Source organism: Vreelandella janggokensis, from assembly GCF_031451615.1.
Taxonomy (GTDB): Bacteria; Pseudomonadota; Gammaproteobacteria; order Pseudomonadales; family Halomonadaceae; genus Vreelandella; species Vreelandella janggokensis.
Genome location: NZ_JARWAJ010000001.1, coordinates 346,029 through 403,699, shown reverse-complemented (window position 1 = coordinate 403,699; position 57,671 = coordinate 346,029). Strand labels below are relative to the sequence as shown.

Genomic DNA, 57,671 nt, shown 5'->3' with positions numbered 1-57,671 from the left:
CTCCCCTGCGTTGATCGTTTAACCCAGGGGAGGCTGCGTGACTGTACCGCCAATTAATCCTGTCAACGCCTCGATATGTAAAACGGTGACCTGGATCCGCCAAAGGAACCCATATGATTCGCAACGCATTAGTCATAGATGATGATGCCGATATACAGCTATTGAGCACCATGCTGCTTCAGAAACAAGGGTACAACGTCGCAACGGCGGGGGGCCTTGGCGAGTTGGCCCGTCAGCCATCTTTACTCAATACAGAATTGATCTTGCTGGATCTGGGACTTGGCGAATTTACCGGTCTGGACATTATCGATTATCTGCATGATTTACGTTTGAATGCCGCCATCATAGTGACCAGCGGTTGCTCGGAAGACGCGGCGGCACATACGATCGAGAGTGGCAATCAAAAAGGCCTGTGCATGCTGGGCTTCCTGCCTAAAACCCAACTGATGACCGGCCTGAAGCCATTTATTGATTCACTCAAGCAGTCGTCCAAACCGCCCGCCAAAGCAGAGCTGGAAAAGGCCCTTCGTGACCGTGAGCTCTTTCTCGCTTTTCAGCCCAAGCAGGATCTTCAAACGGGTAAGATAACGGGCGTTGAGGCATTGGTGCGCTGGCAGGACCCGCAACGCGGGGTTCTTTATCCGGACAGCTTTATTCCACTGGCCGAAAAACAAGATCTGATACTGCCCCTCACCTGGCATGTTATCGAACTTGCGCTGGCGCAACAGGCTCGCTGGCAATCCGAAGGGATCGACTTGAATGTTGCGATCAATGTCCCCGCTGCGTTTATCCAGGCAGAAGGGATGCTGGCGACGTTCGATCGCCTGACGCAACGGCATCGTATTTCCCTGGACAAGATTACCCTGGAGCTGACCGAGTCAGCCGGCATTGAATGCTTGGGTTACGCCCGGCACGTGCTTGAAACACTGAGGCGGAAGGGATGCCAGCTCGCCCTGGACGATTTTGGAACCGGTTACTCGTCCATGGTTCAGCTCTACCGCCTGCCGTTTACCGAGCTCAAGATTGACAAAAGCTTTGTGTCACGGATTGACCATGATGATGATGCCCGCGCAATTACTCTCTCCATTATCGACCTGGGTAAGCGGCTGGGGCTCAAGGTCGTGGCAGAAGGCATCGAAACGTCCTGCCAGCACACCCTTCTGGCGCAGTACGGCTGCACGCTAGGCCAGGGCTACTTCATTGCTCGTCCGCTAGCGCGCCATGCCCTCGACACCTGGTTAACGAGCGAGCCTCACTTGGCGCAGTAGACGAGACATGCGCCTTGCCCTAAAGCTGGCTACAGATCAGTCCCGCGTCCTGCAACGCCTTCTGGGTAGACACCTTGAGGCTCTTCAAGCGTCCCAGATACATGACCAATTCGTCGGGTGTTGCAACGTTCGCGCAACGCTCTATGTGACTAGCCTGCTCGGCAACCGCAACGCAACCTAATGAAAACGCAGCACCTTTCAGGGAATGGGCTTCTTGGGACAGATGCTCGCGCGCCTCTGATGCATTAAACGCTTCAAGCCGCACATAACGTTCATCAAAACGGGTTATAAAAGCGCTCAGCAATGCATCAAGAGATGCTGCGTCAAAGGTGTCTCTCAACTCATTGCAAAGATGCTCATCCAGCAATGGTGGCTCACCGTCATGCTTGTCTACTGGTGGTGCTGGTGAGGTTGGCAAGGCGCCTTGTTCAGTGACATGGCTTGCTGACAGCTGCTGAGTGACCAGGTGGCGGTGTATCCCCCGGTAAAGCTCGTCTCTGGTAAAGGGCTTATGGATCATTTCGTCCATGCCGCTTTGCAGGCAGCGTTCGCGATGCTCGGCCATTACATTGGCGGTCATTGCCAGAATGGGCATGCGCGGCAGTTGATGGTGCGCTTCAAAGGCGCGCCAACGCCGAGTGGTTTCCGGCCCATCTATCGTCGGCATTTGCATGTCCATCAAGACGAGGTCGATCTGCCCGTGATGCGCTTGAAGTTCGTCAAGTGCCTCCTGGCCATTTTCAGAAATGGTCACCTTCGCCCCCAGGTACTCCAGCATTCCTTGTGCAACGGTCTGATTCAATGGGTTATCCTCCACCACCAGAATATGGTGATAGGACGCCAGCACACGGCGTTGTTCGTCAGGGTCGTCGTCCATCATCGGCTCAGCGACATCCATGTTGACCGTGAACCAGAACCGGCTGCCTAATCCTGGCTGACTGCTGACGCCGATATCTCCTTGCATGGCCTCCACTAGCCGTTTGCAAATGGCAAGGCCAAGCCCGGCCCCCTCATGGCGACGCGCAATGGACGCATCGACTTGTGAAAAGGCCGTAAAGAGCTGGGCTTGATGCTCCTCAGAAATACCGCAGCCGGTATCAAGCACCTCAAATAGAATGCTATTGCCAGTTAGTGGTCTTACGTAAAACCGTATAGCCCCTTCTTCCGTAAACTTCAGTGCATTGTTGATCAGGTTCATTATGATCTGCCGCAGCCGTGCAACATCGCCGATAACATAGCGCGGCAATGCAGGGTCGACCCAGTAATAAAAGATGACGTTCGACCTTGACTGTTGCAGTGCATAGCTTTCACAAAGCTCCTCAATGCACTGGTGAAGGTTTAATGTCTGGTAATCAAGATCGAGACGCCCCGACTCGATCTTTGTGTAATCGAGTATATCGTTAATGACGGCGCGTAAACTTTCCGCGCTGCGCTTTAAGGCAGCCAGATAGGTGACAGCCTTCGACGTTTTTACTTCGTCTTTCAATAAATCCGCCATGCCCACTACCCCATTCAACGGGGTGCGAATTTCGTGGCTCATGACCGCCATAAACTCTGACTTCGCCAGACTTGCTTTTTCTGCTCGGCTGGCCGCCTCGTTCAATTCATTGCCTTTGGCCTCTAACGCTCGGGCCTTTTGAATACTGGAACGGCCTTCAAGAATCAGGGCGCGCACCAACATCCCGCCGGATAACATCAGCAAGATGATGAATAGCAGAACAACGCCGTATAGCTGAGTTAATACACGACGCTCATCGCTGCGTGTCTTGGACACGTGGGCGTTGGTCTCGACCAGGATACTGTTGGTAAGCTGCTGCAGGGCTGTCGCCTGTTGATGAAGAATCGAGCTCAACTGACTGCCGAGTGTGGATGGTGTTTCCCATAGAGGGGCAATCAGGGTTTCCATCCTTGCAATATTTGCCTGAGACGCTTGGACATCGTCTTGAATATCTCCCAGCGCTTCAACAGCGGCACCTATTTCTCCCTGCAAAAAAAGTGTTTGTCGGCTGTACAGTATTTCATAACGTACCAGCAGGTCATCAATGGCGGAGTCGCCCGCTTGCGTTTCATGCAATGACAGCCGAAATTCGCGCACTTCTCGATCAAACTGGTACGCCGCCCATAGCAGGTTTTCAAGCAGTCGGTTTTCCAGGGCATTTTGTCGACTGTAAATCACGCCCCCCACCGTGAGGGCCGAAAGAAAAAAAAGGATCGCTGAAAATGTCGCGACCCTGGTGCGGCGGGAGAAATAAAACTTCAATAAAGCCAGCATGTTGGCTGCTCAGTTATATCATTCAATCTCGATACGATTCACCTGCCACACCGAACGCACCAGGATTTCTTCGTTGAGGAGTTCAGGGTGAGTATCAAAAGGGTAAATGACAAATAACGGGCCATGATCGCGTATACGCAGTGTTTTACCATTGGCCTGCATGGCCAGGATCACGTCGTACGCTTCAAAGTCGCTGACCGGTATCGTCGCCGCGTAATCATTCAGTGCCGAGACACGCAAATGCTCTCCATTGGCACCAGCGGCATCGAGTACCGCCCGACCGAGAGGACCCGAAAAACGCACGACACCATCATACCACGGCGTGCGTGAAGCGGTTTCATGTTGAGCCAGCGCTTCCAGCATGGCTTTGTCAAAATGGGCTTCATTGCCGACATTGGTGTGTTCTACCTTGCCGCTCACTACCAGCAAGACACGCCCAACAGGTGCATCCAGTGCAAGGGTCTGGCCAGGCAGTATGACGGCCATTGCAGCAATGATAAAACCCAGATACCGGATCATGGGGAACCTCAGTGTGGTTATTCAAGACACATCAAGTATATAACGACCGTTTGATGACAAACTGTGAACCTTTGTGTCAACGCATCACTATCCACTAGACTTAAGATATGGCTTTTTTGCATCTTCGTGGATGACATTTATAAGTTTATAACTAAGGTCAATCATCATGCATATTGGCGTACTTGAAGACGACCTTGACCAGCAGGCCTTCATCGAACATTGCCTGATCGCCGCAGGTCATTGCGTAGCGCTTTTTGCTCGCGCCAGCGAGCTGACTCGCGCCATTCGTCAGCAAACGTTTGATTTGCTAATTATCGATTGGCGCCTCCCCGACAGCTGCGGCATGGACGTTGTTAGCCACTTGCGGCAGCACGAGAGCTGGCAGGCGCCCATCCTGTTTATCACCGCCAGTCAGGGGGAGGATGACGTCGTCCGTGCTCTGGAGCAGGGCGCGGACGATTTTCTTGCCAAGCCGCTTCGCCCTAAAGAGCTTATTGCCAGGGTCAGCGCGCTGGGTCGACGTGCAGGCTATACGCCCCCACGTCCGGCGGCTGCGTGCCCGGAGGCCTTCACTCTGCACACCGACGAGCATTACATCAGCGTGGCAGGCCAGCCCGTTAATTTGACCGAACGTGAGTATCGCTTGGCAGCCCTCTTTTTTGCCAAGATCGGTGAATTGATCACCCGCCCCCATTTGCTCGAGCTGGTCTGGGGCATCAAGGGAGACGTTTCAACGCGCACTGTCGATACGCACGTGAGCCGCCTGCGCCGAAAATTGGAACTGGATGGCCGCCATGGTCTGCGCCTGCGCAGCGTTTACCAATCCGGGTACCGAATGGAAACCTGCCAAACCGCCAAACATGAACAAATCGCGGAATAAGTTGACGCTTACATAAGCATCGGTTAAAACATAAAGGCTGCCTTGTACAAGGTAGCTTCCTTTTTAAATCACGAGACGTTCTCATGCGCTGGCAAATCCCCGCGACACGAATGAACAAGCTACATCGCATTATGAATAATGCGGTATCAGCTTGTTGCTGTCGCGCGCCAGGGATGTAGTGAGGAAAATGGCCGCGGCAAGTGTCGCGGCCATTTGTTTTATCGTTACCCTTGATATTTCCGGATCGCGATGTTGCCCGGCCTCCTAACCAAGGAGACCGACCCCATGGCAATAGCAACGATGACCCGTAAACTACTCAACGCCATCAAGCACTCGCGCACTCAGCGTCGTCTTTACGAAGATCTGCGTTTTCATGACCCGCACCTGCTAAAAGATATCGGCTTACGCTGGGAGCAGGGTCAACTGGTATCGATTCATGGGGTAGAAGAACCAAGTCAACGCCATCAGCGCCATGAGGCTGAAACCCGCGACGCTCACGAAACCTGTCCCTATTGTGGGAGCCAATTGACCTAGCGAACGCCCCGACCACAGGAAGTGGTCGGGGCGAGTTATTGATTGTGTAAAGCAATCAAAAAGAATGATGGAGGTATGGCCAAATCGCCTAGCGTCAATGCTGGCTCAAGCAACTTGGCGATACCCCCTCAGGACCTTGTGGCTTTTAAGGGAATTGCGTCCTTTACGGGAGTAGCTGCCTTTGCCTTTTTTCGGCGTTTGCTGCTGCATTTTAAACATCGGGGTTCGCAGCTGTGCCTGCAGTGCGTTATCGCGAATGGAATGTTTCTTCACCGTTATCTCCTGATCGAATGGATATACTTGGCACTGGCTAGCGCCGACAATTACGACACCTTGGCTCACCAAGCGTTCCTTTTACCGTGGTACAAAATCTGCGTCTATTGCATTGCAGCTTTTAGCGTACGCACTATCTTAAAGGCACACTCAGCAGCGTTATTGCTGACCATACCTTAGCTTGGGGATTCGGGTGACATTCTTTAAACATTTTGTTCGTTGGTTACGACGTCTGGGTGTCGTTGTTCTGGTCATACTCACTTTCTACTTCACCCTCATGGCGTACCACCAGCTAAAGCCGCTGCCACCCGGCATTTCCCACACCAGCCCAGTTTATCAAATCGATAATGTCGGGTTCTTCCGTGACTTGACGCACCACGCAAATGGCGAACGTCATGTAGATCAGGAAATTTTTGACCAAGTCGAGCGTATGATCGAACGCGCCGACGACTTTATCGTGATCGATAATTTCATGGTCAATGGCTTGGTCAATGATCCCTCCGAAGATTACCCGCCGCTGAGCGACAATCTGGTTGATCAATTGGTTCGCAAACGCGACACCAATCCCGACATGCCGATTGTGTTTATCAGCGATGCGATTAATTCGGGCTACGGCTCCTATCCCGCCGAATGGCTTGACCGCTTGCGCGACACCGACATCGACGTGGTGATCTCTAATCTGACGCCGCTGCGCGATTCGACTCCACTCTACTCGTCTTTCTGGCGCATGGGGCCGCAGTGGCTGGGCGATCTAGGTGGCGAATGGTGGGAAAACCCGTTTGTTGACGATGGCCCCAAGTTCAATCTGGGCGGCTACCTGGAATTGTTCAACATCAAGGCCAACCATCGCAAGGTGGTCATTACCGAGCGCACGGCGCTGATCGCCTCTGCCAATGCCCATGACGAATCCGGCTTTCACGAAAACGTAGCGTTCGAAATCGATGGGCCCATTATCGCTGACTTATTGCGCGCCGAGCAGGCAGTCATCGACCTCGGCGACAGCGGTATTCAACTCCCCAACTACGCGCCGCGGGAGATGCCCGCAACCGGTGAGTTAAACATTCAGTACACCACTGAAAGACAAACGCTTTACAACGTGCTCGACACCATAGAGCGTGCCGCGCAAGACGACGAGCTTTGGCTTGCCATGTATTACCTTGCCGACCGGGAAATCGTCAATGCACTGACCCAGGCCAGCCAGCGCGGGGCTCAGGTTTCACTGATTTTAGACCCCAATAAAAAAGCCTTTGGGCGTGACAAAAGCGGCCTGCCCAACCGCCCGGTAGTCGAAGAACTGATAGAAGATACCGATGGACACATCAATGTGCGCTGGTACGACGTTGAGATAGAACAGTTCCATCCCAAAATGATGATGCTGCGCCAGGCCAACCAAAGCACGATTATCAGCGGCTCGACCAACTTCACCAGCCGCAACATGGATAATTACAACCTGGAAGCCAGCCTGATGATATCAGGCCCTAACGATGCCGAGGTGATGCGGGAGGTGGACGATTATTTCCTGATGCTATGGCATAACGAAGGCGGCGATTACACAGTAGAAGTCGACGAATACCAGAATACCCTGTCCGAATGGCAAAGAGTGCTTTACGGCGTCCAGGCATATCTCAAACTCACGACTTATTGAGGCATATTGACCAAAAGCACCACAATAATGACACCCAGCAAGACACATAGCCACTGCCAGAAACGCACCGGGTCGCGCTCCAGGAGCGGCGGGCGCGATTGCTTCAGGATGCCTGGACTTGGCGAGCGCAGTTCGAAAATAAACTCCGAAAGCGCCGGGTAGCGGTGTTGAGGGTTAGGGTGCAGGGCTTTCTTGAGCACCTCATCCACCCAGGCGGGCAGCGCGCGGTTTTCGCTGACCGCTGACTGATAAGCGAGCTTGCGCTGGGCAGCCCGGGTGCGGGTTTTGGCCACCTCGGTGCCGTAGGGCAGCGTGCCGGTTAGCATTTGATAGGCAATCACTGCTAGTGAATAAAGGTCGGACTGCTCAGTGCCACCCTCGCCCAGAAAATATTCCGGCGCCGTGTATTGGGCGGTTCCGAGTATCGGGTCAACCTCGCCGGCGGAATCCGTTGCTTCTGCAATTCCCGCGATTCGTGTGGCGCCAAAATCAATCAGCCGGACCATACCGTGGCGGTCGATCATGATGTTGTCCGGACGCACGTCCTGATGGAGCATTTCCAGCCGGTGAAAGGCACGCAGCCCCTTGGCCACCTGCTCGATAATATCGCGCACGTCGGCCAGGTCCGGGTCGGGATGGTCGCGCATCCACTGGGTCAACGTCTGGCCTTCAATGTATTCCCAGACGGTATACAGGTAGCGCCTTGGGCCGCGCTGCACGGGCGCGGATAGCACATGGGGATTATGCAAGCGACGCGCGATCCACTCCTCCCGCACAAAGCGCTCGACGCTGGCGGGGTCCTCGGCAAGCTCGGTGGCCAGGGTCTTGACGACCACATGCTGGTCGGCCTGAGGGTCGTGCGCCAGGTAGACGTGACTGCGGGCGCTGGCATGCAGCGGGCGGATGATCTGCAGGCCATCCAGCTCGCTATTCGCACGCAGCTCGGAGGGTGACGGCAGGCGGCCCAAGGACTCGAAAAGCTCGTCGGCCTCGCGGTCGGGTAACGTCTCGATACGCACCAGCTGTGCGGTAAGGTTATCGTCGCTGCCGTTGGCCAGCGCGGCCTCCACCAGGGCTTTTGCGCCGGCCTCAAGGTCTGCCGCGTGGTCCTGGATCAGCGTGACCATCACCTGAGGGGACAGCCATTCGTAAACGCCGTCGCTGGCCAGTAAAAACACATCGCCCTCACTGAGCGAGACGGCACGGTAATCAAGCTCGAGATGCTGGCTTGCCCCCATCGCGCGGCTCAGGTGGCTGACCTCACGCGAGGCCCAGAAACGGTGATCTTCGGTCAAGGGCTCAAGCGTCTTGCCTGCTAACTGGTAAATGCGGCAGTCGCCGACGTGGAACAGGTGCGCCGTGGCCGACTTGATCACCATCGCGCTCAGCGTACACACGTACCCCCGATCCATATCGTAGCGATACTGGCTTTGCCGCGTTTGGGCATACAGCCACGCATTGGTGGCCTGAAGCACCCGCTGCGCCGAGCTTTTGACGCTCCACGGGGCGGGGGTCGCGTAGTAATCGGTCAGGAAGCCGCCCACCGCGGCTTCGGCGGCGTCGCGGCTCACGGCGCTGCTGCTGATGCCATCCGCCAGGGCAACGGCAATGCCTTTTTGTCGCCGCTGGGTGTCGTCGGGCAAACAGGCGCCGTAGAAATCCTGGTTGCTGGGCTTTTGGCCTTTATCGGACCACTGGCCGAGGGAAATGCTCAGCGTTGACATGCATAGCGCGCTTTATTCTCATGGGTTGCAGGGCTTGCTTCGACGCGTTTGACGACGCTACCCACGACAATCACACAGGGCGACGGCAGAGGCTCGGCGGCCAACCGCCCCGGCATATCGGCCAGGCTGCCGACCAGCGACCGCTGGTCAGGCTGACTGGCATTGGCAACCAGCATGATCGGCCAGTCGTCGGGCAGCCCCGCCTCGCGCAGGCCCGCGCAGATCGCGTCCACCTTGGAAAGCCCCATGTAAAACACCAGCGTTTCGTCGCGGCGCGCTAGCGCCGCCCAGTCCGGCGTGCCGTCCTCGCGGCACAGCTGCGCGGTGACAAAGCGCAGCTGCTGGGCATGGCCCCGGTCGGTTAACGGAATGCCCATACAGGCCGCCGCCGAAGATGCCGCGGTAATCCCTGGCACGATGGTGGCCGGCACCTGCGCGGTGGCTAAGGCATCAAGCTCTTCGCCCATGCGTCCGAAAACGGCCGGGTCGCCGCCTTTCAGGCGCACTACCGATTTGCCCTGGCGGGCCAGGCGCACCATGAGCGCACCGATCTCGGCCTGGGGAACACTATGATGGCCCTTGGCCTTGCCCACATAGTGGCGCTCGCCGCCGACGGGCAGCAGCGCCAGCACGTCATCGCCCACCAGGCGGTCGTAGACCACGGCATCCGCCTGCTGCAAAAGCCGCGCGGCCTTGAGGGTCAGCAACTCGGCGTCGCCGCTGCCGGCGCCCACCAGGTACACGTGCCCAGGCCGGCAGTCGTCGCTCAGCGGGAGGGACCGCGACGCATCACGGCCACTGCGGGGCAGCTCAAAGCGGCTCGCCAGGCGCGCCAAGGGGTTACACCATTTCAGAAGCTGGGATTTGCTCAGCGCGCGCATGGGGGCGTTCCTCTTCAAGTAATGATTTCAACTCAGGAATGCAGCTACCGCACTGGGTACCGCACGCCAATCGTGCGCCTAACGCCTCGACGCTGGTATCGCCGCGCCGGATGGCCTCGACAATCGACGTCTGGCCGACCTGATGGCAGCTGCATACCACCGGGCCACTATCCACCGCGCCGTCGTCGCAGCCCGCCAGTAAGCGCCGGCGGTGCGCATCACTCATCGCCTCTTCGTTGAAGCGTGCTTCCAGCCAGGCAAAGCCCGGCAGTTCACTGGGCGGCCCCACCATCAGCCACCAGCTGAGACGCCCGTTTTCGACGCCTGCAGCGCGCAGGCGACCGGTAGCGGCATCTTCACACCACAGCGCCGGCGACGCCGACAGCCACTCGCCCATCTGGTGGAACCAGTCACTGACGGCCCCACCATCGGCCAGCTGCCAGCGCTGGCAGCCGCGCATAGGGATTCGCGTCCAGTAATCGCTTGCACACCAGCTCGGCGCGTCAGGCAGCGACGCCAGGGCGTGATCAGCAACAAACAGCGTCGCCTGCCAGGCGGTCGGCAGGGCCGCCAGAGCCACGGCACCGTGCTTGGCTTCCGGCTGTCCGGACAGCGGGTCAGTAATGCCTTCGATCAAGGCGCTGCTGCGCGCACTATGGGTAAAGCAGTCGGTCCAATGAATCGGCACGAACACCTCGCCGCGCCGCTGGCTATGGGCCACCCTCACCCGAGCGCGATACTCACCGTTGGCCGCGGTCAACACGCCGAGCGACTGGTCGGTGACGCCCGCCTGGGCGGCATCGTCCGGATGCACCTCCATGAAAGGCTCGGCGCGGTGGTTCATCAGCCGCGGCGACCGCGCGGTCCGCGTCATGGTATGCCACTGGTCGCGAATCCGTCCGGTATTCAGACGCAGCGGATAGGCGGCACTCAGGGCTTTCTCCGGCCCACGCGGGGTAATCGGCAACAGCTTAGCCCGGCCGTCGGGCGTGGCGAACCGCCCCGCTTCGAACAAGCGCGCGGTACCCTGGGGGGCATCGCGATTCACCGGCCACTGGATCGGCGCGAGCGCATCATAGCCCTCGCGGCCAAGCCCGGCCAGCCCTGAAATATCGAAAAGGCGCTGCGTGGCGCCGGTATTGTCCACGCCGGAGAGCCGTGCGTGCTCGTCGAATATCTCGCTTGGGTGAGTGTAATCAAACGCCCCCCCGAAACCCAACTGCTTAGCCACATCGCAGATAATCTGCCAGTCGTGGCGCGCCTCGCCGGGGAGTGGCAGCATGCCCCGCTGGCGCGAGATGCGCCGCTCGGAATTGGTCACGGTGCCATCTTTCTCGGACCACCCGGACGCGGGCAGCACAATGTCGGCGTAGGGCAGCATATCGGTATCCGCCGCGCATTCCGAGACGATCACCAGCGGGCATTTTTCCAGTGCGGCCCGCACGCGGGCGGCATCGGGCAGGCTAATCGCCGGGTTGGTGGCCATCACCCACAACACCTTGATCTCGCCGCGTTCGATCGCATCAAAGAGATCGACCGCCTTGTGGCCGGGGCCTTCCGGCAGGATGGGCGCGAGGTTATCGGTTGCCCAGAAGCGGCTGACCAACTCGCGCGCGCCGGGGGTATCGTAATCCATGTGCGCGGCCAACTGGTTGGCCAGACCACCGACTTCACGCCCGCCCATGGCGTTGGGCTGACCGGTGATCGAGAACGGCCCAGCCCCGGGCAGGCCGATCTTCCCACCGGCCAAATGACAGTTAATGATGGCGTTGCACTTGTCCGTTCCGCTGGACGACTGGTTGACCCCCTGGGAATACAGCGTCACCACGTGGAGCTGGCTTGCAAACCAGTAATAGAAGGTTTCCAGGCGTTCGGCATCCACGTCGCAGGCCGTCGCCACCTCGGCGAGCGAACCCGCCGTTTGTTGCGCCGCGTCCAGCGCCGCGTCAAGGCCTTGGGTGTGGCGCTCGAGGTAGACATGGTCCAGCTTGCGCTTGGCCGCCATCCACGAAAGCAGCCCGTTGAACAAGACCGCATCACTACCGGGCTTGATGCCCAGATACAGATCGGCAATCTCGCAGCTGTCGTTCACCCGCGGGTCAATGACGACGACCCGCATCAACGGATTGCGCTCCTTGGCGACTTTAATCCTCTGATAGAGCACCGGGTGGTTCCAGGCCAGATTGGACCCCACCAGCACCACCAGCTCCGCCTCTTCCAGATCCTCGTAGTTGCAGGGCACAGCGTCGGCACCGAAGGCGCGCTTGTAGGCGGCCACCGCCGACGCCATGCACAGCCGCGAGTTGGTATCCAGGTGCGGCGTGCCCAGAAAGCCCTTGAACAACTTGTTGGCTACGTAATAGTCCTCGGTCAGCAGCTGCCCTGACAGATAGGCCGCTAAACACTGATTGCCGTGGGCGTGACGCAGCGTGTTCATGCGCTCGGCGGTGGCGCTCAAGGCGGTGTCCCAGGACACATCCTTGCCATCCACCCGCGGTCGTGTCAGGCGGCCCTGTTCGCCCAGCGTTTCGTGCAGCGCCGAGCCTTTTACGCATAGCCGGCCGAAGTTGGCGGGATGGTCGCGGTCGCCCTCCACGGCGCTGAGGGTGCCGTCTGCCACGGTCGCGGTAACGCCGCAGCCAACGCCGCAGTAGGGGCAGGTCGTTTTGGCTTGGTGCATGGTGACTCCTCGGCTGATTGCCAACGCCGCACATAAAAAAACGCCCAGGCTGCTGACCCTGTTGCGCAAAGCGCAAGGCGATCAGCAGGCTGGACGTCGTTGCCGCAGCGGGCACCGTTAAAGGTGCCAAACGTATTGTGTGAAGATATTTATTTGTCTAACAACGTTATTGGGCTTATTCGCTGCCACTGTTTTCTTGATGAACACACTGCAATGTGCGTTTGTTGCTTATGCCTGGATAATTGCAAAGGCTACGCCGTCACCGCGAACTTTCAGAAAAAAATTAAATAAAACAGTATTTTAAAAAATCGAAACAGCACCTTGCGATCACCACCCTACTGCACACGGCTTGGTAGTTTGGGTGCTGAGGGTGCAACCCCACACCCGATACGCACCAACAGCGTGCATCTCGCCTGGGAAGCGACTTACAGGCACTTTTTTCTACTTATTTTCAACGTGATGAAAATAAAGCAAAAAAACGTCATGCACTGGGTTTGGCCGTGGGTTTGCTTACTACTAACAAGACATTCGTTGGTAATCGTAAATCTGTCGGCAGCCAATGGCGGCTGCCCCGCATTACCAGACGCTGCCGGGCAATGGCGCCCCTGATCCCGTTTTTCCTGATGCTAGGTAAAACGCTGGGTCGGGGGCGTTTTTGTTTGGCGCTCAAGCAGCCGCAACGACACAGAGGAGTCACCTATGGAAACCGCTTCCCGGTGCTCACCTAATGATCATCTCGTCATTATCGGTAACGGCATGGCCAGCCACCGTCTGGTGGAAGCCTTGGTCAACCAGCCGCAACGCCCCAGGGCGATTACCGTGATCGGGGCAGAGCCGACGCCTGCCTACAACCGCATCCTGCTTTCACCGCTGCTGGCGGGCGACATGCAGCACGATGCACTCACCCTGCGCGATGCTGCCTGGTACGCCGACAACGACGTGACGCTTCACCTGGGCGAACAGGTAGAGACCATCGATCGTGGGAAACGCCTTCTGACCACCGACCGTGGACATGCTATTCACTACGACCGACTGGTGCTGGCCACCGGCTCGCGCCCGGCGCTGCCCAACGTGCCCGGCATCAAGCTTGGCGGTGTCCACGGCTTTCGCGACCTCGACGATGCCGCCGAGCTGGAGGCAATCGCCAAGCGCGGCGGCCATGCGCTGGTCATTGGCGGTGGCCTACTGGGCCTGGAAGCCGCTGAAGGGCTGCGCAAGCGCGGCAACGAGCTGAACGTCAGCGTGCTCCAGCGCAGCGACCGCTTGATGAATCGCCAGCTCGATGCCACCGCCGCCGATCTACTCAAAGACGCGCTGGCAAAGCGCGGGCTGAACATTCTCACCCAAGCACAGCTCGCAAGGCTCGAAGGCGACGCCAACGGCCAGGTATGCGCCGCGGTGCTCAAGGATGGGCGCCGCCTGCCCACCGATAGCGTCATCATCGCCGCGGGCATTACGCCCAACGCCGACATCGGGCGCAACGCCGGGCTCACCACCGAGCGGGCCGTGATGGTCGATGCGTACCTGACGACGTCAGACCCGACGATTTATGCCCTGGGCGAGTGCTGCCAGTTTGAGCAGCATACCTATGGACTGGTCGAGCCGATTTGGCATCAGGTCGAGGTATTGGCGGCGACCCTCAGCGGTGAACCCACCGACGGCTACCGCGAAGTGCCCACGGCCACCAAGCTCAAGGTAAGCGGCGTTGCGCTTTATGCGTTCGGCCCTACCGACCCTGGACCCGAGCACGACGAGCTGCGTTACCAGGACCCGCAAAGCGGCGACTACCGCCGCCTGCTGTTACGCGACGGGCGTCTCGAAGGCGCCGTGCTGTACGGCGATACCCGCCACGGCCCGTGGTATTTCGAGCAGGCCTTGGCCGGCACCGACCTGAGCGCCTCTCGCCAGGCGCTGCTATTCGGCGCCGCCGACGTAGAAGTGCTCAAAGATCAGCAGAACGACACACCCCATTTATCGACCTCAGAGGCGGCATAATGATGTCTTCCAAGAATCCCGAACAGCTCATTATTATTGGTAACGGCATGGTCGGCCACCACCTGGTCGAACAGCTGGTCGACAACGGTGCCCTCGAGCGCTATCAGGTCACCGTGTTCGGCGAAGAGCGCCACCGGGCCTACGACCGAGTGCATCTATCCGAATACTTCAGTGGCCGCGATGCCGATTCGCTGGCGCTTTGCGAGGCGGATTACTACGCCACCAGCGGCGTGGAGCTGCACACCAGTGAAGCCGTCATCGAGATCGACCGCGGCGCGCAGGAAGTGGTGACCGACCAGGGCCGCTACCGCTACGACAAGCTGGTGCTGGCCACCGGCTCCTACCCCTTTGTGCCGCCGATTCCCGGCAACGACCGTGACGGCTGCCTGGTGTATCGCACCCTGGATGATCTGGACGACATTCGCGCAGCGGCGGAAAACGCCACTAACGGCGTGGTGGTCGGCGGCGGTCTGCTGGGCCTGGAGGCCGCCAATGCGCTGCGCGGTTTGAACCTCGATACCGCCGTGGTGGAATTTGCCTCGCGGTTGATGCCCATGCAGGTGGATAACGAAGGCGGCGAGCTGCTGCGCGAAAAAATCGAGGCGTTGGGCGTGCAGGTGCTCACCGAGCGCGCCACCCAGCGCATCGAAGACGGCGACAACAGCCATCACCGCATGGTCTTCCAGGACGACAAGGTGCTGGAAACCGACCTGATCGTGTTTTCCGCCGGGATTCGCCCCCGCGACCAGTTGGCCCGGGACTGCGACCTGGACATCGGCGAGCGCGGCGGCGTGGTGGTCGACGATCAATGCCGCACCAGCGACCCTGCGATTCTTGCGATTGGCGAAGTGGCGTTGTGGAACCAGAGCATTTTCGGCCTGGTCGCCCCCGGCTATCAGATGGCCAAGGCGGCGCTCGCCACGCTGACCGACGGCAATACCCGCTTTGGCGGCGCGGACATGAGCACCAAGCTCAAACTGCTCGGCGTGGATGTGGGCTCGATTGGCGACGCCCACGGCAACCAGAATCCGGGGGCGCGGATGTTCCGCTACCTCGACCCGTTGACCCAGGTGTACCGCAAGATGGTGGTATCCAGCGACGGCAAGAAGCTGCTGGGCGCCATGCTGGTGGGCGATAACGCCGCCTACGATACCCTGCTGCAGTATTACGCCAACGGCATTGAGCTGCCCGACGAACCCGCCTCGCTGATTCTGCCGCAAAGCAGTGGCGCCGCGCCCACGCTCGGCCCTGGTGCACTGCCGGAAACCGCCACCATCTGCTCGTGCCACAACGTTACCAAGGGCGATATTTGCGCCACCATCGATGACGGCGCCGTCGACCTCGGCGGTGTCAAAGGCGTCACCAAAGCCAGCACCGGCTGCGGTGGCTGCACGGCGCTGCTCAAAAGCGTGGTGGATCATGAACTGGAAGCCCGGGGCGTGGAAGTCGATAAATCGATCTGCGAGCACTTTGCCTTCACCCGCCAGGAGCTTTACGACATCGTGCGTGTTGAGGGTATCAAGACCTTCAGCGAGCTGATTGGCAAGCACGGCAACGACGATACCCACCGGCTGGGCTGCGATATCTGCAAGCCCGCCGTGGCCTCGATTCTCGCCTCCTGCTTCAACGAGCCGATCACCGACGCCGCCCACGTGCCGCTCCAGGACACCAACGACACCTTCATGGCCAACATGCAGAAAAACGGCACCTATTCGGTGGTGCCGCGTGTCGCCGGTGGTGAAATAACCCCCGACAAGCTGATCGTGCTCGGCGAAGTCGCCAAGAAATACGGCCTCTATTCCAAAGTCACCGGCGGCCAGCGCATCGACCTTTTCGGCGCACGCCTGGAAGACCTGCCGGATATCTGGGGCGAGCTGATCGAAGCCGGCTTCGAGACCGGCCACGCCTACGGTAAGTCGCTGCGCACCGTGAAGTCCTGCGTGGGCAGCACCTGGTGTCGTTACGGCGTGCAGGACAGCGTAGGCATGGCGATCCAGTTGGAGAACCGCTACAAGGGGCTGCGCTCGCCGCACAAGATCAAGTTTGGTGTATCTGGCTGCACCCGCGAGTGTGCCGAGGCGCAAAGCAAGGATATCGGCATTATCGCCACGGAAAACGGCTGGAACCTTTATGTGTGCGGCAACGGCGGCATGCGCCCGCGCCACGCCGAACTGTTCGCCACCGACCTGGACGACGAGCAGCTGTACCGCACCATTGACCGCTTCCTGATGTTCTACGTGCGTACCGCCGATCGCCTCCAGCGTACCTCGGTATGGCGTGAAAACCTCGACGGCGGCCTCGACTACCTCAAGGAAGTCATCCTGGAAGACAGCCTGGGCATCAACGACGAGCTGGAGCATCAGATGCAGACCGTGGTGGATACCTACCAGTGCGAATGGGCGGATGCCATTAGCGAACCAGAGAAGCTCAAGCGCTTCAGAAGCTTCGTCAACGACGACCGCCCCGACCCGTCGATCATCATGACCAGTGAGCGCGGCCAGCTTCGTCCCGCTTGATCGACGCGTTGACTGACTCTGAATAAAAACGAGGTACCTCATGACCGCAACGGCAATGAAAAAAGCGATGGACACTGTGGATTCCGAAAACACTATGACGTGGCAAAAAGTCTGCACCCGAGCCGATCTGGTGGCGTTCTCCGGCGTGGCCGCCTGGCTTAAAACCCCAGACGGCGCCGCCCAGGTGGCGATCTTTTATCTTCCCGACCAGGGAAATGAGCTTTTCGCGCTGGATCATCACGATCCTTTTTCAAACGCCAACGTGATTGCCCGGGGGATTGTGGGCGACCTTAAGGGCGAGGCGGTGGTCGCCTCGCCCATCTATAAGCAGCACTTCCGCCTGGAAGATGGGCAGTGCCTGGAGGATGAGGACGTCAAACTGCGTACCTGGAAGGTCGAGTTCAAAGGTGAGGAAGTATGGATTGAGGGGTAGTGCCATCCCCCTCGTTAACGCGCGCTGCTGTTATACTGTCGCTTTTATCAAGCTCACAGGGCAGTGGCGTCATGAAAACCGAGTCTCGTACCTTAGCCTTTTCCGCCTTCATGGCATTGCTGATCGGCTGTGCAGGCATTGCCGCCACACTGGCCTCCAATTCCCAGGCGATTCTGCTGGATGGATTGTTCAACCTGATCTATTTCGGCGTGGCGCTGGTCACCATCAAGGTCAGCCGCCTTGCCACCCGCCCGGATAGCGAGTCGTACCCGTTCGGCTACAGCTACTTTGAGTCGCTGGTGAACCTGTGCAAGGGACTGCTGATTTTTGGCGTGTCGATATTCGCCCTGGTGGATGCCATTGCGGCGTTGCTGACGGGCGGGCGCGCTATTGCGGCAGGTATCGCCATCGCTTATGCCCTCTTTGCGACCGCCGCGTGCTCGCTGACAGCCTGGGTCATGCACCGCAGTCTGCGCTCGGTCAGCAGCCCGCTGGTGGAAGCCGACAAAGCGAACTGGGTCGTCAACAGCGTTATTTCAGCATCGGTCCTGGCTGCTTTTTGCCTGGTGCTGATCTTCGAAAAGCTCAATTGGCAAAGCGTACTCACTTATATCGACCCGCTGCTGGTCATTGCCGTAGTTGTCTTGTGCATGGGGGTACCGGTGCGCATGGCCTCCCAGGCATTGAAGGAACTGCTCAACAAGACGCCAGAAGAAGCCCTTGCAGAGCCAGTTCATCAGGCCGTCGGGCGTGCACTGGCGGATATCGAGACTCAAGAAGTGCGCGTGCGCATGGTACGCCCCGGTCGCCTGCTGTATGTCATTGTGCACGTGGTATTACCCACTACCCCTGACATTTCCATTGCGGCCCAGGACAAGCTGCGGGCGAAAGTCGATGAAGAAGTCAGGCGTTACTATTCCCCCGTGGTTTGCGACGTGGTGTTCACCGCCGACACACGCTGGGCGGCGCCCTCCTGTGGGCTGCTGGTTGAACCCCATCATTAAACAGGGCGGCCTAGCCGCCCTGATGTATGCTGATCGTCTTTCCTTTTTATGGTCAGGACTTTGTCTCTTTTACCGGCCATACATCGTCATCGACCAGCTCGGGGCGTTTGAGCACCGAGGGATGAAAGACCGGCTCTTTGATGCCCTCCCGGCGTTGGCGCTCGTAGTCTTTGAGCACCGACACGGCGATGGGCCCCATGATCAGGATGGCAAACAGGTTGGTGGTGGCCATCAGCCCCATCGCCAGGTCGGCGAAGTCCCATACCACGCTGAGCTCGGCCACTGAACCAATGAGCACCATGGCGATGATGACAACTTTAAAGACGGTGACCGCTTTTTGCGCATGACGGCGGAACAGGTACTCGATATTCACCGCAGAAAACGAGAAGTTGGCCAGAATCGAGGTGAAAGCGAAGAAGAAGATGGCCACGGCGATAAAGATTTCCCCGAAGCCACCCAGGTGATCGACCATGGCGTCCTGGGTAAGCTGAATACCTTCGATGCTATCCCCCGCTGATTCAGACAGTAGCCGTTCGTACACGCCGGAAAGCAGGATCACGACCGCCGTACAGCTGCAGATCACGATGGTATCGACAAACACCCCGAACGATTGAACCAGCCCCTGGGCGGCAGGGTGTTTGACCGTGGCCTGGGCAGCGGCGTTGGGCGTCGACCCCATACCGGCTTCGTTGGAAAACAGACCGCGCTTGATGCCGTTTTCCATCGCTGCCTTGATCGCATAGCCCGCGGCGCCACCCACGGCAGGACCAAACCCGAAGGCGCTCATCACAATCAGCGAGAGCATATCCGGCACAGCGGAGAGGTTGGCAAACAGAATCCACAGCGCGACCAGCAGATAGGCAATCGCCATGACGGGGACGATTTTCTCAGCGGTACGCGCTACGGACTTGAGCCCGCCATAAATCACCAGGCCCGCCAGGACCGCAATAACGACCCCGGTTAACCAATTGGGTACGCCAAAGGCGCCATTCATGCCCTGGGCTATGGTGTTGGACTGGGCAGCGTTGAATGCCAGGCCATAGGCAATAATCAAAAATACCGCAAAGAGCGACCCCAGCCAGCGCCATCCCAGGCAGCGTTCGATATAGTAGGCAGGCCCGCCGCGAAATACGCCATCTTCATTACGGTGTTTGTAAACCTGGGCCAGCGTGGATTCGATGAAAGCGGTTGCGAAGCCCACCAGCGCCGTCACCCACATCCAGAAAATCGCCCCCGGGCCGCCAATCCATAACGCCAGCGCCACACCGGCAAGGTTGCCGGTACCAATACGCGCCGCCATTGATGTAGCAAAGGCCTGAAAACCGCTCACCCCTTCGCCGGCGCCCCGGGCCGTTACCGTGACGCGGGCCATATGGCCGAACATACGAAACTGCATGCCACGGGTGATGATCGTGAACCACACACCGGCGCCCAACAGCAGGTACACCAGAATATAGCTCCAGATAAAGTCGCTGACCGGCATCATGACGGCATAAAGGCCATCACGCAGCGGGCCGAGTACCGATTCGAGAATTTCCATGGCCATGCTCTCCAGATTGCTGAATAACGGCGGGAAGTGCCTTGCCCCGCAAGCGAGCGGTAGTCTAAATTCGCGCTCTTATTCGAGTCTAGTCAGTTTTTATTCTTGTCGCATCGTGGTCATTCTGGAGACTTACAGGCCCACCACCCAATCTGACTTAAACAGCGGCGGGCTGAACTCATCAGGATAGCCGCCAGGATTGGCAATAATTCTTGTGCCCTCGCGGCACATATCGACTGGCTCATGGACATGGCCGTGTACCCATAAATGCATTTTGCCCATTAGCTGTGGAAGATGAGATGCAAATGCAGGCGAAAGCGTATCGCCTGTGTACTGGTCAGGGATGCATTCACGCATTGGGGCATGGTGGCTAACCACGACCTTGGGGCCGTCAAACTGATCGTCGAGTGACGCTGTCAGCCAGTTCAAGGCCTCTTGGTGCAGCGCTTTACTTGCCCCGGGGGTCATGATGGTACCGGGATGTGATTCGACAATACGAAAATCAGGCATATAGCGCTTCGCTTTTGTGACCGTGTCTTCTGGATTACGTGTCGGGTTGTCAGCGTAAAGGGCAAAGTCTGTCCATAGCGTTGTGCCGTAAAAACGCACCCCATTGAGGGTGACGGCACGATTGTCCAGAAGCTCAATATCGAGCCGTTCGGCTTCGAGCGCCAGCTCTTCACGCAATAATGGCAGGCAAGTCCCGTAAAACTCATGGTTGCCGGGTACATAGATAATCGGCGTGTCAGGAAAGCGCTGCCGGGCCCAGGCCAAGCCTTCACACTGGCGATGGATATCTCCGGCCAGCACGACGACATCGGCCTCAACATCAGGCAATTCTCGGTGACCGTCAAAAAACTCCAGATGAAGGTCCGATAAAATTCGCAACCGCATCCATTTTCTCCTTTCTTTAATCAAGGCAAAACCCAACACCGCCCGATCCCTAATGGCGGTGCCAATACGACCGTTTGAAAATACTTTGCTGCAGTGCAGCAAAGTCGCTATACTGACGTTGTAGTCCGAATAGGAGGGCCACACATGTCTATATCCAATGTATTCTCGACGCGGGATAGCGAAGTACTCAATTTCTGGACACAGCGCGCATATTGGCAACGCGCCGCCAGTGATGCCCTCGCGGATTATTGCGAGTCATTGACTTATTCCTTGCCCCGTTAGACCAAAAGAGAATAATCGAAGCCGAGCTTATGCTCGGCTTTTTCATCTTGTGAAAAGCTTTTCCATCCAATGACATAGCCTGTTTAAGCCAGAATTGTAAGAATATGCTTACACACGTAAGCCAAAAGACTACGTTTTAAGTACTAGATTGCGGGTAAAAAAGTCCTTAATATCGTTTTTCCGCTAACCATGTTGCGATACAGCAGGCGGCTATTTCTGTAACACCACGTTTCCACTCGCCACTCAGGAGTCAACGCCATGCCGTTATCACTCAACGGGGCCAACGTTGATGTTCTCGACGTATGGGCCTCGCGCGCCGAGAAACAGCGCGCTGCGGTAGATGCCATCGCGGCTTACCTAAGCTAGTGACGAACGCCTCTTGATGAGGCGTTTTTTATAAGTCCAATAGATCTGAGCTGTCGGTATCGGTCAACTGCGCCAGGAAAGCTTCCTGCAGGATATACATGCGTTTTACGTCGCGGTATTTGCCATTGATAAAAAACTCCTGCACCAGATGCCCTTCCTCCACAAAGCCGCTCTGCTGATACAGGTGGATCGCCTTAATGTTTTCCACTGCCACGATCAGAAATATCTTGTGTAAATTCAGGATGGTAAAGGAATAATGCAACGCTTGGTGAATCAAGGTCCGAGCAAAGCCTTGGCCCTGATAGTCCGGCGCAATAATGATCTGAAACTCCGCGCTACGGTGAATATAATTAATTTCAATTAACTCGACCAGGCCAATGGCGTTGCCCCTACTGTCCTCGGCAACGAAACGCCGCTCGGCATTGTCATGGATATGCTTGTTGTACAGTTCCTCCAGCTCATCAAAGGACTCATAAGGCTCTTCAAACCAGTACGACATGATGCTCTGGTTGTTATTGAGCTGGTGAACGAAACGCAGGTCGTTGCGCTCCAGGGCACGGAGCTTAAGGTCGGGTGCTGCCATTATTAACGCCTTATCCAAGTCTTTACGCTAGCGTAGCGCTTTTCGCGCTTGTACGGCATGCAGTATGCTCAAGAAAATGTTGTCGTCATTAATCCCGCCGCTCAGGAGATGCCCATGATTGATCTACGCAGTGACACGGTAACCCGCCCCTCCTCTGCCATGAAAGACGCCATGATGGCCGCCCCTGTGGGTGACGATGTGTGGGGCGATGACCCGACGGTCAACGCATTTCAAGCCAATCTGGCCGAGCAGGCAGGTAAAGAAGCCGCGTTGCTGTTTCCCAGTGGCACACAAAGCAACCTGGTGGCGCTCATGGCCCACTGCGAGCGCGGCGATGAGTACATCGTTGGGCAGTCGGCCCATACTTATCGCTACGAAGGCGGCGGTGCAGCGGTCTTGGGCAGCATTCAGCCACAGCCCATTGAGAACGCAGCCGATGGTTCGCTGCCGCTGCAGAAAATCAGCGCTGTCATCAAAGCCGACGATTTTCACTTTGCACGCACCAAGCTACTGGCGCTGGAAAACACCATTGGCGGCAAAGTGCTGCCTGCCGACTACGTATTGAAGGCCACCGAACTGGCACGCGAGCGCGGCCTGGCAACGCATCTGGACGGTGCACGACTATTCAATGCTGCTGTTGCCACCGAGACCTCGCTCAAGCAACTGTGCCTACCGTTTGACAGCGTGTCGCTATGCTTTTCAAAAGGCATGGGCACCCCTATTGGCTCGGCCCTGGTGGGTTCGCAAGCACTGATCGACCGCGCACGGCGCTGGCGTAAAGTGGTGGGTGGCGGCATGCGCCAGTCAGGCATTATCGCCGCTGCCTGTCAGTATGCGTTGGATCATCACATGGCGGACTTAGCCGACGATCACCGCCGTGCAGCGCGCCTGGCAGAAGGTTTGGCGAGGTTGCCGGGCGTCGAGATTACCTCCCAGGCAACTAACATGGTATTCGCGCACTTTCCCGACGAACACGTTCAGCCGCTCTCCGCCTGGCTCAAAGAGCACGGCATTTTGATTGAACTACTCTACGCCACGCGCCTCGTCGCACACCGCGATATCAGCGATGAAGATATCGACAAGGTTACCGCAGTGATGGAGGCCTATTTTAGTCGCCACGGATGACTAGCTGGCGTTAAGCGCAAGATGCACGGCAATCCCAGCCATCATCAAACCAATCAGGCCATCGATAGTGCGCCACGCAATGGGCTTTGAAAGCCAAGGCGACAGTGCGGCACCGCCCCAGGCCAGCAAGCTAAACCACAGTATGGAGGCGGTGGAGGCCCCCGCCACAAAAACCCCGGCGCTCTCCTGCTGAGCGCCAATGGCGGGTATCAGCAGCAACGTGTCCAGGTAGACCTGAGGATTGAGCACGGTCACGGCAAGGGTCGCGAAAATCACTTTGGTTAAACTGCGCGCCTTGCCCGCTTCCGCGTTAAGCCCCTGCCGCCCGCTAACGGCTCTAAACAACGCCTGCGCCGCCAGCCAGCTTAAAAACACCACACCCACCCAGCGCATGACCTCCATAGCGCTGGGCATCGTCAGCAGGAATGCGCTTACGCCAAACATGCCCGACGTGAGCAGAATAATATCCGCGCTTATGCAAAGTCCCGCCGACCACCAGTGGTACTCGCGGCGAATCGCCAGCCCCAGAATATAGGCGTTCTGCGCCCCAATCGCCATGATAATCCCGCCGCACACCACCAGTCCGGTGATATAACTTTCCCACATTGCCCTGCTCCCATTGCCGGAATTAGCGTCGTGTTGATAAATCCTGGCACTAAGGTAACGGGCAGCACTGATAACTAAAAATCATCCTGCTAATGGGGTATTAGTTTTTCTTATTTAATAACCATTTACCAATGCCGGGAAAACGCAATGCGGGTCAGTGCCCCGATGAAGCAGCGGGCTCAGGCTCAGCAGGCGCTGCCAGAGCCTCAACAAGGGCCTCGGCGAAGCGGAGGGCGGAGGGGTGAACGCCGGCTATCCAAAAAGTAGATGGCAAAACGACATAATCATCCCGCTGAACGCTGGGCAAATAGCGCCACATACCACTAGTATCGATACGGTTTTCTATACCTACTGGGAATGCACTCTCGAGAACAACCAGCCTTGCTTCTTCCACATTAAAAAGCTCCCTGATGCTTACCAGTGAATAGCCCCACTGATTGGTTTTTTCTGTCCATGAGTTACTTAAACCCAACTGTTTAAGTACGCCCTGAAACATACTGTTGTCACCATATACGCGGACATAATGTTCGTTGACTAGCTGAACGATGAGCAAAGGTGACTGAGGTGTTATCTCGTTTTTCAATGCATCGAGATGAGATCGGGTGTTCGATATCAGCTTTTCCGCTTCTTCCCTTTGATTGATGGCTTTGCCAATCTCAAGGGTGAATGCATCGAGACTTGCCCACAGGCTGTGGTGTCTATTGCTGACATAGGGATAGGATTGGATAATAGTAGTAGGTGCAATATCCTGTAACCTTTGGCCTAAGCGTGTCTGGCTAGGAGAAAGAAGTATTCGCTCTGGTGAAATATTACTGAGCAGTTCCATATTTGGAAAAGTCTGTATTCCAATATCGGTGATGTCGGTATCTTTATATTCAGCGCCAGTCCATGTGTGGAAAGCATCAATATTACCTAGTGATGCAGAGTCAGGTTCAAGTGAGAGAAGTGTTTCTGCAATGGTCCAATCAAAAACGGAAATGGAAGAGGGCGCTTTAGCTGCCATTGATGAGTTGGCTATTAATGAAAAACATGCCATAAAAGCAGTAAAGCGCCATTTTCTAGAAATGAAATTTAAAGATTTCACAGTAATGCCTTTCAGGAGGTAGCTTAGTTTATTTTGAATAAAATTTTCATTTTTTATATTAACTATGTGAATTTTTAGTTTTTAATGACGAAATATTATTCAGCCCTGGTGGCGCAGGGCTGAAAAAATGAATGTTAAAGTTTAATTTTTAGAAGTCATATTCCATCGTCATCATGAAATTGCGTGGAGCACCATAATAGTTATGCTTGGTTTCTCCTCGAACTGTGGAGTAATATTCTTTATCGGTTAGGTTGTTGCCATTAAAAGAGATGTCCAAATTTTTATTGACCCGATAGCCGACCATGGCTGAAACAGTGGTATAGCCGCCTTGCTCTATACGAGCATCACCGCTTTCAGCGTAAACACTGCTGACTGTATTTATGCCAGCACCAAGGCGCCACCCCTGGTTTGGATTCTCGCTAAAGCGATAACGTGACCATAGGTTGAAACTATGCTCGGGTGTGTCAGGCGAGAGTGTGAGTCCTTCTGAACCAGCGTCTCTTACGAACTCAGTCTGCGTATAAGCATAACCAGCGGTGAGATCCCACCGAGGCAGCAGTTGGCCGCTAACTTCTAATTCGAAGCCTTCACTCTTTGCTTCGCCGATAGGAATCGAGAAGCCAGGATTATTAGGATCGCTGTAAGCGCGATTGGTGTCTTCGATACGGAAAACAGCAGCATGCCAGTTCAAGTCACCCTCAGCGTGTGAGCCCTTAATACCGGCCTCGTATTGCTCACCCTCTCTTGGCTTGATGGGGTTGCCATCATTTCCTATAGCCGTTTGTGGCGCAAAAATACCAGTGTAGCTTGTGTATAAATTGAGCTCTTCGTTGAGGCGATAGATTAAACCGGTATAGGGGATAAATTCGGTACCATCATCACCGGACATTTCACCACCAAGAAAATTACTGGTTTCCCACCAATTGATACGGCCACCAAGCGCAAGTGTAAAATCATCTAACATATTGAATCGAAAATGACCGTAGGAAGCATATTGTTCGATATTAAGTTCAGTTCTACCTGGGGTGCCGTCAAAATCTGGTTCTGTGCGGTTATTGTTTGGGTCGAACAGATTCTGGGGAAGATATTGAGGAGCACCGTAGACCCATTCATTACTTAACTCGCTTTTTTGATAGCTGGCACCAAATACAGTTTCATGACTCGCTCCAGCCAATTGAAAAGGAGAGCTAACCTGTGTCTCTATATAATCATCCTGCTTCTCCAGATCCCATGCGATCTGACGAATACCAAAATCGCCTGTGTTTTGATCAGCGACTAGAACCCCTTCACTGCTTTTTCTCAGGCTTGCATCGCGATCCAGGCGATTAGCCTTAAAGGTTATTTCGCCACCGTTAGCTAGGCGATGCTCAAGTTCTACAAAATAGCGTTGCGCGTCTCCTGTTTGCTTATCCCAATCGGATCCGAGGTAGGTCGAGCGGTCTACATTCGGTAGGGTGCCATCACTGTATGCCGGTAACCCAGAATGAGGACGAAACTCTTCATCTTGTGTAGTAACGCCCATTGAGAGTGTCGTTTCGGGAGATAAATCGAACTCAAGCGTGCCGTAACCGATTTGATTCTCTGAGTAAACGTGATCAATAAAAGAGTCTCTATCATCGTAGAGACCAACGAAGCGGCCTCGCACTCGTCCTTCGCTGTCTAGCGCGCCGGTAACATCGACAACGCCGCGATAAGCATTATCCGTACCTGCGGAAAGGGAAATCGAGGTTTGGCTCTCAGCCAAAGCGCGTTTACGAACTAGGTTGATAGTGCCGCTAGGCTCGCCAGCTCCATGGAGAATGCCAGCAGGGCCGCGCAGCACTTCAATACGATCAAGCAAAGCCGTATCGAATACCCCAGCGCTTTCCCAGGCGCTGCCTGCATCCTGAACTGGACTGCCATCCATGAGAAAAGAATCGATATTATAGCCACGAGCCTTGATCACGTACTGATTGGGGCCATACTCATTTACAGTAATGCCTGTGACATTTCGCATTGCTTCAGATAGTGAGGTAGTGCCCTGGTCATCCAAGCGCTCTCGCGTCACAACGCTAACGGACTGAGGCGTTTCCTTCACCGACTGAGGACCTAAGCCGATAGTAGCGCTTTCACTTGTATAGGAATTGCTGTTTTCGGTCATGCCGAAAGGCAGTCGCTCTCCGGTCACTTCCATCGCGGACAGCGCCACCTCATCAGACCGTTCCTCCAACCGATAACTGCCGTCGCCCTGGCGCGTGGCCTTCAGGCTGGTGCCGTTTAGCAACTTTTCTAGCCCTTCATCGACGCGATACTGGCCTTGCAGGCCAGGGCTTTGGCGGCCTTCCCCTAGCTCACCGGCGCCGCTGATAAAAACGCCTGACTCGGCGGCAAAGCGGTTAACTGCCGTGCTGACCGGGCCCGCGGGAATATCGTACTGACGCGTTTGCTGCTGGCTGGTCTGCGCCATGGCAGGTAGCGGCGTGACTAGCAAACCGGCGGCGGCGATGTGGACTGCCAGCACGAGGGCGCGGCGGCGCCTTGGGTGCTGACGAGTGGCGGTTAGCGATGGATAGAATGCAGAGTGCTGTTGCGGCATATCGGTTCCCCTTGCAGATGGTTTTTGGCTGCTTATATAGGGGAATCGAGCCAGCGCGAAAAAGGGGAACCCGAAAAACCAATTTTTCTCTTTTTATTCTTGGCTGGGGCTTGCTTCGCCTGCCTCGATTTTGATCCACCAGGGCATTACCCGGCGCACCTTTACCGGCAACGTGGTCTCGACCATGTTCAGGGAGCGCTCCAAGTCATCGAGCGGGAAAGCGCCGAGAAGGGTGAGATCTGCCACCGCCGGGTCGACCTCAAGGTGGCCACGGTGATGGCGGCTAAGAGCCGCGGCGAAGTTTTTAAGCGACATGTTCTCAGCCAGCAGAATGCCGTTGGCCCAGGCTTCCCGACGGCCTTCGGCGGGGGCGAGTTCCCCAATGCGGTCAGCAGCGTAGCGGGCCTGCTGCCCGGCATTGACCACCTGCCGCTGGCTCGCATGCTGAGCATCGCCCAGGGTCTGGATCGCCACGGCGCCCTCAAACACTGCCAGCAGTTCGTCGGTTTGGTGTTGGCGCACGCTGAAGCGGGTGCCCAAGGGCGTTAGCCGGGCACTCCGGGTATCGACATAAAATGGTCGTTCGGGGTCTTTGCCGGTCGTAATCAGCACTTCGCCCGCCACTAGCTGCAGTCGGCGACGCTGGCGGTCGTAGTCCACGTCCAGCGCCGAGGCGCTACTTAGCCACACTTGAGTGCCGTCGTCCAGTTCGATGCGGGTGATATCGCCAGTAGCGGTGCGGTAGTCGGCGCCCCAGTAGGCCACCCACTGGGGCAAGGGCGTCCACTGCCAGGAAAGCCCGAGCAGCACGGCCGCAATCGCCAGGCTAGAGAGCCCACTCAGCAGGTGCCACCGCCCTCGCCGTCGATGCCGCGCCGAGCTGATGACCCGGTCGGCTGTGTCACGCTCCGCCTCATCCAGGTTGGCGGTAAAACGACGGCTGACGACTTCCACTTGCTCCCAGGCCCAGCGGTGGGTATCGCTGTCGTCTAACCACGCTTGCCAGCGTTCAAACTGATCTGAAGAGAGCTCCCCCGCGTGCCACTCGACAAACCATTCGGCGGCTTCGGCCAAAGCGCGGCGCTTGGCGGCGTCATCAGGGCGAGCAACAGAAACCATGTTAGAGGCTGGCCTCGAAACCGGTTTCGATCAGTGCGCATTGCAGCATGGCTTGAGCCATGTACTTCTTAACCATACGTTCGGAAACGCCCAGTTCTTCAGCAATCTGGCGATAGGGTTTGCCGTGCAGTTGGGAGGCAAGAAAGGCGCTGGCGACTTTCTCGGGTAGCCGCGCCAGCATGCGGTCTATTTCGCACAGTGTTTCGATGACAATTTGCTGGTGTTCGGCAGAGGGCAAATGCGCCTCGGCACTGGCCGCCAGAGATTGCTGCCAGGCACGCTCGATATCCTGGCGGCGCCAATGATCCACGCATAGCCCTTTAGCCATACGGCTGAGATAGGCTCTGGCACCGTCGAAACTATCCAGATGGCGGGGTGTTTTCAGTAACCGCACAAACGCATCCTGGGCCAGATCCGCCGCTGACTCACTGCACCCCAACCGCTGGCTGAGCAGCTGCTGCAGCCAGGGTTGATGGTGGTGATACAGCTGACCGAGGGAGTCTCGACAGCCGGTATGGTAAGCCGCAGGCTCGGCTGATCGGGGTGCCGCCGCCATATAAAAAGTGCCCCACTGCTTCGAAAATGATTCTTATTCTTTTTCAATTTAGAGGCAGTGTCAATGTCCACATTCACTTCAGAGCCTATGGCAGGTCAGCGAAGTGAAGATAAGCGCACTTAGCCCAGCATTGCACATTGTCGCGCGACACACTACAATAAATAAAAACTAGTTAGGTATAAGCCGGTACGATGGATGATTAAAAGCATCAAGCATAAGGGACTAAAACTGCTTTTTGAAAAAGGCAGCACCAAGGGCGTTCGTGCCGATCATGTCGACCGTCTCCGTGATCGTCTGACCGTACTGGACGCAGCCACGAGTCTAGACGATATAGCGGCTGGCAACTGGGGCCTTCACCCTCTAACTGGAAAACTGGACGGCCAGTATGCCATCAAGGTGTCGGGTAACTGGCGGCTGTTCTTCGAGTTCCGAGACGGTAATGTTTACCTGCTGGACTATGATGATTATCACTGATGGGAGAACAAACCATGGCGATGTATAACCCCTCACATCCGGGTCGCATTATCCGGCAACGTCTGATTGAGGATGAAGACGGCCACAAGATTGGCAGCGTGGCATCGGTCGCTGAACAACTCGGCTGCCACCGCAACACCCTGAACCGGGTAATTAATGGCAGCGCCTCCGTCACACCTGAAATGGCATTGGCTCTGGAAAAATTGCATGCCGGAAGCGCCGAGTTCTGGCTATCCATGCAGGCCAATTATGATCTCTTTCAGCTTCGCCATAATCGGGGCGCGGCTTAGCCGAGCGATACCGCGCACCCAGCTAGTACCAATCTTCAACCACCAGTTTCTTAATGCGTTTAAATTCCCCAGTATTGTGGGTTACTAATGTGCCTCGGTTGGCGAGCGCAGTACCGGCTATCAGCGTGTCGTAGGGGCCGATAGGAGTTCCCTGCTTTTCCAGGGTCGCGAGAATTTGCGCTGAGGCTTTGGATTCGGGTGTGGAAAACACAAGAATTTGTACAGTGTCGATCAGTTTGTCGAGCTGCATCGCTCTCTTTTTGGGAGCAGACGATTTTGCAATACCAAGCTCCAACTCGTACAACACAATCGCAGGTATGCCAATATCGCCAGGCTTTTTTGACAAGAGGGTATCGGCGACATTGCCCATGCCTTTGAAGAAGTAGATGAGCGTATTGGTGTCAAGCACATACATCAAAGTGGTTCCCGCTGATGATCGGTGCCGGTTCCTGCCCGCATCTCCTCCAGGGACGGAAACTCATCCCAAGCCCCCGCCAGTTCGACCACCGCCTGTGGCCATTCATTGGCAACCTCTTCTTTGATCAGATTAGTAATCCATTTGCTCTTGGAGATATTCATCGCCTTGGCCGCCGCCGCCATCTTCTTCTCGGTATTATCATCGATATAAATCGTCACCTGGCCCATGACACACCCTTTGTCAGCAAGTATATGTTGAAATATATGTCCCGGTAATAAAAGCGTCAAGGCTGGCGGTGCCAAGTGCTGGCATCTGGGGCCTTAATCTTCTAACTGGAAAACTGGATACTTCGCCATCACCAGGGCGCGGCTTAGCCGAGCGACTCACATCAATGACTACTCATTCACCCGGGCCACTGCATCGCGGCTGGCGGCTTCCCGCTGGTCACCGGTGAGTTCGACCAAATGCCCCTGGCGCATTTCCAGCAGGCGGTCGGCCTGGTCGAAGTAATGATCATCGTGGCTGATGACCACCAGCGTCTTGCCGAGTGCCCTTAGTTGGGGGAGTAGTTCACGGTAGAACACCCGCCGGAATTGCGGGTCCTGGTCGGCAGCCCACTCGTCGAGCAGCAAGAGGTCGCGCTGCTCGGCCACCGCCAGCAGCATCGCCAGGCGCTTCCGCTGCCCCTGGGAGAGGTTGGCGTTGGTGACTCGATCGCCGTCAAAATCGAGCTTGCTGTGCATGCCCAGCGCTGCCAACCACTCTTCCATCAGCGCCGGGTCGGGTGACTCGCCCGCCGGGCCGATCAAGCGGTCAAACAGGTGCAGATCGGTGTAGATAGCCGAGATGTGCTGACGATAGGTTGTCCAGTCTTCCTCTTGCAGAGGCCTGCCATCGACCCGGATGCAGCCGCTTTGGGGCTGGTATAGCCCAGTCAGAAGCCTTGCCAGGGTCGACTTGCCGCTGCCGTTACCGCCGATCAGAAATAGCACCTCGCCGCGTTTTAACGTCAGATCAATAGGGCCAATGGCAAAACCCGGCCGCGCCTCTTCCGCGGGGTATCGATAGGTGATTTGATCCAGCGCCAGCGTTTGCCACTCATGACGCTGGGTAGAATGTCCGAACGGTTCGTGGTGTTCGGCCAGATCGAGCGAGCTAATTTTTTCGAACGCTACCCGGGCGTTGATCAGCGGCGGAAAGGCGCCAATGGCCTGAATCAGCGGCGCGCGCAGAAATAGCAGCGTGAGCGAGAAGGTGGTCGCCACCTGCGCCGACGACCAGCCGAGGCCATTGGCCAGGAAGAACACCACGCCGATGGCGCCCAGCATCATGATGTTGAACCAGTTCACCGCGCTGAGATGGTAGGTATCGCCGCGAATGATATGGTGGCGATACGCTTCGGCGTTGGGGGTGTAAACGTCACGGTACAGCCACTCGGCGCGGTCGCGATTGAGCGCCAGTTCTTTGCGCCCTTCGATCACCGACTGGTAGTCCTCATAGAGGCGGTCTTCAGCATCGCGCAGCTTGGCCATGTGCCGATAGACCTTCGCTACCAGGCGCATGCCCACCAGAATCGTAAAGATCACCCAGAGCGCCGTCACGGCCAGCATGGCAGGGGCGAGCCAGGCCAGATAAAGGGTCACGCCCGCCGTCAGCACCCCACCCTGCACCAACTCCGGCAGGCGCACGAAGGCCACAGTGATATAGCGCACGTCACTGGATAAGCTGGCCAGCAACCGTGCACTGCCAATCTGTTCGATACGCTCGATATCGGTATCCAGAATGCGCTTGATCAGCTGCCCCCGCAGCCTATAGACGAAGTGGTGACCCAGGGTGGTCAAGGCTAATTGCGAGGCCAGGGTGATCGCCAGCAACAACGCCACCAGCGCCAGAAACTCAGGCAGGATTCGCCAGGGATCAGCGAAGGTGCCTAGCATCCGTTCATTGATATAGGCAATGACCCCGATGCCAAGGCCAGCGCTGACCAGGCTGAGCACCACCACCGCCACGAAGGGCCAGCGGTAATCACGCCAGACAATCCTCAACAACTCCATGAATAGGGCTCCTTGGCGATTCGGGGGTTAGCGCCGACGCTTGGTCGGCTTGTTTTCAGGTTTGAGTGGGCAGCCGCCACACAGGGGTTCGCCGGGCAACCTGTATTTGATGCAGCACAGGCGCCTCACCCTGGACGGCGTCTCAGCGCCCAGTTCAAGATAACGTACCGGCTGGTAGAGCGGATTGCGCCGCCCATCGGGAAGCGTCCTGGTGTCGAGATAATCCAGCAGCGGCTCACCCGCGCCAGTAAATTCCGGGTGCCGGGAGCAGGTCTTCCCCACAAACTCCACATAGTGGCCAAGGTTGCTCCAGAACACCTTTTCAGACAGCCCGGAGACCAAAGCCAGCGCTTCAATGAGCGATGCACAGTGGTCATCGAATAGGCGGCTGAATCGCGCCTGGGGCGCTTTGGACGCCAATGGCACGCCCCCGTGGGGCAGCCAGATACGCGCGGTCTGACCCTTATCGCCAAGCGCCAGCCGCAACGCATCCCCACCCACCGGTAAGTCGTAACCCAATAACAGATTGGCCACCAGCGTCGGGATCGAGACACTGCTGAAATGAAACTTCGACCAGATCGACGCAATGGCTTTGGGGTCAGCATCGTCACCGTGGCTGCGGCCATAGCGCGCCAGTTGCTCACTCAAGAAGCCTCGATCCAGCAACGCAGAGGCCGCCAGCGTCGGCTCATCAGGCGGACCAAACGCCGGGGCCTTCATGTTATCCAGCGGCGGCTGGCGGTAAAGCGCCAACAGCGCCTCCGCAGGATCTGCCGCTGCCAAAAGCTCACTCGGTTTGGTCGCCATGTTATTCATAGCCGCCGCAGCCCCCACATAAAGTAAGCCCCGCCAATCAAGGAGGCGACCAAGCCGGCCGGTATCTCATACGGGAAAATGATTTGGCGCCCCACCCAGTCCGCCAGCACCATCAATAGCATACCGATCAGCGCAGCCCCTAGCAGATGCTGCCCTGCCCGGGAGAAGCCGACCAGGCGCGCCATATGCGGCGCCAGCAGGCCAATAAACGAAAGCGGCCCTACCACCAGAGTGGCGCAGGCGGTGAGTAGCGCCACCAGTACCAGCAACGCCAAACGGGCGCGGTTGAGGTTGACCCCCAATGCCCGCGCGGTGGGTGCCCCCAAAGGCAGGATATCCAGCCAGCGGGTCAACGGCAGCGTCACCAGCGCCAGCGCGGCAGCGATTACGCCGACGATCACCGCATTGGTGATATCCACATAGTAGGTAGAGCCCGCCAGCCAGGCGATCACCTGCTGGCCACGTGGATCGCCACCCGCCAGCATCACGCTGCGCACCGCATCAAACAACGCACTGACCGCCACCCCGGTGAGCAGCAAACGCTCCGGGAGATAACCACTCTTGCGGTTAATGCCCACCAACACCAGCAGCGTCGCAAAAGCCCCCAGGGTACCCACGCCAATCAGCATCATATTGGTGGGCGCAGGCAGAAGGAAGATGCCCAGAATCAGCGCAATGGCACAGCCCCCGCTGATACCCAGCACTTCGGGGCTGGCCATAGGGTTGGCGGAAAGGCGCTGGAGAATCGTCCCGGCAGTCGCCAACATTAAGCCACTGGCGGCGGCCGCCATCACCCGGGGCACGCGCCACTGCATGACGTTCCAGTTATCAGGCGACAGCAAATACCAGCCATCAACTCCCTGTCCAACCAACAGACCAAGCAGCGTAGCCCCCAGAAGCGCGAGGATTAAAGCGGTGGCCAAGCGGGTAGGTGCGGGGTGGCGATGGGCGAAAACCCCCGCCCCTTTCGGCGGCTGGTCGCCCTGCAGCTTCAGGCGTGGAATCAGCCACATTAACAGCGGCGCCCCTAGGGCACCGGTAATTGCACCCGTCGGCACAAAGGCCGCCACCATCCCACCGAACTGCTGCAGCAGCAGATCCGTGGTAGCCAGCAGCACGGCCCCCAATAGCGTCGACCAGAGCAGCCGCGGTCCCAGGCGCCGCGCACCAGCCATGCGCACGATATTGGGCGCTGCCAAACCGATAAAACCGATGATGCCTACCACGCTGACAATGCTGCCGGTAATGAATACGGCCAACCCCATGCCCGCAAAGCGCAGATAGGCAAGCGATACCCCCAGGCTCTTGGCGCTGGCATCGTCAAGCTCCAGCACCGCCAGAGGGCGCAGCAGGAACCAGGCGGCGACACAGCTAATCGCCAGCCGCGGCCAGAGGGTGGCAACGCCGTCCCAGCCGTTTTGCGCCAGAGAACCCGCCCCCCAGATCAGCAGCCCCGAGAGCGCCTCGTGGTTGAACAGCAGTAGCGCCGTAGACAGCGCCCCCAAGTACAGATTGACCACCAAACCCGCCAGCACCACCACGATCGGCGCCAGCCCGCGCCGCCAGGAAAGGAGGAATACCAGTCCTACCGCCAACGCGCCGCCCAACAAGGCAACCCATTCGCGCCCGGCGACAAGCAGCCCCGGCGCCAGCAAGGTGGCGGCCATCAACGCCAAATTAGCGCCCGACGCCACCCCCAGCGTGGTGGGCGACGCCAAGGGGTTGCGCAGCACCTGCTGCATGAGCACGCCTGCCAGCCCCAAGCCGCCCCCGGCCAGCAGCGCGATCGAGAGGCGCGGCCACCAAGCATAGTGAAGCAGCAGCTCATCAACGTTCTCGAAGGAAGGCGCCACTAATGCCTGTAGCCCTATCGTAATTCCCCCTTGGCCCTGCAGGCCCAGCCAAAATAGCACCGCCATCGGCAGGCTAAGCAACAGGCAGGCTTTCGCGGGCGACATGCCTCCCACCCGATGGGCAACTTGCGAGGCGCCTAGCATAGTGGACACCCTCTTGTGAACACCGAACAGCTCGCCACGCGGGGCATAATAGGCAACAGCGTCATTGTCTAAGCCTTAATCGTTCAGGAGGTTAATGATTAAATTATTGACAACGATTCTAAATGATAATAATTAGCACTACAATTGACTCCTTATATAAAAAGTAGGCATCACAATGGCAACCAAACCGAGCTACCGGCTTTTTGATATCACCCTCGCCCGGCGCACCCAAGTCAGCGCCTCATTAGTCAGGTTTACTTTCACTGGCCCGGAAGTCAGCCAAATGGCGACCTACGCCCCGGATCAGCGCGTCAAGCTGTTCTTCCCCGAAGGCGGTGGCAGTCTCGACCCGCTGTTTGAGATCGCCAAGCTGGAAGAGCACGACTGGTACGGCGCCTACCGCGCACTGCCGGACGCCCAGCGGCCTTCTGCGCGTACCTACACCATCCGTGCGCTGCGCCCGGAGCAGGCCGAGGTGGACGTAGAATTTGTACTCCACGGCGACAATGGCCCCGCATCGCGCTGGGCGATGCACGCTCGTCCCGGTGACCGGCTCGCCATGACGGCACCCGACGCTAACGCGGAAGGCTCAAAGCTAGGCTTCGAGTGGAAGCCGCCCCAAAGCGTGCGCCGGATCCTGATCATCGCCGACGAAACCGCTCTCCCCGCCGCCGCCGGTATTCTGGAAACCCTCGATGACCTGCCGCTCAAACCCAGGGCCGAAGCGCTGTTTGAGGTGCCCCGCAGCGACGATGTCCAGCCTCTGCCCCAGGTCGCCAAGCTGAACTGGCTGGCCCGCGACGCTGAGCCCGCCTGCCAGCACGGTGAGCTGCTGATGAGAGCGCTGCGTGATATCGATTTGCATACGGAAATTCAAGCGCTAGGCGGCACGCCTGCTAACACCACTACCAGCGCCACGACCAACGACGACAGCGACGATGAGGAAGGCCCGCTCTGGGAATCCGCCACCCTGGAAGACAGCGCGCCCTTCTACGCCTGGATTGCTGCTGAAACCAAGGTCGCCATGAAGCTGCGTCGCTACTTGGTTAACGAGTGTGGGTTACCCAAACAGTACGTCACCAGCATGGGCTACTGGCGCCAGGACAAGGCCAATGGATAAAGGCGCAGCAAATAGCACAGCGCTCAACAGTGATCACACAAGCAAGCCAGTTCAAGCGACCATTGGCTGGCGAGACAGCCCCAGCCACTACGGTCGCATAAGCCGTGTGCTTCACTGGCTGACCGCCGCGCTGGTCACGCTGCAATTTACCGTGTTGCTGGCCTGGCGAGGGATGGGCGAAAACGCTATCACGCTCTTTTTGGCGAGCATCGGGCCTCATGGCTCGTTGGGTTTTATGCTCCTGATCGTAACCCTGACGCGACTTGGCTGGGCATGGGTCAACCGCAAGCAGCGTCCTCCGCAGCCGCCTGGATGGGGTGGTCGCATGGCGCGCCTTGTACATATCGCCTTTTATGGGCTGCTGATTGGGCTACCCGCTTTTGCCATTCTGCGTCAGTACGGGCGTGGCGGGGCGCTGCGCTTTTACGGTATGGAGCTACTGCCCGAAGTCGAGCGCGACATCACCTGGATGACCGCCCCCGCCGCTCTTCTCCACGGCCCACTCTCGTGGCTGCTGTGTGGGTTGGTCATCGGCCATATCTCGATGGCGCTGATTCACAGGTTCTGGCTCAAGGACAAGGTATTGGCGCGGATGGTGTCAAGTGGCCACTGAGGGTGCCACCTCCACCTCAGCGTCAGCCGACTGCTCTGGTGCCAACAGCTTGCCGCTTTCCAGCCGCACCAAGCGATCCGCGAGTTGGAAGTAGCGGTTATCGTGGGTAATCACCAGCACCGCTTTGCCCATGCGTTTTAGCTCGGGCAGCACCTCACAGTAGAACACTTCCTTGAACAACGGATCCTGATCCGCCGCCCACTCGTCAAACACCAGGAAGGGCCGATCCTCAAGGTAGGCAACCACCAGCGCAAGACGCTTACGCTGGCCCTGGGAGAGCGACTGGGTAGTGAAGGCACCGTTCTCAACCCGCACCTTGTGCTGCAGGTGCAGCTTGGCCAGCAGGCGGTTGCCTTCTTCGTCGAGATCTTCCCGCGGCGCTTCCAGCAGGCGCTCGAAAAGATGGAAGTCCGAGAACACCACCGAGAAGAGCTGCCGGTAGGCATCCCAGCCATCCGCTTCGACCCGCTCTCCATTGAGCAATACCTCGCCACCTTCCGGCGGGTAAAGCCCCACCACCACTTTGGCCAGCGTGGTCTTGCCGCTACCGTTGCCCCCCACCAGAAACACCACTTCGCCTGGCGTAAAGCTCAGATTGATCGGCCCCAGTTCAAAGACGTCATCGCTCTGCTCGTGGTAGTACTGATGGGTAACGTCGCGCAATTCGAGACGCTGCAAAGCAGGTACCCGAGGTGACGCCTGCCGCTCCTGCCCCTGGGGCATCTCGCGGGTGATGTCATCGATGCGGCTAGCGGCAACCCGCGCCATATTGATCCGCGGAATATTGATCAGTAAGCCTTCCAGGGGCGTCACCATATACACAAAGACCAGAGCAAAGCCGGTCATGACCTGGGCTTGGTTAGGCCCATCGCCCGCCAATACAAACAGCACCAGGCCAATAAAGGCGTACATCAGGAACTGCCCCCAACTGGTCGAGATCACGAACAGCGACATGCCATGGGTACGCAGCCGCCGCACGCCTTCAACCGACGCTCCCAGTACCTGATTCATGAACGTGTGGCGCTTGTCCTGATGCAGGCGAAGCTCTTTCGCCCCATCGGTCAGCGCGCGGAAATGCCCAAATAAGCGATCCTGCTCTGAGGACGCACTCTGGAGGTAACGAATAGCGCGTAAGTGCACCAGGTGATAGCCAACAGCGCCCAAGCCAATCACTCCCAGGGCAAACAAGAACACCTGCCATGACAGCATCGCCAGGTAGCCCAAGCATCCCACCACAATGACCGTATTGGTCAAGATCACCGGCAAGCTAACGAACAGTACCGCCACATTGTTGCTGTGCTCGGTGAGCGCCGACTGGACCCGCGCACTGCCCACGCGCTCGAACTGAGCAAAGGGGGTCTCAGCCACGCACCGGGCGACAAAACTGCGTAACTCCGCCAGGGCACGCTGCCCTAATCGTTCGAAGAGTACCGTCGACACCATGCGACATGCCATCAACGCCACAGCGATCCCCGCAAAGGCCCAAGCCGCACTGGCGCGACTGGCGGTATCGCTGGTTAACGCCGTATTGATCTGGGCGATCAGCATTACGCTGAAAAGCCCCGCGAGAATACTGGCCAGCGCAGCGGCGGTCATCAGCCCGCGGGTTCGACGAATCAGATAGACAAGCACGTTCACCTCGTTGGAAAGCAATTAGAAAGCGACACCTATAGATACAGACGAATCGCCACCCCAGAAAATTAGCCAACATTTATGTAAACAACCCTCATTCTCATTCGTCTTTAGATAAGGAAGTCAGTAATACCGCCTTTTTGTTGATATTTGATAGGAGCCTAGCGGTGTCCCGTTCTGTCCAGGCACAACCCCAGGTACACGCACCTTCCGAAAGCCACACGGTGGCCTCGCTGCTCTCACGCCCCGAGGGCTACACCTATCAAGTCATTGGTGATAACACCACGCAGTCGCTGATCGTAAAGGGTGATCAGGAACGTCTTGAATGGTCATTAGTGGACGATAGCAACACCTTGACGCTGCGCTGGCCGCAGCGCTCAGCGCCACCGCTCCCGGCATTGCTTGCCGCTATCGAGGGGGCTTTTGCCGTTTACCCTGGCAGTGTTGCGCTACGCCTTCAGCTACCTAGTGCTTTGCACACCAAGCTGTGTGCCACTGGCGTCGCGGTGAGAGATAGCCAAGGAGCGCTGTGGGCCTATGCGGAGCTCTTTTGGCAGTTACCCACGCTTTGGCTTACCCCACCACCCACGCGCCCTTACCCGCAGCAGCCCATCCTGGAGAACGGGAAACGACACCCACGTCGCCCGCCGCGCCCCAGTGGCACGGTGTATCAGCGCCATATTGCCTGGCTGGATGCCACCCTGAGTTTTCGCGTCCTTGACCTGGAACAGGATCTGGAGCGCTTCAACCGCTGGATGAACGACCCGGTCGTCGCCCATTTCTGGGAAGAACAGGGGGATTTGGCGCAGCATCGCGAGCGGCTGGAAAGCACGCTCCAGAATCCCAGCGTGGTACCGCTGATCGGCTGTATCGACGGCGAGCCCTTCGGCTATTTCGAGACTTACTGGGCCAAGGAAGACCGCATCGGCGCTTATTACGACGCCGATGATTTTGACCGCGGCTGGCACGTGCTGATCGGCGAAGCCGCTTTTCGCGGGCGACCCTATGTTGCTGCCTGGATGCCCTCTATCTCGCACTATTTATTCCTGGATGACTGCCGCACCCAGCGCCTGGTGATCGAGCCCCGCGTGGATAACGCCAAGATGCTGCGCAACCTTGCCCAGTGCGGTTACGCCCATGTGAAGGCGTTCGATTTCCCCCATAAGCGAGCCATGCTCGGCATGCAGCTACGCGAACACTTTTTTAACGAGCGCAGCTGGATTCCGCTGCCGCCCCACCCTGGGTCAGCGCCACGACCCGACCCGCGCTTCACCCCATAAATACATCAGCCACGAGGACTGTTATGCATATTCACGACTTGATCGGCATCGGTTTCGGCCCTTCCAATATTGCCCTGGCCATTGCGCTCGACGAACAGCGCCAGGCGGGGAATGCACGGGATGCTTTCTTTATTGAACGCCAGCCCTGCTTTGCCTGGCACCCGCACATGCTGCTGGACAATGCCCATATGCAGATCTCTTTCCTGAAAGATCTGGTCACGCCACGCAACCCCAAAAGCCGCTTCAGCTTCCTCAACTATCTTCACAGCAAAGGTCGCCTGCAGGACTTTATCAACCTGCAGACCTTCTTCCCCAGCCGCCACGAGTTCAATGACTACCTGAGCTGGACGGCCAGCCACTTTGAACACCAGTGCGCCTATGGAGAAGATGTGTTTGAAGTACTGCCCGAAACGGATAACGACGAGGTCGACTACCTCCGCGTTCGCTCCCGGGATGAGAATGGCAAGGTGCAGGAAAGGCTCACCCGTTCACTGGTGATCAGCGTAGGCGGCGCGCCCAATGTGCCTGAATGCTTCGCCGGGCTAAAAGACGACCCGAGGGTCTTCCACTCCAGCCATTACCTTCGTGAACTGGCGAAGCAAGACACCCCCAAACGCATCGCAGTGATCGGTGCGGGCCAGAGCGCCGCTGAGATATTCCTGGATCTGCACAACCGCGACGGCATTCAGGTGGATCTGATTAGCCGAGCGTGGGCCTTTAAACCCTCCGACGATAGTCCCTTCGTCAATGAGATTTTCAACCCCGAATACACCGACTACGTGTTCAACAACCCCACTGGCCAGCGGGAAGCACTGCTGCAGGAGTACAAAAGCACCAACTACTCCGCCCCGGATCTCGCACTGATTCAGGAGATTTACGATGTGTTCTACCAGCAAAAAGTAACGGGCCAGGCCCGCCACCGATTCCGCCGCCGCCATGAGGTTATTGACAGCGAAGCAACTACCGAAGGCGTTGAGCTCAACGTGCGAGACCTGGAGACGGGCCATACGGATATCACCCGTTACGACGCCGTGGTGCTCGCCACCGGCTATGTACGCGATACCTATAAAAAGCTACTGGCCCCGGTTGAAGACTACCTATCTGACTTTGCCGTCAACCGCCACTATCAGCTTTACACCAAGCCTGAATTCAAACCGGCTATTTTCCTGCAGGGAAGTTGCGAGCCCACCCATGGCTTGAGCGACACCCTGCTGTCGATTTTGGCGGCACGGACGAGTGAGATTTGTGAAGTGCTTAATGAGGCGTTACCAGCAGACCAGCCAGAGGCATCAACTCCATCACTGGTAAGCACAGACTAACCAAGCACTATTAACGCATGGCCGTTCTCTCAGAGCGGCCCTTAATACCGAGACTTACGCCCATTATGTCCTTACACCCTGATGTCGCCGCTTTCTTAGACCTGATCGCCGATAGCGGCAATCCGCCTTTCCACTCGCTCTCACCAGAACAAGCACGCGCTGCCTACGAGGCATCATCCCAGATGCTTGATGAGCCAATAGCTAACGATGCAACGTCATTGAGCATCACCTGCCGGGATGGACACCGTATAGAACTGCGCCGCTACCAAGGCGAGGAGTCTTTATCGCCCACCCTGCTTTACTTCCATGGTGGCGGCTACCTACTGGGCAGCCTGGATTCCCACGATTCGCTCTGCCAAAGCATCGCTCAGGCAACTGGCTACACAGTGCTGGCTGTCGACTACCGCCTGGCCCCCGAGCACAAGTTTCCGACGGCTTTTTACGACGCTGAAGACGCCTATTGCTGGCTGCTGAAGCATGGCGAAGCGACGGGTCTCGATAACTCACGTATCGCCGTCGGCGGCGACAGTGTAGGGGGAACCCTGGCCACGGCTCTTTGTATGTCAGCACGTGATAATGGTTGGCCCCCGCCACGCTGCCAAATCCTGCTCTACCCCTGCACCAGCGCCTGGCAGGACAGCGAGTCTCATAGTCAATACGCGCACGGCTACCTGCTGGAAGCAGATACCCTGCAGTGGATGTTTAGCCACTATCTAAATAGCGATGAGGAACGCCACGACTGGCGCTTTGCGCCGTTGGAGGCTGCGGAACTCAACAATCTACCGCCTGCGTTTATCGCCCTGGCCGAACATGACCCTCTGGTCGACGAAGGCATCGCCTACGTGAACCGCTTACAGGAAGCCAACGTGGATACCCAGTTGGCCCTTTATCCCGGCATGGTGCACGACTTCGCACGTCTGGGGAGCATTACGCCTGATGCCACCGACCAGGTACGCGGGGACATCGCCAAGGCGCTACAGCAGCACCTCAGTAACCACCAAACCCCGGTAGGGGCTTAGTTGCCGCCCCATGGGGTATGGATCTGTACATGTGGCGCTTCTTGCCACGCGAACCATTTCAAGCAACAGATGGTTGCATATAAGCGCAAACTCATAACATAATGCTAATAATAACAATTACCATTAACACATAGATATCATTCAAGGGGATTACTATGCATCAATTCAATACCTGCCTGCGCAGACAACTGCTCACAGTTGCCATTGCCAATGCCTGCGCAGCAACGCTATTCGCGGCACCGGCTGCTTTCGCCCAAGATACCATGACGCAGGAGGCAGAAAACGACGAAACGATCAATGCATTGCCAACCGTCCAAGTAACTGGCGAGTACTTGCGTGATGCCACGACTGAAGGGACAGACTCATACACCACAGACTCAATGAATACCTCTACACGTCTAGACTTATCTATTCGTGAAACACCCCAATCAGTATCAGTTATCAGCCGACAGCTGATTGATGATATGCAGTTGGAATCACTGACAGATGTGGTCAATACAGTGACAGGCCTCACTTCAACCCAGCAAGATAGCCAACGACATGTTTTTTCAGCACGTGGATTTGAGATTAATAATTATCAAATTGATGGCATACCAACAGCTTGGGAAAGTGGTTATTCCGCTGGTGAATCACAAATGGACACCATACTTTATGACCGTGTTGAAGTAGTTCGTGGTGCTAGCGGTTTGACTTCCGGTGCGGGAGATCCTTCGGCTGCGATTAACCTTGTGCGGAAGAAAGCGGATAGTGAGGAATTTACTGGACATGCCACTATCAGTGCTGGCAATTGGGATCGCTATCAGGGTACTGTGGATATTTCGACGCCATTAAATGAAGCAGGAACCGTGCGTGGCCGCATCGTTGGCAGCCATCTCGAAGAAGGTTCTTTTGTTGATTCGCTGGAAAATGAAAAATCTGTTTATTATGGCACTTTAGCTGCCGATATCACTGATAATACATTGATGAACATTGGTATAAGCCAACAAAAAAATAGGCCTACCAGTTCAACCTGGGGAGGTTTACCGGTTTGGTTTAGTAATGGAGAAAGAACAGATTGGTCTCGTTCTAAAACGGTCGGCGCAGACTGGACAAGATGGGATTCTGAAGTTACCAATCACTTCGTCAATCTCGAGCATAATTTTGATTCAGGCGCATCACTTTACGCAGCTTATAGCAAAAACATAAATCATGCTGATTTGCCATTAGTCTATTTGTCCGGTTATCCAGACAAGCAAACCGGCCTTGGAATGGGTGCATTTCCAGCTTGGTATGAATTTGAAAGAGAGCAAGAAAATATCGATATCTATGGTAACTTGCCCTTTGAATTTTCTGGTCGTGACCATGAGGTGACTGTAGGCCTGATGCACAACAAACAGGACTTCACTTCCGAACTTCGTAATGCACTGAATGTTCCCCCTGTTGGAAATTTCTATGAATGGGATGGCTCATATCCAGAGCCTGATTGGGGACAGCAAACAACCCATATGAGAAAAGAAACTGAACAGCTTGGTGGTTATGGAGCTTTACGCTTATCGCTGACTGACCCACTGACGCTGATTCTGGGTAGTCGCATTACTAATTGGGACGTTGAAGGTATGAAATCAAATGGTGATTTATATGATTTTAGCCATCATCAGATAGTCACACCCTATGCAGGCTTAATCTACGACATAAATGATGTCTACTCAGCTTATGTCAGCTATACAGATATTTTCAACCCTCAGGATGAGCAAGATAGAAATGGCAACTATCTTGACCCAGTGGAAGGTAAAAACTATGAAACCGGTATCAAAGCGGAGTATTTTGAAGGCCGTCTGAACGCCATGCTATCAGTATTTCGTATTGATCAGGATAACCTAGCGCAGCCCGATACAGGATATTTGGTTCCTGGCACCACCGACCAGGCCTCATATGCGGCGGAGGGCACCTCCAGTATCGGCTATGAGATTGAAGTCTCAGGTGCTATTACCGATGATTGGAATCTTATGTTCGGTTGGTCACAGTTCCAGGCCGAAGATGCCGATGGATCAGCAGTAAATACCGCTCAACCTCGCCGTACCGCAACCTTGTTCACTACCTATAAAATAAATGATTTAACCCTAGGTGGCGGTTTCGATTGGCAAAGCTCCAATTACAGCATGGTCACCAACCCTTTGGGAAATAGCGAAGAAGTAAAACAGGATAGTTATTCGCTTGCTCGTCTGATGGCCAGATATCAGATGACACCGGAACTAAGCGCTCAGTTGAACATCAACAATCTATTTGATGAGAAGTATTACACTAATAGTGGCGCTTGGTTCGGCCAGTTGGCGTACGGTGCTCCACGCAGCGCAAACTTGACATTAAAATATGACTTCTAAAACATCGGCATAGCAATATTTAAAATTCCTTATCAGGTGTTGACCCAGCCCGTCTATTCAGGGCTGGGTATTTTAATAAAAAATATTGCTGCCAGAAATAGAATTTTCTAACTTCACGCCCAGACACTGTCAGTTTATTCTCAGCTCCTCCTTGAGCATTAAAATTAAGCACTGGCCTTTGTGTCCCTTGGGTCTTTCGGTCTGAATATATCTTTCAATACATTTTTTAATTTAAAATCCGAATCCATGGCAACCATAATACTTCTCTCCAAGGTACGATATATGAAGTCATTAACAAAAGCACTAGTATTCCTTACATTCATAAATATTTCATATGCTGGTGAGAGGCATCCCATTGCCACTTTTGACTGGGCTGTTGCAGAGACACTGAGCATGCTTGATATTTCTCCCCTAGGCGTAATGCAACTGAACACTTATAACGAATGGACAGATAACAAAATCATCTCATGTGATGCTATAGAGATGGGTTTAGGCTCTATGCCAAATCTTGAGCTATTGTCACATCTAACCCCTTCACTAATATTGGGAGATAACAAAAGTCTTAATGAAAAATTAACACGCATCGCCCCCACAGAAAATATCTCCCTATTTCCGATTACTGGAGACCCTTGGCAGGCGATGCAAGATTTCACTCTGGCTTTAGCGGAACGGATAGGGCATAACGAAGAAGCAAAACGCCTCATCCACGAATACGAGCAGCAGTTTTCCAAACTAAGATATAGACTTTCTGGAGATGAAGAGCCCCTCATTATCATCCAGTTTAGGGATGATCGACATGTCTGGATATATGGTGAAAACAGTCTACTTCAAGGCGCTTTGGACCAACTCGGCCTTACCAATGCATGGGATCAACCAACAAACTATGCAGGGGTTTCCACTGTGAGCATCGATGAACTACCCGCCATTGAAGGTAGGTTGGTTGTTTTGAAGAGCCCTCATTATACCTCCAGCATTGGTGATCGCCTCAACCGTGGCGGGCTATGGCAGGCGTTGTTACGTCTACGCAGTGGCAATATCGTCTACCTTCCTGTTAATTACTGGACTCTGGGAGGCTTACCCTCTGCCATGCGTTTTGCCGAGACCTTGGTAGAGACGCTTGAAGATACGTAAATGTTACCCGGTCGCCCCAACCAGACGACCGAGTAGAAGGCGTACGCCCCCTAGTATCCAGCAATCAAACCAGTTCGTGTTCGTCTAATATTGCCTCCTGGTAAGCTACCTCTTGCAGTTTTGCCACCACCCGTAGCAACAGCGAATCACTGGAAACAATCGAGAAGTGATCCTCAGAAGTCTCAATAGCACGACGTGGCGCTTGGCCCAACTGATGCGTTAGCGCTTGCCGCTCCTTTTGCGGACGCCCTTCTGACCACCAGCAATCCACTTCACAGTCCAACGCTGGCAAGGTATTGATCTGCAGGGAGAGCCTTTTCAGATGCCGCGCTACACAAAAGATTCGAGCTAGTTCCTCACCGCCCAGAGCGGCATAACCTTCCCGTCCGTAGGACTTATCCGACGCCAGCAGGCGTTCTAGCATAATGGCTAGTTCCGCTTCACCCGGCTCTTCATGAGGTGTTGCGTTGTTAATATTGGCTACCATCTCGGACGGGATACCTGGCAAGATTACCGACGCATAAGCAGCAAAATCCTCCTGCCAGTTATCAGCGCTCTTCTGGCCGCTACCGGGGATATAGGGATCCACCAGCGCCAAAAGGCTCACCTCCTGGCCTTGCTTTTCAAGCCGTGCCGCAATCATCGCCCCCAAGGTGCCGCCTAATGACCACCCTAATAACCGATAGGGCCCGTGAGGCTGCAAGCGACGAACAATGGTTGCATATTCATCAGCCATTGCTTCCAGCGAAGTATCAAAATGTTGCGAGTCGGTTAGCATCCGGCACGGTAGTCCATATACCGTGCATATTCCCTGTAGGCGTCGTGCCAGCGGCTGATAGTCGTAAAGAGTGCCCATACCAGCATGCACGCAGAACAGCGGTGACTGCCCCTGTCTCTCGCCATTGAGCATAACCACGCCATCCAGCAAAGCATCTGAAGATTCACCCAGCCCTAACAAACCGGCAATGGTCGGCTTCTGCATCAGATCACGCAGTTTAAAATCAAGCGTAGTCTCCTTTAGGGCGCGCACTCGGCTCAACACCTTCAGACTTAGTAGAGAGTCTCCACCCAACTCAAAGAAGTTGTCGGTTTCTCCCACCCGCTCAATACCCAATACGTCTTGCCAAATCTCGGCAAGTTGTCGGGATTCCGGTGTAGAGGGAGCCACGTGCTCGCGATTTTCATCCAGCCATGGCTCGGGTAACGCCGACTGATCCAGTTTGCCATTGACCATACGTGGCAGGGCTGTCAGCACCATCATATGGGCTGGCACCATGTAGTCGGGCAGATGCGCTTCGAAGTGTCGGCGAGCACGTCGCACTAATCGATCGTTATCCGCCTCCTCATCCGCTACCAGATAAGCAACCAACTGATGCCCATTCGAGGCTTCATGGGTAACGATGGCAACGTCACTCACGCCAAGTATTTCACGGGCACGTGCTTCAATCTCACCCTATTACGGCCCTGAATACCTCTACGACTACCAAGGGCAAGGCCACACCTACACGCTGAATTGGGCGATGTCCTACTGATTCATCGTTCCATTGCTCGCTTTCGCCCCGCTGTCATGCGGGGCTTTTTAATGGATAGGGTGACAGCTAACTCACCCTTCTCTCCCTGTAAGCAGGCATTTGTCGTGCCATAGCATTCCACCCTAGGTTCACGCGATATTGACATCTCATTCCATATAAACATAATACGAATAATAACAATTAACATTCGTATAAAATTAAAAATTAATGCAAGGAGAATATTCGTGAACCACCCCACTTTCCGAAAGCGGTGGCTAACAGCCGCCATTGCTGTTGCTGCCTGCAGCTCTTCAACAGAGGTGCTTGCCCAAAACGCCGACCAGAGCGCATCTTCAGGCAACGAAACTTCCTCATTACCGACACTGCAGGTCACGGAAAGTCGTATTTATGAAGACTCCTCCGGCCCCGTGCTGGGTATTGCGGCTACCCGCAGCGCAACAGGCACCAAAACCGATACGCCGATCATCGAAACACCACAATCAATCTCCGTGATCGGCAGTCAGGAATTTCGCAACTATGGCGCGCAGAACGTCAACCAGGCGCTGGGCTACACAGCGGGTGTGTCGAGCGCCTATGGCGGGGGAGGTGCCGACACAACCCATGACAGCATGATGATTCGCGGTTTCAGTGTGTATAACAGCTACCGGGATGGCAGCAAATATCAAGTCAATGTGTTCGACGCCCAGCAGGAGCTCTATGGCCTGGAGCGGCTGGAGGTGCTCAAGGGGCCCTCATCAATTCTCTATGGCGTGGCGTCTCCCGGGGGCTTAATCAATGCGGTCAGTAAGCGCCCCACCAGCGAGCCTTTGCGCGAGGTCAATCTCCAGGTAGGCAGTTTTGATCGGCGCCAGGTCTCTGCGGACTTTTCAGACTCTCTGGATGAAAACGGTGAGTTTTCCTACCGTTTAACCATGCTCCGCCGCGAAAGCAACACCTTTGTCGACCATGTGCCCGATGATCGCACCTACATCGCGCCTGCCTTTAAGTGGCAGCCAAACAAGGATACATCGCTCACGCTGCTCGGCGAGTATCAGCGGGATGAGACGACGTATATCTATGGCCTACCCGCCAGCGGCAGCATTCTCCCCAACCCTAACGGTAAGATTCCTCAGGAGCGATTCGTTGGCGAACCCGGCTTCGACGACTACGATAATGAGAGTTACTCCCTCGGCTACCTGTTCGAGCACGATTTTTCCAACCGCCTGAAGCTCAGTCACAATTTTCGCAATTTCCACTCAGATAGAAACTTCGACAACGTCGGTATTGTTCAGCAACCTCAAAGCTCCGCCGGGCGACTCTTTTCCAGAACCGCTCATGACCGGCGCGATGCTTCCAGGGCAATCTCCTCTGATACCTCATTGCAGTATGACTGGGAGGCCGGCACGACGACCCATACATCCCTGATCGGACTTGACTACGTCCGCCAGCGCCACGAAACGGAGCGCTACCAGCAGAGCGTCCCTGCGCTAGATCTTTATAGTCCTGACTATGGGAGTGGTCAATTGGGTGAAAGCGTCCCCAATGTCTATTCCAATGTGAGCCGAAAGGAGCAGGTGGGACTGTATGTTCAGAACCAGATGAAGATTGCCGATAAATGGGTGGTCATGCTGGGCGGGCGTCAAGACTGGACGGACACTGAGGCATCTCGGTACTTCGACCCCTCACAACAACAGCAGCAGGATGATGATGCCTTCACCGGTCGTGTCGGGTTCGTTTACCTGGCAGACAATGGCTTGGCACCCTTCGCCAGCTTCAGTCAATCTTTTGAAGTGGCGACGGGAACTGATCGCAACGGCGATCAGTTCGAACCCACCCGGGGCGAACAGTATGAACTGGGTATCCGTTTCCAACCCGAAGGCTGGGATACCCTATTAACCGCCACCGCTTACGAATTGACCCAGGAAAACATGCTGGTCGCTGACCCGGTCGACACCACTTTCCAGACACAAATAGGCGAAGTGCGCTCGCGCGGCGTCGAGCTGGAAGCCAAGACAGAGCTTGGCCTCAATGCCAACCTGGTCGCCGCTTATGCCTACACCGATGCCCGGACGACAAAAAGCAGCCCGGCCACTCCCGAAAAAGTTGGCGAACGAACCGGTCAAGCCCCCTACAACCAATTCTCGCTATGGGGTGACTATCGCTTCAGTGATTTTGGTCTGCCAGGTCTGAAACTGGGTGCCGGCGTACGTTATGTGGGTTCAACGCTTCCTAATGCCCATCTTGATGGTGAAGTGCCTGATTTCACACTTTTTGATGCCATGGTCAGCTATGAGACGGGCCCGTGGTTACTCTCGTTGAATGCGACCAACCTGACCGATGAAACCTATATCGAGTCCTGCACCTATGCGTGCTTCTATGGCGAACCACGCAGCTTAGTCGGTACGGCGTCCTATCAGTGGTGATGGCACTTTTTTATCGGCAAAACACAGGCACGATCATGAAACTGTTTGATCACTCTATTCGCCATAAAAGCGTCGCTTTGTCAGTCGTCTTGCTTATTAGTTTATTAATGAACAAGGCGTTGTCCGCAAGTGACGAAAACAGCGTCGCGCCCTTGGCGACCTTTGACTTCGCCATCGCGGAAACCCTCAATGCGATTGATCATCCGCCCAGATTTCTGTCGGGTCTGAGAGGTTATGAAACCTACTCCCGCCAGGATGGCATTCTTCCCGATACGACCAACCTGGGTTACCGCCATCTCCCTAACCTTGAGCTACTGGCAAGCGATCCTCCAAGCCATATCCTGATTTCTCCACCTGCTCATGCCAGCTTACTTCCGCGGCTCAGGAACATTGCGGATGTCAAGGAGTACCCGCTTTATCAACATGCCGATGGCGAGGGCGAGCATAACGGCTGGGAAATCATCGAGGAATTGACGCTTCAGCTTGGCGATTTGGTGGAAGATCCTGACGCGGCGGAACGTTATATCAAGCAGTCCCGTCGCCACTTCACATCTCTTAAACAAGCGCTTGCGGATATCGACTCGCCTTTGTTGGTGGTGCGCCTGATGGATGAGCGCCATGCCCGGGTGTATGGCGCAGGCAGTGTGGAAGGCATGATGTTGAATCGCCTGGGTCTCGAGAACGCATGGCAGAAAGACCTAGGCCAATGGGGAATGACAACCGTCAGCGCAACGCCTCTGTTTGATATCGATGCCAAGCTGGTGTTTCTCGACAGTCCCTACGGCCCCGACGGGGGTGTAGAACAACTCATCTCGGATGGCCAATGGCGACACTTGCCAAACGTTAAACAGGGCAACTATACGATTATTCCCGTTAATTATTGGTCCTGGGGAGGCCTCCCTGCCGCCCGGCGCTTTGCCGATAGTCTTGCCAGCTATCTTAGTGAGGGCGGCGGCACTAGAAGTTTAAAACAGTGAGCCTAAGCAAACACGCCACTGTCATCACCATGTAACGAATGGCTAGTTACCTTTATCAAACGATTTACTAACCACCATAAACGCACCCAGAACGACGAATATCCAAAGGAAAACAAGATGCTTGATAGCCTCGATGACCTGCTCGAAACGCTCAAGCAAGCCGCCTATGAAGCGGGCACCTTGTTGCGCGAGGGGTATTCGCAAAAGGGGCGGATTGCCTTTGAGCAAAAGGGCGCGTCTGATTTCGTGACTTACTACGATACAACGGCTGAAAATATCATTATCGACTGTATCGGCAGCGCTTTTCCCGATATTGCCTTTCTTGGTGAGGAAAGCGGCCTGACGCCCAGTTCCGATAGCGACTATACCGTGGTGATTGATCCGCTGGATGGCACCAATAACTTCCTGCACGGCGTGCCACATTTTTCGGTGTCGATCGCGGTCACCAAAGGTAATGAGCTCGTCATGGGCGTTGTCTATCAACCGCTGCTTAATGAAATGCTTTGGGCGGCCCAGGGCATGGGGGCTTTTCTCAATGATCGGAAGCTCACCACACCTTCGCCTCGCCCAATGACCGAAATGCTGGTGAGCACTTGTCTGCCCTACCATGCCAAAGGCGACTGCGCCACGGCCCTGAACCAGCTTACCATGCTGATGCCTCAAGTGGCTGGCATCCGCAGCCCCGGCTCGGCGGCGCTCGAGGTCGCCTACGTCAGTCTGGGCCGTTTTGATGCCTTTTGGTCCCAGGGCGCCAAGCTTGAGTTCTGGGATATTGCCGCGGGCATTGTGATTGCCCGAGAAGCAGGCTGCAGCGTTACCGACCTCGCTGGTGAGGCGCATCCCGGCGAATGGAATAGCTTGCTTGTGGCCCACCCCGAGCGGCATGGCCAACTGTTGACGTTGATGAAAAACGACTAAACCGCATTGCCATGCCTGATCGGCACCTCTCCTTCTGCCTACCGATAGCGCGCCTGCACAGAGCGCAGTCGCTCCCGCGTGATTTTTTTCCATTTCTTTGTTAAAAATGAGAACTATTAGCACTAGAATGGAGCCATGGTCATTAACGCATCGCTAGGAGTGATTCATGTTCGAGGTCAAAGGGGCCACCTTCGAAATCAATGGAAAACCGATTCTAACGCCCATTGAACATAGCTTTCAGGAAGGCAGGATTTACGGCCTTATTGGCCATAATGGCTCGGGCAAGTCGACCTTGATAAAGCTCATGGCCCAGCAGCAGCCTACCAGCCAGGGAGAGATCTACTTTGACCAGCGCCCGCTGAGTGATTGGGGCAACCGCGAGTTCGCTCGCCAAGTCGCGTATTTACCTCAACACCTGCCCAGCGCTGAGAGTCTTACCGGGCGCGAGCTGGTGGCCTTTGGCCGCTACCCTTGGCACGGCCTGCTGGGGCGCCACACCCAAAAAGACAAGGACGCTATTGACCGCGCCATTGCCCTCACCCACACCGAGGACTTCGCCGACCGTCTGGTCGATACGCTTTCCGGCGGCGAGCGTCAACGAGTCTGGCTTGCCATGCTGTTGGCACAGGGCAGCCGTTTTCTACTCCTGGATGAGCCACTTGCAGCGCTGGATATCGCCCACCAGATCGAAGTCCTGGCGCTGATTCGCAAGCTGTGCGATGAGCTAAACCTCGGGGTGATTATCGTGCTGCACGATATCAACATGGCCTCGCGCTACTGCGATGAACTGATGGCGCTGCACAGCGGCCGCCTACTGGCCTGCGGCTCCCCCAATGACATGATGTGCGACAGCACCTTGGAAGCGATTTACGGGCTCCCCATGCAGGTCATGAAGCACCCGAACGGGGAGCACAATATCGCCGTGGCGCAGTGACGCGCCAGCCTTTCCAGCCAGTCACATGGCGTTTGTGCAATGCTGGATTTCATCCGCCATCTGGTTGAGCAGCGCGTCGTAAAGCTCGGGGCCAGGCGTTAGGTCAACGCCCAGGGGGTCCATGACGCCGATATAGGTATCGGTATCGCCAAAGACGGCATCGACAATTTGCGGGTTAAACTGCGGCTCGCTGAAGACGCAGTGAATGTCCTCTTCGTTGACCAGCGTTTGAATAGCTTCAATGCGTGCAGGGCTGGGTGAGGAGGCATCGCCGATGGAAATCGCGCCCGCTGCCGTTACATCAAACGCCTTCTCAAAATACTGATAGGCGTCGTGGAACACGATAAAGCGAGTACTCTCGCTGGTGGCCAAGCGCTCTTCGATGTCTTGCTCAAGTGATTCAAGCGCTTGTCGACCTTTCGCCGCATTGTCACGGTAATAATCTGCGTTTTCCGGGTCCAGTTCACCAAGCTGCTGGGCAATGGCGTGCGTTGTCAGGATCCATCCAACCATGCGGGTCTTGTCCGTCATGATGATGGGCATGATCATGATCATGATCATGACCATGACCATGACCATGGTCGTGGTCGTGGTCGTGGTCGTGGTCGTGGTCGTGGTCGTGGTCGTGGTCGTGGTCGTGGTCGTGGTCGTGGTCGTGGTCGTGGTCGTGGTCAGCGACATCGAACGTCGCGCCTTCGCGATAGGCAAAGGTGTTGATGTCGGAGACGCGCATCAACTCCAGATGCCTGGCATCGCCGGCCAGATTCTCCACCGGGCCTGATAGCCATGGCGTTAGATCGTTGCTTACCCATACAACCAGATCGGCATTATCCAAGGCGTCTGCTTCCGAGGGCCGTAGTGAATAACCGTGGGGGGATGCGCCGGGCTGGATGAAAAGCTCGGGTGACCCACGATCACCCATCACCTTGGCCACCAGTGAATGCACCGGCGGGATATCCACCGCCACACGGGGAACATCGGCCAAGGCCGTCAAGGGAAGGCCCACCAACAGCGGTAAGGCGTAATGTGCCAAGCGATACGTCATGGCTCTCTCCTAATGGTCAACAGCAGGTAAATAATCGTCGTCTTATGGTCAGGCGCTTTTGGCCGCACTTTGTCTTGGCCGCCCACACCATATATGTTATAACATAACAATTAATACGTAAGCTAGAGTTTGCCTGCTGATGCTCCAATCTATTACCCCTAGCGCTCCCCTTTTGCGTGCCTGCCAGCTCAACGTACGCATCGGGGGAAAACCGATTCTTGAAGACATCCACCTGGCGCTGCATCGCGAAGAAATCGTCACGTTAATTGGCCCCAACGGGTCGGGAAAATCCACGCTGGTTAAAACGCTGGTGGGCGCCATCAAGCCAACGTCAGGCCGTGTGGAAATCGACGCAGGCCTGAATATCGGTTACGTGCCCCAACGGCTGCATCTAGACCCGACGCTCCCCATCACCGTCTCGCGCTTTATTAACCTTCCCCACCGCCACCTCCGGGACGATGTGCACCAGGCGCTGACAAATGCCGGGGTTGAAGGGTTACACAATGCGGCGATGAGCCAGCTGTCCGGCGGGCAGTTGCAACGCGTGTTGCTGGCCCGAGCGCTCATCAACAGGCCCGACATCCTGATTCTCGACGAAGCCACACAAGGGCTTGATTATCGAGGTGTCGCTGACTTCTATAAAAAGATCGAAGAGGTCCGCCAATCCTATCGCTGCGGGATTTTGATGGTGAGCCATGACCTGCATGTGGTGATGCGCACCGCTGATCATGTGTTGTGCCTGAACGGCCACATCTGCTGCGAGGGCAAACCCGAGCGGGTTGCCTCCTCCCCCGACTATCAGGCGTTATTCGGCGAGCAGACAGCCCAAATGCTCGCCGTTTATCGCCACCAACACGAGGAAGCTGCCCATGCTGGATGATTTCATGTGGCGCGCGACCCTGGCGGGCCTTTTCGTCGCCCTTGCCGCCGCGCCACTCGGTTGCTTTGTGGTCTGGCGACGCATGGCGTACTTCGGCGATGCAACCTCTCACGCTGCCATTCTCGGCGTTGCATTGGCGTTACTGCTTAATATCTCTATTTTTGCAGGGGTGTTAATGATTGCCCTGACCATGGCCGCCTGCGTGACGTTGCTCAGCGGACGTGGCTATGCCATGGATACCCTGCTCGGGGTCATGGCGCACTCGGCCCTGGCGATTGGCTTGGTTGCCGTTTCGTTTATATCGGGCGTACGTGTCGACCTCAATGCCTATCTATTTGGCGATATTCTGGCCGTTGGCAAAGACGACTTATGGGTCATCGGGGGCGGCACGCTGATGGTGTTGGCGTTACTCGGCTGGCGCTGGTCGGCACTGCTGACCGCCACGCTCAGCGATGAACTCGCCCACGCCAGCGGCATTCAGCCACGCCGGGAGCAATTAGTTCTCACGCTCTCTCTCGCTATGGTCGTGGCGGTGGCGCTCAAGGTTGTGGGTGCCTTACTGATTGCCGCCCTGCTGATTATCCCCGCCGCAACGGCCCGGCCTTTCTGCCGAACCCCCGAAATAATGGCCCTGGTAGCGGCAGGCATTGCGTCATTGGCGGTCACCTCGGGGCTTAAAGCGGCTTACCTCTTCGATACCCCGACTGGCCCGACCATTGTCACCCTGGCCGCTGGGTTTTTCCTGCTCTCGACGATCGCCATGCAAGGCGTGCGCTACCTAGGTCAGCACTAAACAGGTCAGCGCTAATCAGGTCAGGTGGTTATCCCAGCGGATTTCCAGGCTGGCCAGCAGCTCGGGCGTTGCCGAGCCAGGGATTACCCGGTAGAGCCCGCCCTGGCCGGAGGAGACCAGAAAGCCGCCGTTGCCATCACAGCGGGCGCCGGCGGCGTCGGGCAGTTCCAGGCTGGTGGTCAGACGGCCTTGTTCAGCATCCAGCAGCAGCACCCGATTGCCGCGCGGGGCGGTCACCAGAACATTGGTCGAGACGCGGCTAAACGCGACGCTGGCGGTGTATTGGTGCAGGCTGGCGGTGACCTCATCGGGCAGCGCCAGTTCTGAAAAATGCCCGGCGGCATCCAGGCGGCAAATCAGCGGATGGGTCTCCCACTCGGGGCCTTCGAACTGATAACCCGCAATCACCGTGCCGTCCGCTGCCACGTCCAGATGACGGCAGCTTAACTGGTGGTGCGAGGGCTCGTGACGGGCCAGAATTTCGCCGCTATGGCGATCCATCAGCACCAGTGCCGGGGCCATGGTGTCCAGGTTGAGCTTTACCCGGCCGTAGTCGGGGTGGGTCTGAATGCCGCCCAAGCCAATGACCAGGTTGTCACCATCCGGCATCAACCGAAGCTCGTGAGGGCCAATTCCCTCAAGTGGCATATCACGCACATGGGCGTAGCCGTTGGCAGCGTCGTAAACCCGCACCAGCCCAGCGCTATCCGCCAGGCGATTGGCGGTGACATACAGATATCGCCCACTCAGATCGAACACGCCATGCCCGTAGAAGTGGTAACCCTCCCCGGCGTCGATGGTATGGGCGAGTTGGCGGCTGTCGCCGTCGATCACGTGCATCCGCGTACCGGGACGGCGGGCGAACAGCACTGCCTGGCGGGAATCTGGCCGTAAACAGCCTCCATGACAGCGCTCGGGCACCTCGATCATAAACCGGGCCTGGCCATCCAGCGCCACCCCGGCGATAAAATGCCCACCGCTGGGGTTATCCACCGCGCTAAACAGCCAATCCACTTCCTCTCGAGCGGGCAGTGCCCAGCTTAGCGGTGTTAGCGCCATGGCGACGCTGCCCAACCCTACCTTGAGTACCTGGCGTCGCTGCATGGCTCAATCCCCGTCGCTTGAATTGAAGCCGCGTACCAGGCCAAGTTCGCCAGCGATCTCGTTACCCAGCAGATGGCGTAACTGGCTGATATCCAGATAGAGCGACTGCAGACCGCGAAACACCGCTTCGTCGTCCAGAGCAGACACCAAGCCCGGTGGCAGTTCGCTGGCTTGAACGAGTGTCTTATCCAACTGATCACGAAGCGCCTCGGCGAGCGGTAGCGCATCCGCCTCGCGCAGCAGCGCGGTCAGGCCCGGCAAGAAACCGGTACGCAGTCCCTCCAGGCTGCTCTCTACCAAGCGGATCGAGTTGTCGCTGCGCCAAGCTTCCGCCAGATAGCCGTTGGCGGGAGCCCCTTTGAGGCCCATGGGTTCACCAAGGCGTTTATCTTCGAGCAGTTCAAGGGCCTGGATAGCGCTGGCCAGGGTGGTTTCGGTGTAGTCAGCGGTCGCAAGATAGTGTTCACCGAAGGCCTGCCAGTCGCGCTGCAGGGCACTGGTGGTATCCGCAAGATGGGTCGTGATGGCCCGCATGAGCGCACAGGCATTCGGCTCGCCAAGGGCCTGCTGATCCATGGCGTCGTCATAAAGCAGGTACTCCAGAGCGGGAAAGCCCTGGATCGCCACGCTGTCGCGGGCAATCGCCTGAGCATCCGGTGCGTCGGGCGCTTTCAGCCAGCCGTTCACCTTGCGGCCAACCAGATTCTTGCGATCCGGCCAGAACTGCAACTGCCAGCCCCGGCTGTTCTGCTCCACCGGGCCAAACTGGATAAAGCGCACCGCCTGCCAGGCCTGATAAGCGCTCAGCCAGTCATCTTCCAGCCGCTGCCTGAGTGCTTCGTCGGGGCCCTGACAGAAACGCGCGGCGCTAGTCTCCAGACGCTCGGAGGCGGCGCTCAACTCGGCGTACTGCATCTCCACGGCGCTGTGCCACATTTCCCGCGGGGTGGTGTTCTCCGTAGCAAAAGAAAGCGGTGCCGCCAGAAACGCACAGGCCAGCAACCCCAGTCGTCGAAACGCAGCCATCATCTAAACTCCTTGGCAATCAAGCCTTTCAACCATTCAACGCCCTTTACAGGGATTCAAGAAAACGAATGAGCTCAGCGCGCTGGTCTTCGGGCAACTCAAGGTAGCCCTGGGTGGCCTCGTCAGCTTCGCCCCCGTGCCAGAGAATCGCTTCTTCCAGGGTGCGGGCGCGGCCATCGTGAA

General features: G+C 56.6%; 49 protein-coding genes and 1 pseudogene (1 of these 50 only partly in view). 25 read left to right on the top strand and 25 right to left on the bottom strand.

The window, feature by feature from the left end; translation table 11 throughout:
- Window positions 1-113: 113 nt before the first annotated feature.
- Entirely contained in the window at window positions 114-1,268 is a 1,155-nt protein-coding gene (locus tag QC816_RS01845) for an EAL domain-containing response regulator (protein ID WP_309780678.1), read from the top strand.
- A gap of 19 nt (window positions 1,269-1,287) precedes the next feature.
- On the opposite strand, the gene QC816_RS01840 is transcribed toward QC816_RS01845, so the two are convergent.
- Window positions 1,288-3,444: an ATP-binding protein gene (locus QC816_RS01840; RefSeq protein WP_309780676.1), complete on the bottom strand. Its 2,157-nt coding sequence runs from the start codon at window positions 3,442-3,444 to the stop codon at window positions 1,288-1,290.
- A gap of 114 nt (window positions 3,445-3,558) precedes the next feature.
- Window positions 3,559-4,059: a putative pterin-binding protein gene (locus QC816_RS01835; protein WP_309780675.1), complete on the bottom strand. Its 501-nt coding sequence runs from the start codon at window positions 4,057-4,059 to the stop codon at window positions 3,559-3,561.
- Between the two features lie 166 nt (window positions 4,060-4,225).
- Between QC816_RS01835 and QC816_RS01830 the strand changes: the two genes are divergently transcribed.
- Both QC816_RS01830 and QC816_RS01825 read left to right on the top strand, forming a co-directional pair.
- A complete protein-coding gene (locus QC816_RS01830; RefSeq protein WP_309780674.1) occupies window positions 4,226-4,939 on the top strand; it encodes a response regulator transcription factor in 714 nt (237 codons plus the stop codon).
- A 285-nt stretch (window positions 4,940-5,224) separates the two neighbouring features.
- Window positions 5,225-5,473: a hypothetical protein gene (locus QC816_RS01825; protein ID WP_309780673.1), complete on the top strand. Its 249-nt coding sequence runs from the start codon at window positions 5,225-5,227 to the stop codon at window positions 5,471-5,473.
- A gap of 105 nt (window positions 5,474-5,578) precedes the next feature.
- On the opposite strand, the gene arfA is transcribed toward QC816_RS01825, so the two are convergent.
- The gene (gene arfA / locus QC816_RS01820) at window positions 5,579-5,815 is read right to left on the bottom strand and encodes an alternative ribosome rescue factor ArfA (protein ID WP_254902860.1); all 237 of its coding nucleotides are present in this window, start codon (window positions 5,813-5,815) and stop codon (window positions 5,579-5,581) included.
- Between the two features lie 124 nt (window positions 5,816-5,939).
- On the opposite strand from arfA, the gene QC816_RS01815 reads away from it, so the two are divergent.
- A complete protein-coding gene (locus QC816_RS01815; protein WP_309780672.1) occupies window positions 5,940-7,391 on the top strand; it encodes a phospholipase D-like domain-containing protein in 1,452 nt (483 codons plus the stop codon).
- On the opposite strand, the gene QC816_RS01810 is transcribed toward QC816_RS01815, so the two are convergent.
- The 3 genes from QC816_RS01810 to QC816_RS01800 are packed head-to-tail and all read right to left on the bottom strand — an operon-like array spanning window position 7,385 to window position 12,676.
- Entirely contained in the window at window positions 7,385-9,115 is a 1,731-nt protein-coding gene (locus QC816_RS01810; RefSeq protein ID WP_268902523.1) for a bifunctional protein-serine/threonine kinase/phosphatase, read from the bottom strand. The two genes, QC816_RS01815 and QC816_RS01810, sit on opposite strands and share 7 nt — an antisense overlap.
- Window positions 9,103-9,996, bottom strand: a complete 894-nt coding sequence (gene cobA / locus QC816_RS01805) for a uroporphyrinogen-III C-methyltransferase (protein WP_264823512.1) — start codon at window positions 9,994-9,996, stop codon at window positions 9,103-9,105. Before cobA ends, QC816_RS01810 begins: the two co-directional genes overlap by 13 nt.
- Entirely contained in the window at window positions 9,956-12,676 is a 2,721-nt protein-coding gene (locus tag QC816_RS01800; protein WP_309780671.1) for a nitrate reductase, read from the bottom strand. The genes cobA and QC816_RS01800 overlap by 41 nt, the downstream gene beginning before the upstream one ends.
- 699 nt (window positions 12,677-13,375) lie before the next feature.
- Here QC816_RS01800 and QC816_RS01795 point away from each other — a divergent pair.
- The 4 genes from QC816_RS01795 to QC816_RS01780 all read left to right on the top strand — a co-directional run bounded on the left by QC816_RS01795 (window position 13,376) and on the right by QC816_RS01780 (window position 18,624).
- On the top strand, window positions 13,376-14,671 hold the full coding sequence (locus QC816_RS01795) for an NAD(P)/FAD-dependent oxidoreductase (RefSeq protein ID WP_309780670.1): 1,296 nt from the start codon (window positions 13,376-13,378) through the stop codon (window positions 14,669-14,671).
- Complete coding sequence (nirB, locus tag QC816_RS01790) at window positions 14,671-17,187, top strand: nitrite reductase large subunit NirB (RefSeq protein WP_422823722.1); 2,517 nt, start codon at window positions 14,671-14,673, stop codon at window positions 17,185-17,187. The genes QC816_RS01795 and nirB overlap by 1 nt, the downstream gene beginning before the upstream one ends.
- Window positions 17,188-17,227: 40 nt before the next feature.
- Window positions 17,228-17,620, top strand: coding sequence for a nitrite reductase small subunit NirD (nirD, locus tag QC816_RS01785; RefSeq protein WP_309780669.1), 393 nt, complete (start codon window positions 17,228-17,230; stop codon window positions 17,618-17,620).
- A gap of 71 nt (window positions 17,621-17,691) precedes the next feature.
- Window positions 17,692-18,624 carry a cation diffusion facilitator family transporter gene (locus QC816_RS01780; protein WP_268902529.1) on the top strand — a complete coding sequence of 311 codons (933 nt, stop codon included), beginning with the start codon at window positions 17,692-17,694 and terminating at the stop codon, window positions 18,622-18,624.
- 52 nt (window positions 18,625-18,676) lie between these two features.
- Here the strand turns inward: QC816_RS01780 and QC816_RS01775 are convergent, their stop codons facing one another.
- Complete coding sequence (locus QC816_RS01775) at window positions 18,677-20,164, bottom strand: alanine/glycine:cation symporter family protein (protein WP_264823518.1); 1,488 nt, start codon at window positions 20,162-20,164, stop codon at window positions 18,677-18,679.
- Window positions 20,165-20,296: 132 nt separating this feature from the next.
- On the bottom strand, window positions 20,297-21,058 hold the full coding sequence (locus QC816_RS01770) for a metallophosphoesterase (protein ID WP_085918210.1): 762 nt from the start codon (window positions 21,056-21,058) through the stop codon (window positions 20,297-20,299).
- Between the two features lie 144 nt (window positions 21,059-21,202).
- Here QC816_RS01770 and QC816_RS01765 point away from each other — a divergent pair, with 144 nt between their 5' ends.
- The gene (locus tag QC816_RS01765; protein WP_156524473.1) at window positions 21,203-21,340 is read left to right on the top strand and encodes a hypothetical protein; all 138 of its coding nucleotides are present in this window, start codon (window positions 21,203-21,205) and stop codon (window positions 21,338-21,340) included.
- Between the two features lie 394 nt (window positions 21,341-21,734).
- Here the strand turns inward: QC816_RS01765 and speG are convergent, their stop codons facing one another.
- Window positions 21,735-22,289 (bottom strand): spermidine N1-acetyltransferase, encoded by a 555-nt coding sequence (gene speG / locus QC816_RS01760; protein WP_199283809.1) that lies wholly within the window; start codon window positions 22,287-22,289, stop codon window positions 21,735-21,737.
- Window positions 22,290-22,403: 114 nt separating this feature from the next.
- On the opposite strand from speG, the gene ltaE reads away from it, so the two are divergent.
- Window positions 22,404-23,414 carry a low-specificity L-threonine aldolase gene (gene ltaE, locus QC816_RS01755; protein ID WP_309780668.1) on the top strand — a complete coding sequence of 337 codons (1,011 nt, stop codon included), beginning with the start codon at window positions 22,404-22,406 and terminating at the stop codon, window positions 23,412-23,414.
- On the opposite strand, the gene QC816_RS01750 is transcribed toward ltaE, so the two are convergent.
- The 5 genes from QC816_RS01750 to QC816_RS01730 form a co-directional block, all read right to left on the bottom strand.
- The gene (locus QC816_RS01750) at window positions 23,415-24,020 is read right to left on the bottom strand and encodes a LysE/ArgO family amino acid transporter (protein WP_309780667.1); all 606 of its coding nucleotides are present in this window, start codon (window positions 24,018-24,020) and stop codon (window positions 23,415-23,417) included.
- 154 nt (window positions 24,021-24,174) lie between these two features.
- Window positions 24,175-25,104 (bottom strand): ABC transporter substrate-binding protein, encoded by a 930-nt coding sequence (locus QC816_RS01745; RefSeq protein WP_309780666.1) that lies wholly within the window; start codon window positions 25,102-25,104, stop codon window positions 24,175-24,177.
- A gap of 148 nt (window positions 25,105-25,252) precedes the next feature.
- Complete coding sequence (locus QC816_RS01740; RefSeq protein WP_309780665.1) at window positions 25,253-27,679, bottom strand: TonB-dependent siderophore receptor; 2,427 nt, start codon at window positions 27,677-27,679, stop codon at window positions 25,253-25,255.
- A 93-nt stretch (window positions 27,680-27,772) separates the two neighbouring features.
- Window positions 27,773-28,798, bottom strand: coding sequence for a FecR domain-containing protein (locus tag QC816_RS01735; RefSeq protein ID WP_309780663.1), 1,026 nt, complete (start codon window positions 28,796-28,798; stop codon window positions 27,773-27,775).
- 1 nt (window position 28,799) lies between these two features.
- Window positions 28,800-29,354, bottom strand: a complete 555-nt coding sequence (locus QC816_RS01730; RefSeq protein ID WP_066316993.1) for a sigma-70 family RNA polymerase sigma factor — start codon at window positions 29,352-29,354, stop codon at window positions 28,800-28,802.
- 195 nt (window positions 29,355-29,549) lie between these two features.
- On the opposite strand from QC816_RS01730, the gene QC816_RS01725 reads away from it, so the two are divergent.
- Entirely contained in the window at window positions 29,550-29,828 is a 279-nt protein-coding gene (locus QC816_RS01725; protein ID WP_309780662.1) for a type II toxin-antitoxin system RelE/ParE family toxin, read from the top strand.
- Window positions 29,829-29,842: 14 nt separating this feature from the next.
- Window positions 29,843-30,118 (top strand): HigA family addiction module antitoxin, encoded by a 276-nt coding sequence (locus tag QC816_RS01720; RefSeq protein ID WP_309780661.1) that lies wholly within the window; start codon window positions 29,843-29,845, stop codon window positions 30,116-30,118.
- 22 nt (window positions 30,119-30,140) lie between these two features.
- On the opposite strand, the gene QC816_RS01715 is transcribed toward QC816_RS01720, so the two are convergent.
- The 5 genes from QC816_RS01715 to fhuB form a co-directional block, all read right to left on the bottom strand.
- Complete coding sequence (locus tag QC816_RS01715) at window positions 30,141-30,533, bottom strand: type II toxin-antitoxin system VapC family toxin (RefSeq protein WP_309780660.1); 393 nt, start codon at window positions 30,531-30,533, stop codon at window positions 30,141-30,143.
- On the bottom strand, window positions 30,533-30,763 hold the full coding sequence (locus tag QC816_RS01710; protein ID WP_309780659.1) for a CopG family transcriptional regulator: 231 nt from the start codon (window positions 30,761-30,763) through the stop codon (window positions 30,533-30,535). The genes QC816_RS01715 and QC816_RS01710 overlap by 1 nt, the downstream gene beginning before the upstream one ends.
- A 168-nt stretch (window positions 30,764-30,931) precedes the next feature.
- A complete protein-coding gene (locus QC816_RS01705; protein ID WP_309780658.1) occupies window positions 30,932-32,590 on the bottom strand; it encodes a multidrug ABC transporter permease/ATP-binding protein in 1,659 nt (552 codons plus the stop codon).
- A 27-nt stretch (window positions 32,591-32,617) separates the two neighbouring features.
- Complete coding sequence (gene fhuF, locus QC816_RS01700) at window positions 32,618-33,397, bottom strand: siderophore-iron reductase FhuF (RefSeq protein WP_309780657.1); 780 nt, start codon at window positions 33,395-33,397, stop codon at window positions 32,618-32,620.
- 5 nt (window positions 33,398-33,402) lie between these two features.
- Window positions 33,403-35,403 (bottom strand): Fe(3+)-hydroxamate ABC transporter permease FhuB, encoded by a 2,001-nt coding sequence (gene fhuB / locus QC816_RS01695; RefSeq protein ID WP_085918215.1) that lies wholly within the window; start codon window positions 35,401-35,403, stop codon window positions 33,403-33,405.
- A 175-nt stretch (window positions 35,404-35,578) separates the two neighbouring features.
- On the opposite strand from fhuB, the gene QC816_RS01690 reads away from it, so the two are divergent.
- Window positions 35,579-36,523 carry a siderophore-interacting protein gene (locus QC816_RS01690; protein ID WP_309780656.1) on the top strand — a complete coding sequence of 315 codons (945 nt, stop codon included), beginning with the start codon at window positions 35,579-35,581 and terminating at the stop codon, window positions 36,521-36,523.
- Window positions 36,516-37,136, top strand: coding sequence for a cytochrome b (locus QC816_RS01685; protein WP_309780655.1), 621 nt, complete (start codon window positions 36,516-36,518; stop codon window positions 37,134-37,136). The genes QC816_RS01690 and QC816_RS01685 overlap by 8 nt, the downstream gene beginning before the upstream one ends.
- Here the strand turns inward: QC816_RS01685 and QC816_RS01680 are convergent.
- Complete coding sequence (locus QC816_RS01680) at window positions 37,122-38,768, bottom strand: cyclic peptide export ABC transporter (RefSeq protein WP_309780654.1); 1,647 nt, start codon at window positions 38,766-38,768, stop codon at window positions 37,122-37,124. The two genes, QC816_RS01685 and QC816_RS01680, sit on opposite strands and share 15 nt — an antisense overlap.
- Window positions 38,769-38,935: 167 nt before the next feature.
- Between QC816_RS01680 and QC816_RS01675 the strand changes: the two genes are divergently transcribed.
- The 5 genes from QC816_RS01675 to QC816_RS01655 all read left to right on the top strand — a co-directional run bounded on the left by QC816_RS01675 (window position 38,936) and on the right by QC816_RS01655 (window position 45,877).
- Entirely contained in the window at window positions 38,936-40,048 is a 1,113-nt protein-coding gene (locus tag QC816_RS01675; protein WP_309780653.1) for a GNAT family N-acetyltransferase, read from the top strand.
- Between the two features lie 23 nt (window positions 40,049-40,071).
- Window positions 40,072-41,367 carry a lysine N(6)-hydroxylase/L-ornithine N(5)-oxygenase family protein gene (locus QC816_RS01670; protein ID WP_309780652.1) on the top strand — a complete coding sequence of 432 codons (1,296 nt, stop codon included), beginning with the start codon at window positions 40,072-40,074 and terminating at the stop codon, window positions 41,365-41,367.
- 65 nt (window positions 41,368-41,432) lie between these two features.
- On the top strand, window positions 41,433-42,386 hold the full coding sequence (locus QC816_RS01665) for an alpha/beta hydrolase (protein WP_309780651.1): 954 nt from the start codon (window positions 41,433-41,435) through the stop codon (window positions 42,384-42,386).
- A gap of 155 nt (window positions 42,387-42,541) precedes the next feature.
- Window positions 42,542-44,746: a TonB-dependent siderophore receptor gene (locus QC816_RS01660; RefSeq protein WP_309780650.1), complete on the top strand. Its 2,205-nt coding sequence runs from the start codon at window positions 42,542-42,544 to the stop codon at window positions 44,744-44,746.
- A gap of 282 nt (window positions 44,747-45,028) precedes the next feature.
- Window positions 45,029-45,877: an ABC transporter substrate-binding protein gene (locus QC816_RS01655; protein ID WP_309780649.1), complete on the top strand. Its 849-nt coding sequence runs from the start codon at window positions 45,029-45,031 to the stop codon at window positions 45,875-45,877.
- A gap of 64 nt (window positions 45,878-45,941) precedes the next feature.
- On the opposite strand, the gene QC816_RS01650 is transcribed toward QC816_RS01655, so the two are convergent.
- Complete coding sequence (locus QC816_RS01650) at window positions 45,942-47,294, bottom strand: thioesterase domain-containing protein (protein WP_422823721.1); 1,353 nt, start codon at window positions 47,292-47,294, stop codon at window positions 45,942-45,944.
- Window positions 47,295-47,633: 339 nt separating this feature from the next.
- Between QC816_RS01650 and QC816_RS01645 the strand changes: the two genes are divergently transcribed.
- From QC816_RS01645 to QC816_RS01630, 4 genes are all read left to right on the top strand, one after another.
- Complete coding sequence (locus QC816_RS01645; protein WP_309780648.1) at window positions 47,634-49,811, top strand: TonB-dependent siderophore receptor; 2,178 nt, start codon at window positions 47,634-47,636, stop codon at window positions 49,809-49,811.
- A 35-nt stretch (window positions 49,812-49,846) separates the two neighbouring features.
- Window positions 49,847-50,788, top strand: coding sequence for an ABC transporter substrate-binding protein (locus QC816_RS01640; protein WP_264823529.1), 942 nt, complete (start codon window positions 49,847-49,849; stop codon window positions 50,786-50,788).
- A 117-nt stretch (window positions 50,789-50,905) separates the two neighbouring features.
- Window positions 50,906-51,706 (top strand): inositol monophosphatase family protein, encoded by an 801-nt coding sequence (locus QC816_RS01635; RefSeq protein ID WP_264823530.1) that lies wholly within the window; start codon window positions 50,906-50,908, stop codon window positions 51,704-51,706.
- Between the two features lie 166 nt (window positions 51,707-51,872).
- On the top strand, window positions 51,873-52,640 hold the full coding sequence (locus QC816_RS01630; protein ID WP_066319705.1) for an ABC transporter ATP-binding protein: 768 nt from the start codon (window positions 51,873-51,875) through the stop codon (window positions 52,638-52,640).
- A 21-nt stretch (window positions 52,641-52,661) separates the two neighbouring features.
- On the opposite strand, the pseudogene QC816_RS01625 reads toward QC816_RS01630, so the two are convergent.
- Window positions 52,662-53,562 (bottom strand): annotated as a pseudogene (locus QC816_RS01625) (zinc ABC transporter substrate-binding protein).
- A gap of 262 nt (window positions 53,563-53,824) precedes the next feature.
- On the opposite strand from QC816_RS01625, the gene QC816_RS01620 reads away from it, so the two are divergent.
- Window positions 53,825-54,565: a metal ABC transporter ATP-binding protein gene (locus tag QC816_RS01620; RefSeq protein WP_264823532.1), complete on the top strand. Its 741-nt coding sequence runs from the start codon at window positions 53,825-53,827 to the stop codon at window positions 54,563-54,565.
- Window positions 54,555-55,358 carry a metal ABC transporter permease gene (locus tag QC816_RS01615; RefSeq protein WP_066319694.1) on the top strand — a complete coding sequence of 268 codons (804 nt, stop codon included), beginning with the start codon at window positions 54,555-54,557 and terminating at the stop codon, window positions 55,356-55,358. The genes QC816_RS01620 and QC816_RS01615 overlap by 11 nt, the downstream gene beginning before the upstream one ends.
- A gap of 15 nt (window positions 55,359-55,373) precedes the next feature.
- Here the strand turns inward: QC816_RS01615 and QC816_RS01610 are convergent, their stop codons facing one another.
- The 3 genes in view from QC816_RS01610 to QC816_RS01600 are tightly spaced (at most 43 nt apart) and all read right to left on the bottom strand, a layout consistent with a single transcriptional unit that may run on beyond the window.
- Window positions 55,374-56,462 carry a DUF1513 domain-containing protein gene (locus QC816_RS01610; protein ID WP_309780646.1) on the bottom strand — a complete coding sequence of 363 codons (1,089 nt, stop codon included), beginning with the start codon at window positions 56,460-56,462 and terminating at the stop codon, window positions 55,374-55,376.
- A 3-nt stretch (window positions 56,463-56,465) separates the two neighbouring features.
- Entirely contained in the window at window positions 56,466-57,491 is a 1,026-nt protein-coding gene (locus QC816_RS01605; RefSeq protein ID WP_309780645.1) for an imelysin family protein, read from the bottom strand.
- A gap of 43 nt (window positions 57,492-57,534) precedes the next feature.
- Window positions 57,535-57,671, bottom strand: partial view of a di-heme oxidoreductase family protein gene (locus QC816_RS01600; protein WP_309780644.1) — the 3' end only. The gene runs 1,297 nt beyond the window's last position; 137 of the gene's 1,434 nt are visible here — the last part of the coding sequence; its start codon lies off the right edge, out of view; the stop codon is at window positions 57,535-57,537.

What these genes read in the sequence shown, in the direction of transcription:
- QC816_RS01845 (WP_309780678.1), top strand. Translation starts at nt 114, where the DNA reads ATGATTCGCAACGCATTAGTCATAGATGATGATGCCGATATACAGCTA.
- QC816_RS01835 (WP_309780675.1), bottom strand. Translation starts at nt 4,059, where the DNA reads ATGATCCGGTATCTGGGTTTTATCATTGCTGCAATGGCCGTCATACTG.
- QC816_RS01830 (WP_309780674.1), top strand. Translation starts at nt 4,226, where the DNA reads ATGCATATTGGCGTACTTGAAGACGACCTTGACCAGCAGGCCTTCATC.
- QC816_RS01825 (WP_309780673.1), top strand. Translation starts at nt 5,225, where the DNA reads ATGGCAATAGCAACGATGACCCGTAAACTACTCAACGCCATCAAGCAC.
- QC816_RS01810 (WP_268902523.1), bottom strand. Translation starts at nt 9,115, where the DNA reads ATGTCAACGCTGAGCATTTCCCTCGGCCAGTGGTCCGATAAAGGCCAA.
- cobA (WP_264823512.1), bottom strand. Translation starts at nt 9,996, where the DNA reads ATGCGCGCGCTGAGCAAATCCCAGCTTCTGAAATGGTGTAACCCCTTG.
- QC816_RS01800 (WP_309780671.1), bottom strand. Translation starts at nt 12,676, where the DNA reads ATGCACCAAGCCAAAACGACCTGCCCCTACTGCGGCGTTGGCTGCGGC.
- QC816_RS01795 (WP_309780670.1), top strand. Translation starts at nt 13,376, where the DNA reads ATGGAAACCGCTTCCCGGTGCTCACCTAATGATCATCTCGTCATTATC.
- nirB (WP_422823722.1), top strand. Translation starts at nt 14,671, where the DNA reads ATGATGTCTTCCAAGAATCCCGAACAGCTCATTATTATTGGTAACGGC.
- nirD (WP_309780669.1), top strand. Translation starts at nt 17,228, where the DNA reads ATGACCGCAACGGCAATGAAAAAAGCGATGGACACTGTGGATTCCGAA.
- QC816_RS01780 (WP_268902529.1), top strand. Translation starts at nt 17,692, where the DNA reads ATGAAAACCGAGTCTCGTACCTTAGCCTTTTCCGCCTTCATGGCATTG.
- QC816_RS01775 (WP_264823518.1), bottom strand. Translation starts at nt 20,164, where the DNA reads ATGGAAATTCTCGAATCGGTACTCGGCCCGCTGCGTGATGGCCTTTAT.
- QC816_RS01770 (WP_085918210.1), bottom strand. Translation starts at nt 21,058, where the DNA reads ATGCGGTTGCGAATTTTATCGGACCTTCATCTGGAGTTTTTTGACGGT.
- QC816_RS01765 (WP_156524473.1), top strand. Translation starts at nt 21,203, where the DNA reads ATGTCTATATCCAATGTATTCTCGACGCGGGATAGCGAAGTACTCAAT.
- speG (WP_199283809.1), bottom strand. Translation starts at nt 22,289, where the DNA reads ATGGCAGCACCCGACCTTAAGCTCCGTGCCCTGGAGCGCAACGACCTG.
- ltaE (WP_309780668.1), top strand. Translation starts at nt 22,404, where the DNA reads ATGATTGATCTACGCAGTGACACGGTAACCCGCCCCTCCTCTGCCATG.
- QC816_RS01750 (WP_309780667.1), bottom strand. Translation starts at nt 24,020, where the DNA reads ATGTGGGAAAGTTATATCACCGGACTGGTGGTGTGCGGCGGGATTATC.
- QC816_RS01740 (WP_309780665.1), bottom strand. Translation starts at nt 27,679, where the DNA reads ATGCCGCAACAGCACTCTGCATTCTATCCATCGCTAACCGCCACTCGT.
- QC816_RS01735 (WP_309780663.1), bottom strand. Translation starts at nt 28,798, where the DNA reads ATGGTTTCTGTTGCTCGCCCTGATGACGCCGCCAAGCGCCGCGCTTTG.
- QC816_RS01730 (WP_066316993.1), bottom strand. Translation starts at nt 29,354, where the DNA reads ATGGCGGCGGCACCCCGATCAGCCGAGCCTGCGGCTTACCATACCGGC.
- QC816_RS01725 (WP_309780662.1), top strand. Translation starts at nt 29,550, where the DNA reads ATGATTAAAAGCATCAAGCATAAGGGACTAAAACTGCTTTTTGAAAAA.
- QC816_RS01720 (WP_309780661.1), top strand. Translation starts at nt 29,843, where the DNA reads ATGGCGATGTATAACCCCTCACATCCGGGTCGCATTATCCGGCAACGT.
- QC816_RS01715 (WP_309780660.1), bottom strand. Translation starts at nt 30,533, where the DNA reads ATGTATGTGCTTGACACCAATACGCTCATCTACTTCTTCAAAGGCATG.
- QC816_RS01710 (WP_309780659.1), bottom strand. Translation starts at nt 30,763, where the DNA reads ATGGGCCAGGTGACGATTTATATCGATGATAATACCGAGAAGAAGATG.
- QC816_RS01705 (WP_309780658.1), bottom strand. Translation starts at nt 32,590, where the DNA reads ATGGAGTTGTTGAGGATTGTCTGGCGTGATTACCGCTGGCCCTTCGTG.
- fhuF (WP_309780657.1), bottom strand. Translation starts at nt 33,397, where the DNA reads ATGGCGACCAAACCGAGTGAGCTTTTGGCAGCGGCAGATCCTGCGGAG.
- fhuB (WP_085918215.1), bottom strand. Translation starts at nt 35,403, where the DNA reads ATGCTAGGCGCCTCGCAAGTTGCCCATCGGGTGGGAGGCATGTCGCCC.
- QC816_RS01690 (WP_309780656.1), top strand. Translation starts at nt 35,579, where the DNA reads ATGGCAACCAAACCGAGCTACCGGCTTTTTGATATCACCCTCGCCCGG.
- QC816_RS01685 (WP_309780655.1), top strand. Translation starts at nt 36,516, where the DNA reads ATGGATAAAGGCGCAGCAAATAGCACAGCGCTCAACAGTGATCACACA.
- QC816_RS01670 (WP_309780652.1), top strand. Translation starts at nt 40,072, where the DNA reads ATGCATATTCACGACTTGATCGGCATCGGTTTCGGCCCTTCCAATATT.
- QC816_RS01665 (WP_309780651.1), top strand. Translation starts at nt 41,433, where the DNA reads ATGTCCTTACACCCTGATGTCGCCGCTTTCTTAGACCTGATCGCCGAT.
- QC816_RS01660 (WP_309780650.1), top strand. Translation starts at nt 42,542, where the DNA reads ATGCATCAATTCAATACCTGCCTGCGCAGACAACTGCTCACAGTTGCC.
- QC816_RS01655 (WP_309780649.1), top strand. Translation starts at nt 45,029, where the DNA reads ATGAAGTCATTAACAAAAGCACTAGTATTCCTTACATTCATAAATATT.
- QC816_RS01640 (WP_264823529.1), top strand. Translation starts at nt 49,847, where the DNA reads ATGAAACTGTTTGATCACTCTATTCGCCATAAAAGCGTCGCTTTGTCA.
- QC816_RS01635 (WP_264823530.1), top strand. Translation starts at nt 50,906, where the DNA reads ATGCTTGATAGCCTCGATGACCTGCTCGAAACGCTCAAGCAAGCCGCC.
- QC816_RS01630 (WP_066319705.1), top strand. Translation starts at nt 51,873, where the DNA reads ATGTTCGAGGTCAAAGGGGCCACCTTCGAAATCAATGGAAAACCGATT.
- QC816_RS01620 (WP_264823532.1), top strand. Translation starts at nt 53,825, where the DNA reads ATGCTCCAATCTATTACCCCTAGCGCTCCCCTTTTGCGTGCCTGCCAG.
- QC816_RS01615 (WP_066319694.1), top strand. Translation starts at nt 54,555, where the DNA reads ATGCTGGATGATTTCATGTGGCGCGCGACCCTGGCGGGCCTTTTCGTC.
- QC816_RS01610 (WP_309780646.1), bottom strand. Translation starts at nt 56,462, where the DNA reads ATGCAGCGACGCCAGGTACTCAAGGTAGGGTTGGGCAGCGTCGCCATG.
- QC816_RS01605 (WP_309780645.1), bottom strand. Translation starts at nt 57,491, where the DNA reads ATGATGGCTGCGTTTCGACGACTGGGGTTGCTGGCCTGTGCGTTTCTG.